We start from the raw sequence: 57,671 nt of genomic DNA, 5'->3' as shown, positions 1-57,671 counted from the left end.
CTTTCTCTGATATTTCTTTTCTAGTTAACCCCTTTAATAACAAACTAACTAATTCATTTTCTCTTTCTGTTAATTCTCCAAAAAATGTTACTTCTTTATTAAATAAAATAGTATTTGAATCTGTAAAACGAAGAATGCCTCTCACTCCTTTACTGTCAACCGCAGAACTGATACACATACCTGAAGATAAAGAAGGTTTACCACCTTCACCTAACTCAGCATAAGAAGAATACTCTATAATAGATACAATATTATTTGTTATTTTATTTCTTATTCTATAGTGAAGCTCAAATACCAATTTAGATAAATCTTTATTATCTATAGTTTTCACATAACTCATCATTTCTGGAAGAATTTTTAGAGTCATGTCTTCATAATCTTTCTTTAGAAAGATATTTTGTAATATCTGTGTCCCATTTTCGTAAAACTCTTTTTGTTTAACTCCAAATAAATTAATACACTCTTCATTAATATACTCGTACTTTTGTTCGGTCAAATTCAAAGTATAAAATACTAAGTTAGACGATATTCCTAATAAATTTAAAGGCATATTAGTAACTATATCCCTTTTTTTATTTTCAGAAATACTCGAATTAGTTTTTAACTCTTTTAAATAAAAACTATAAATATCGTTCTTCAAAATAACTCTATCTTTAACTCAAAATCTGTGCAGTATGTTCTTTCGTTTTTACTTTTGAAATAACATCTTCAATCACCCCTTTTTCATCAATTACAAAAGTGGTTCTGTGAATTCCATCATACTCACGTCCCATGAATTTTTTAGGTCCCCAAACACCAAAAGCATTAATTACTTCTTTAGTTTCATCTGCTAATAACGGAAATGGTAATTCATGCTTGTTAATCCAATTTTGCTGACGCTTAGCCGAATCTGCACTTACTCCCAACACATCATAACCTTGTGCTAAAAAAGTTTGGTAATTATCTCTTAAATTACATGCTTCTGCCGTACATCCTGGTGTACTAGCCTTAGGATAAAAGAATAGCACTAATTTTTTTCCCTTATAATCAGATAGTTTTACAACATTTCCTTTCTCATCTAATGATTCAAAATTCGGTGCGGTATCTCCTATTTTTAATGTAGTCATAATTTGTATTTTTGTCGATATAAAGATATAGAAAATGACCAAAGCTGACAAAGTTCAATTTGTTATTGACACGCTAGAAAAATTATACCCAGAAACTCCAATTCCGTTAGATCATAAAGATCCATACACTTTACTCATAGCGGTTTTAATGTCAGCACAAAGTACCGATGCAAGAGTAAATACTATTACTCCACTTCTTTTTGAAAAAGCAGATAATCCGTACGACATGGTTAAACTTTCTGTTGATGAAATTAGAGAAATTATCAAACCCGTAGGGTTATCTCCAATGAAATCAAAAGGAATTCATGGTCTTTCTAAAATCTTGATAGAAAAACATAATGGAAAAGTTCCTGTTAGTTTTGAAGCTTTAGAAGAATTACCTGCTGTAGGTCATAAAACAGCAAGCGTAGTTATGGCACAAGCGTTTGATATTCCTGCTTTTCCTGTAGATACGCATATACATAGATTAATGTTCAGATGGAATTTATCAAACGGAAAAAGTGTAGCACAAACAGAAAAAGATGCCAAACGATTATTTCCTAAAGAATTATGGAATAAATTACACTTACAAATTATTTACTACGGAAGAGAATATTCACCAGCAAGAGGTTGGAAATTAGAAAATGATATTATAACACAAACAGTAGGAAGAAAATCGGTTATTGACGATTACAACAAGAAAAAGTAAAATACTTACATTTTTTTAGTTGCTCTATAACTAAAAAAAGCCCCAGTATTACTGAAGCTTTTTCCACTCTTAATTCAAATTCAATTCAATGAGATAGTTTGATTTGGTTTTTACTGTAGTGAAAGATTTTGAAAAATTAATCAAAAATTGAATTGTTTCTTGTTTAGGTTTCATCTGAAAATCAGATGGTTTTTCAGTGTAAAGTTGTTTCATATAAATAATTTTATCCCTTAATATCAATTATTTAACGACAACTTTTTTAATTTATTGTTTAGTTTACCAAAATTATATTATTCTGTTCAACAATCTTCCTAAGATTGATCAAAGCATAACGCATTCTACCTAATGCTGTGTTAATACTTACACCTGTATTTTCTGATATTTCGTTAAAACTCATATCGTTATACATTCGCATTTTTAACACTTCTTTTTGCTCATCTGGCAACTCTTCAATCAACTCTTTAACGTCGTTTAAAATCTGCTCTTTAATAATTTTACTTTCTACATTAGGCACATTATCACTAATTACTGAAAAAATATCAAAATCATCAGTCGGACTACTAAATGAAGGCATTCGATTATTCTTTCTAAAATAGTCTATAATTAAATTATGAGCTATTCGCATTACCCAAGGTAAAAATTTACCTTCTTCGTTATAAGAACCTCTCTTTAAAGTTCTAATAACTTTAATAAAGGTGTCTTGAAAAATATCTTCAGTAGTGTCTCTATTTTGTAGTTTACTATAAATAAAACTATACAAACGTTGTTGATGACGCTTAATTAAAAATTCTAGGGCTAATTCATTACCATTAATGTAGTCTTTTACTAAAGCACTATCACTTGCTACTTCTCTACGCATACAATTACTTTTTTAAAGAACGTCTTTAAGGGACTTTCTTTGGGGTTAGGGATTATTTTAGTTTAAAAAAGTAATTTTATATCAATAGGCTTCTTTATTATTTACTGATTAGTAATGAGTTACAAATATGTATTATTTTTTTAAAATTAACAAAACTTTCTTAAAAAAAATATTAAAATTCGTTTTTAGCATAGTTACATATCAATTCATTTTTTGGTATTTTTAACCCTTATTTTTTGATTCAATGAAGACAGACATTTCTAAGGTAAATCCAAAGGAAAACATTATAATTAAAGGAGCTAAACTCCACAATTTAAAAAACATAGATGTTGTAATTCCACGTAATAAATTAGTGGTAATTACTGGGCTTTCTGGTTCTGGTAAATCATCTTTGGCTTTTGACACATTATATGCCGAAGGGCAACGAAGGTATGTAGAAAGTTTATCTTCTTATGCTCGTCAATTCTTAGGAAAACTTCATAAACCTAAGGTAGATTATATTAAAGGAATTGCTCCTGCTATTGCCATTGAACAAAAAGTAAACTCTACCAATCCGCGTTCTACGGTTGGTACTTCCACTGAAGTATACGATTATATAAAGTTATTGTATGCACGTATTGGTAAAACCTACTCTCCTATTTCAGGTAAAGAAGTGAAAAAGCATACAGTTACCGATGTTGTAAATCACGTTAAGAGTTTAGAAGAAAGAATAAAACTTTTATTACTAGCTCCAATTACTTTAAATGAAAACAGAAAATTAGAAACGGTTTTAAAAGTACTTACCCAACAAGGATATGCTCGTTTAAAATATCAAGATTCAGTATATCGAATAGATGAATTTCCTGTTGATAAATTCAAAGGAGACAATCTTTATTTAGTAGTAGATAGAATTGTAGTAAAACACGATGAAGATTTCTTAAATCGATTAGCAGATGCTGTACAAACTGCATTTTTTGAAGGAAAAGGAATTTGTTTTATTGAAAACATTGTTGAAAAAAGTACTATAGAATTCAGTAATAAATTTGAACTCGATGGAATCACCTTCTTAGAACCCAACACACATTTATTTAGTTTTAACAATCCGTATGGAGCTTGTCCTAAATGTGAAGGCTATGGAAGTGTAATTGGTATTGACGAAGAGTTGGTAATTCCAAACACTGGACTTTCTATTTACGAAGGAGCTATTTTTCCTTTTAAAACAGATAGTTATAAAAACTATAAAAATGAACTGATTTTAAATGCTAATGAATTCAATATTCCAATTCACAAACCTTGGTTTGAACTTACCGAAGAGCAACAAAGTTTAGTTTGGAATGGAACTTCAAAATTCAGAGGAATCAATCATTTATTTCAAACGTTAGAAGAGAAAAGCTATAAAATTCAAAACAGAGTAATGCTTTCTCGCTATCGCGGAAAAACAAAGTGTACCGAATGTGAAGGGAAAAGATTACGAAAAGAAGCTAATTATGTTCAAATTAGTGGAAAAACAATTTCAGAATTGGTTACTATTCCATTAGATGAATTGGCACAGTTTTTTAGTCAACTTCAACTTAATAAATATGAAGAAAAAATAGGAAAACGATTATTAACTGAAATCAACAATCGCTTACAATTTTTACAAGATGTCGGTCTAAGTTATTTAACCTTAAACCGTACTTCAAACACACTTTCTGGAGGAGAAAGTCAACGAATTAACTTGGCTACTTCTTTAGGAAGTTCTTTAGTAGGGTCGATGTATATTTTAGATGAACCTAGTATTGGCTTACACCCAAAAGACACCGAACGTTTAATAAAAGTACTAAAGAATTTACGAGATTTAGGTAATACAGTAATTGTAGTTGAGCATGACGAAGACATTATGAAGGAAGCTGATTATATTATTGATATTGGTCCAGAAGCTGGTACTTATGGTGGTAATGTCGTTGCTGAAGGAAAGTTCAACGAAATATTAAAATCTGATACACTTACTGCAAAATATTTATCAGAAGATTTAAAAATTGAAATTCCTAAGATTCGTAGAAACTCTAAAAATACTATTAATGTTATTGGAGCGAGAGAAAATAATCTTAAAAACATTGATGTTTCCTTTCCTTTAAATAATCTAACAGTTATTACGGGTGTTTCTGGTAGTGGAAAAAGTACCTTGGTAAAGAAAATTTTGTATCCAGCAATGCAAAAACAATTAATTGGATATGGAAACAAAATTGGTCAACATACAGCTGTTAACGGAAGTTTCGATACTATTAAAAATGTAGAATTCATTGATCAAAATCCAATTGGTAGATCTTCTCGTTCAAATCCTGTAACCTATATCAAAGCTTATGATGATATTCGTAAGTTATTATCAGCTCAAAAGCTTTCTAAAATCAGAAACTATCAACCAAAGCATTTTTCTTTTAATGTAGAAGGCGGACGCTGTGAAGTTTGTAAAGGTGAAGGCGAAGTTACGATTGAAATGCAATTTATGGCAGATGTGCATTTACAATGTGAAACCTGTAACGGAAAACGATTCAAAAAAGAAGTTTTAGAAGTTAATTTTGAGGGTAAAAATATTGATGATATCTTAAACTTTACCATTGATGATGCTGTTGCTTTTTTCACTGAAAACAATCAGCCAAAAGTTGCTAAAAAACTGAAACCTTTACAAGATGTTGGATTAGGTTATGTGCAATTAGGTCAATCTTCTTCTACCCTTTCTGGTGGTGAAGCACAACGTATAAAACTAGCATCCTTTTTGGTTAAAGGAACTACAAAAGATAAAACCTTATTTATTTTTGATGAGCCTACTACAGGCTTGCATTTTCATGACATTAAAAAGTTACTAGACTCTTTTAATGCTTTAATTGAAAGAGGACACTCTATTATTGTTATAGAGCATAATATTGAACTGATTAAATGTGCTGATTACATTATTGATTTAGGTACTGAAGGTGGTAAAAATGGCGGTAATTTAATTTTTGCAGGAACTCCTGAAGAATTGGTTAAAAATAAAGAATCGTATACAGCTCCTTATTTAGCTGAAAAAATTTAATCATAAAAAAGAACCGCTTATTGGATAATTAAGCGGTTCAAAACGTAACAAAAACTAACAAAATTCAATAAAAATACTCTCTTTATTGAAAGCTTTTATCTCCAACATTTGGATTATACACATAGTTAAACGTATAATGTCTCCCATTTGCTGGGTTACTTGCATCTTTATCTTTATAGTAGCTTAAGATTTCCATCTTAACATAGTTTCCTTCAATAGTTTTAACCACTATTACTTTTCCTGCAATCGGATTGATAGCATGTGTTGGTGGACCTGCATATGAGTACCAACCATTATTACTTCCTGTTGGTATTGCTAAGGCAGTAGTTGTATCTTGTTTAAAAGAAGCATTCGTTGGAACTTCTTTTACTGAAGCAAATGTTCCGTTAACGATAGCTAAAGAAGCTTGCCCTGTTCTGTCTATATCTTCTAATACTTTTCCTTTTTCTCCACCGTTTACTATAATTTCAGTAGCTCTAAAAGCAATATCCCAATTATCTCCAGTTACAACTTTTCCTTCTTTAAAGCTAAATTTTGCAAATGCTCCTGTATACTTACCTCCATGACCACTAGCTGGAGCTGCTAAGTTTTCTATAGTTTGTGACGCTACTGGCTTAATTACTGGTTTCTCATTATCGCTACATGATGTAAACACGAAAGCTATAATTATTGCCGTTAAAATTGATTTAAAGTTTTTCATTTCTCTGTTCTCTATTTATATTAAAAATTAAATTGTATTCTTGTGTAATAAGTTCTTCCTAGTCTTAATACAGTATCATTATTAGAAAATAATTGTTTGTTATCTAATCCTTCTTCATTCAAAAGGTTATCTATTCCGAATTGAACATTCATTAATTCAAAAAAAGTTTTTTCTATACTCATATTTAACTGCAAATTATCTGACACAAAATTGTCGTATTTATCAATAATTCCTCGACTGTTATTAGTATCAAACAAGGCATATTCGCTTCGGTAAATACCTCTAATATTTGCAGAAAAATCATATTCAAAATTTTCATAGAACACTTTAAAATTACCTGTGTGTTTAGACCTATTTGCTAAACCGTAGTAATTTGAAAGTGTTAACTGCTCAGATGGTGAGGTTGGTGTTCGTCTAAAAAATACTTCTCCTTTTTTAATTAATGCTTCCTCTTCTTTATTACCAGTATCTAAAAATTGATAACCTCCTAAAAGTTTAATATTATTATTTAATCGATAGTTAAATTCTACTTCAATTCCTTGTGTATAAACCTCAGCTATATTTCTATATGAAAAAGTTCTTGTACCATTGTTTAAATCTAAATCACTAGGGTTTAACTGAGTATCAAAAGTGTCTATTAAATCAGTAAAGTCATTTCGAAATAAATTAATATTTACTCCTAAATTTGATAATGGTTTTAATTGGAAACCAAAATTATATCCAATAGAACTTTCAGGTTTTAATTCTTTTTGAACTCTATCTATTCCCGCCACATTAGGATATAATTCATGAATAGTTTGTGTTCCTAAAACCACATAACCTCCATTAGTATTTCTAAAGTTGAAGAATAGTTGTCTAAAATCTGGTACTTTGAAACCTTTTCCTACCGAAGCTTTTGCTGTAATCCAATTATTAAATTTATAATTAGCCGATAGTTTAGGCGAGAATGCCGATTGATATTTATTTGAAGTATCATATCTGAAACCAACAACAATATTCATTTTATCAATTGGATTAAAATCATACTGTCCGAAAATGTAATGTGCTTCAAAGTTTTTTCTTCCATTAAAAAAACTACGCTCTAAAGCATCATAATTCCCTCCTACTCCAGCTATTATGTTTGAGTTTTCAAAATTATATTTTGCTTTAATTTCTGGTCGGTACAAGCTTCTGTCAAACAATGAAGTTTCTCCATTAAATATACTTTCCGTTTTATACTCTGTAGCATAAAACTGATAATCTAATTCCCATTTACTAGAAATTTCATGACGGACTTTTGCATTTATATTAAAGTCTGTTACTTCATTCTTATTCTCTCCAACAAATATGTTTTGCGTAAATAATCTGTTAGATATTTCAGCAGTAATTTTATCAGAAAAATCATAACTTAATTTTAAATTCCCCGTAAAATTCTGATGCGGATTTGTTGTTTTGTTAGTAGGCTCTTCAGGAGATAAATCAAAACCTCCACTTGAATTCAAATTTATTCCAGCTATAATTCCAAACTTATTTTTTTTACTAACAATATTTGTATTTATATCTAATTCATTTCTTGCTCCTCCTCTAGTTAAAACATGAAAAGCTCCCTTAAACTGCCCTTCTTTGGGCTGTTCTGTAATAATATTGATGACACCTCCCATAGCTTCAGAACCATATAAAGAAGAGGATGGTCCTTTTACTATTTCAATTTGTTTAATATTATTAACAGTAAGCCTACTTAAATCTATATTACCAGAAACTCTTCCTACTAAAGGAACACCATCTATCATTATTAATGTGTAATCAGCAGCGATTCCTTGCATTTGTACTCCTTCGGATCCTCCAAAATCAGAAACCATTACAATACCAGTCTGTTCCAATATTATATCTCGTAATCTTACCGATCCTGATTTTTGTATCTGTTCCTTAGAAACTAAGGTTACTGGCATTGGTAATGACGATAATTGTCTTTTTGTTCTCGTAGCAGTTACCACAACCTCATCTAAATTATTCTCTTTAATAGAGTCCTTTATAATTTCCACCTTCTCTTGAGAGAACACAGCAATACTCATCAACCCTAATCCTAATTTTAAAACTCTATTTAGAAACATTCTTAATAATTTTCGACAAATATATATACTTATTTTAAATCAATCTAAATAAAATTTATATTTTTGCTAAAAATTTTTAATACATAAAATATTTAAAGAATAAAATGAGAAGATTAATTGCAGCGAGTTTATTATTGCTATCAGTATTTACTATAAATGCACAGAGTAAAAAGAAAAAAGATAGAGAGGCTATCAAAAAAATGTGTGGGTGTTTTGAAGTTACTTTCAATTTTGCTGAAACTTTCAACTATTCAAAAGACAGTACTTATAAACCTTCGAAAAATAAAGTTTCTAAAGGGTTAGAATGGGCGCAGTTAGTTGAAGATGATAAAAACAAAATTTCTATTCAACATTTATTACAAGTTGGTAATCCTGCTAAACCTTATATAGTAAAGCACTGGAGACAAGACTGGATCTACCAAAACAGAGATTTTTATATGTTCAATGGAGACAACAACTGGTTATATAAAAACAAACCAAAGTCTGAAATTAGAAAACAATGGACACAAAAAGTATATCAAGTAGATGATAGTCCTCGCTACGAAGGTTCTGGTACTTGGGTACACATAGATGGGAAAAGTTATTGGGAAAATACTACTGATGCTCCATTACCAAGAAGAGAGTATACTAAAAGAAGTGATTATAATGTAACAATTAGAGGAAACCGTCACGAAATTACAGATTATGGTTGGGTGCACGATCAAGACAATCAAAAAGTTGTAAGAAAAGCGGGTGAAAAAGATTTCGTATTAGCTAGTGAAAAAGGATATAATACTTACAAAAGAGTTCCAAATGCTCGTTGTAAAGCAGCTAAAGATTGGTGGACTAAAAACCAAGCTAAGTGGCAAATCGTAAGAAATAAATGGGATGAAGTATTTGCTAGAAACAAAGATTTATCTTTAGAAGCTAAGGTTAAAAACAAGCAATTATTCAAGTACTTGTTTACTGATAAGTATACAAAAGAAGGAGAAGTTAGCGAAGTAATCGAATCATTTATTAAAAAGTAAACTTAAAAAATGAGAGCTTTAAAATCAATAGTCCTTTTATTTTTATTTTTTATAAGCACTTCACTTGTTGCTCAAGAAAACATTTTTATTGGTAGAAGTTTTTGGAAAATAAAACCTACCATAGCACAAGTAGAAGAAAAAATAAAAGAAGGTAACAGTCCGAGTCAATTAAATCGTTTTGGTTTTGATGCTGTTGTGTATGCTTTATTAGAGAATGCAGACGAAGCAGTTATAAAACACCTTTTAACTAAAAAAGGAAATGATGTAAATAAACTAACTCATGATGGTAGAACCTATATCTTTTGGGCCGCATATAAAAACAACATGCCTATCGTAAAACATCTTTTAGCAAATGGTGCTAAGACCGATGTAATTGACGATAAAGGATATTCATTATTAAACTTTGCAGCAGTAGCAGGTGTTAAAAACACAAAACTGTATGATCTTTTAATTGAAAAAGGCGCAAATGTTTTAACTGAAAAAACACCAAAAGGAGCCAATGCTTTATTATTAATTATTCCGAATTTACAAGATTTTACTATGGTAGACTATTTTGTAAACAAAGGGTTAGATTTAAAAAGTACTGATAAATACGGAAATGGAGTTTTTAATTACGTAGCTCAAAAAGACAATCGTAAAATGTTAGAGTTATTGATAAAAAAAGGACTTCCATATAAAGAGTTAAACAAAAATGGTGGTAATGCTATGTTATTTGCTACTCGTGGTTCTCGTCGTGGTTACAATTCTTTAAATTATTTCAAGTATTTAGAAAACTTAGGAATCAATCCTAACATTACTAATAAAGAAGGAAACACACCATTACATAACTTAGCATATCGTAATAAAGACATTGCCTCATTACAATATTTTATTGATAAAGGTGTAAATATAAATCAAGCTAACAAAGACGGAAATACACCTCTTTTAAATGCTGCAAGTAGAAATTCTTTAGAAGTTATTAAGTTATTTGCTGATAAAACTTCAAACATTAATCATAAGAATAAAGATGGACATTCTGTATTAACCAAAGCACTTTGGAACAAACCACAAGTGGTACAATTCTTGTTAGAAAAAGGTGCTGACGTTTCAATAGTAGACACTAAAGGATATGATTTAAGTTATCATTTATTTAAAACTTTCAATTCAAAAGGTAAAAAAGAATTTCAACAGAAATTAAACACTTTAAAAGCGAAAGGTTTATCGGTTGGAAAAACTCAAAAAGATGGTTCAACATTGTATCATTTAGCAATTGAAAAGCAAAGTATTCCTATGTTAGATTTTATAAAAACTTATAAGATTAACATTAATGCTAAAAATAAAAAGGGCTTAACTGCATTACAAAAAGCTGTAATGATGGCTAAGAACGATAAAATTATAAAGCATTTAATTTCTCAAGGAGCAGATACTTCTGTAAAAACAGATTTTGAGGAAACTTTGTATGATTTAGCTAAAGAAAATGAAGCATTAAAAAATACAGATATTAGCTTTTTAAAATAAGTTCTCGATACATTCCTCCTTCGAAGGAATACTCGAACTGACGAAACCTGTCACATCGAGTGATTTTTGAGGAAGGAAAAAATTATATCGAGATGTAAATAATAAAAAAATGAAAAAAATAACCGCAATTTTTCTATTAGCATTAATTACAATGGCATTCACAATTACTGAAAGTACAAAGTATAAATGCATGATTCAAATGAAGAATTACGATGGCGAAGGTGCTTATGTAGTAATTTCATTATTGAATCCTGAAGGAAAATATGAAAAAACCTTATATGTTCAAGGTGATGACGAAGATTGGTATCATGATATTACCGAATGGTGGAATTTCCACGGAAAAGTAAGAAGTGATATCGACGCTATTACAGGTGCAACAATTAGTGGAGGAAATAGAGCTATTAGCGTTATTGAAATACCTAACGATAAAATAGACCAAGGATATAAAATCCGTTTTGAATCTGCAGTTGAAGATCAAGAATATTACAAAGACGATGTTGAGTTTGAGTTAACATCAGAAAATGTAAAAGGTAAAATTGAAGGAAAAGGTTTTATTCGTTACATAAGAATGATTCCTCAATAATTTTTTGAATTAATGACAATTTCTATATGGAGATATAGCCATTTAACTCTGGCTATATCTTCTTTTATTTTTATTTGTTTGGCAGCCATCACAGGTATTATTTTAGCTTTCGAACCTATTTCGAATCAGCTAAAACCGTATGCTATTCGTAATACCAATCAAATTACAATTGCCGAAACTTTAGGTTCTTTAAAAAAAGAATACAAAGAAGTAGTTACTGTTAAAGTAGATCAAAACAATTTTGTTACAGCTTCAGTAATTAAAAAGGATGGTAAAAGTGAAACTTTTTATGTGAATCCTACAACAGGAAAAAAGATTCATTCAATTCAAACAAAAGCTTCTATTTATAAGTTCGCAACAAACTTACATCGCTCATTATTTTTAAAATCTACAGGACGATTTTTAGTCGGATTTTTCTCTTTCCTTCTCTTTTTAATCACAGTTACGGGAAGCATTTTAATCATAAAAAGACAAGGTGGAATTATTCAATTTTTTACAAAAGTTGTCAATGAAGATTTCAAACAGTTTTACCATGTAATCTTAGGTCGCTATTTTTTAATTCCGATAGTATTAATTACACTTACAGGTGTTTATTTGTCGTTAGAAAAGTTTTCTTTATTACCTAAAACCAAAGTAAAACATCAGTACGATTTTGTTTCTAAAACTGATAAAAAATTAGCTATTAAAAACTTCCCTGTTTTCAAACAAACCAAACTAAGCGATTTAAAAAGCATTGAGTTTCCTTTTTCAGAAGATGAGGAAGATTATTTTTTCGTAAAACTACATAACAAAGAACTTTTAGTACATCAATATTCTGGAGAAATTGCAAGCAATCAACAACTTTCTTGGGTTAAAATTCTTTCTGAATGGAGTTTATTTTTACACACAGGTAGAGGCTCTATTTTTTGGTCGATAGTACTCTTACTATCCTGTTTTGCTATTTTGTTTTTCATCTATTCTGGTTTTGCAATTACTTTAGATCGAAAAAAGAAGAGTAAACTTCCTAAAAACAAGTTCAAAAAAGATATTGCTGAATTTATCATTTTAGTAGGCTCTGAATCTGGTAGTACCTTTGGTTTTGCTAAATCACTTTTTGAAGCATTACTGCAAGAAAACAAAACTGTTTATGTAGATCACCTAAACAATTATACAATCTATAAAAATGCTAAACAACTCATCATACTTACCGCAACTTATGGTGAAGGAGAAGCTCCTACAAATGCGTCTAAATTTTTACAACTTTTAGATTTAGTTCAACAAAACAATAATATAAAATATTCAGTTGTAGGTTTAGGTTCGTATGCATACCCACATTTTTGTCAATTTGCTATTGATATTGACAATAAACTACAGGAATTAAACAACTTCTCTCCTATTCTTTCTTTAGCAAAAATCAACAATCAGAACTTTGGCGATTTTAAAAATTGGGCAATACAATGGAGTGAACAAACTCAAATCCCATTAGAATTAAAACAACAAGAATTTAAACCTAAAAAACAATACAATTTTAAAGTATTAGACAAAACCGAATTAAACAATGATGATTCTTTCTTAATTCGTTTACAACCTACTAAAAAAATGAAATTTCAATCAGGTGATTTATTATCTATCACTCCCAAAAAAGACAATATTGAACGTTTATATTCTATCGGAAAAATTGAAAACGATATTCTATTAAGTATTAAAAAACATGATGTAGGAATTTGCTCTAACCTTTTATACAATCTAACTACAGAAGAAAACCTTTCTGCTAGGATTCAACAAAACAAAAGTTTTCATTTTCCTAAAAAATCTAAAGAAGTAATACTTATTGCCAACGGAACAGGAATTGCTCCTTTCCTTGGAATGTTAGAAAACAAAACTAAAACACATGTTTTCTTAGGTCTTAGAACACAACATTCTTTAGAAATGTACAAGCCCTATCTGAATAAGATAAATTATAAAGTTGCTTTTTCTCAAGAAGGAGAAAAAAAGTATGTACAAGATTGTATTCAGGAAGAACAAAAATTAGTAGCTTCTGTTTTAAAAAATGGAGATGCTATTATGATTTGTGGTTCCGTAGCGATGATGAATGGTGTTTTAAACAATCTTGAAAAAATTGTTGCTTCCGAATTAAAAACTCCACTTCAAAAATTTAAAAATAATGGTCAAATAAAAACGGATTGTTATTAAACTAGTTACTGTTTTACTTTATATTAATATTACTTCTTGTTATTTTAATATTTGGAGCAAACTCTTGAATTAATGAATTAACAATTATCTCATCAGATTTTTCACACAAAGGAGCTAACATAATTTCAGCTGTTTCAAATACTTTAGGATTTATATCTACATCATAAAAAGAAGATTCAAATTCATAAATACTCACGAACTCTTTAGGAGTCATTCCATTCATTGTAATAATATCGGTTTGAAAAGGAATTCTAAATCTAATCTCGTTTTCAAATTTCCAATTTTTATTTTTAGCTAGTCCTACTCTATGAAGTTCTAATTTCCCTCCCTGCATTCCTTCTTCTAATCTAGTAATAACAGATGGGTATTCCTCACCCTCTTCAATATACTTTACCTTATCTGGGCCAAAAATTTTATCACTCGCTTCATATCTTACATTGAGGCCATCAATAGATTTTACTTTTAAACTTAAAGGGCGATTCAAAGTTGAAACAAAATATTTATTATGTAAACCATAATTTTCCTCTCTTATTTCTGTAGAATCTGCAAATAAATTTTTGGGATTAATTTTTAATCTAACTCCTTTTAAGTCAGTATACAATTTCCACATTGGTATTGTATCCTTTTCAGATATACTCCATGACGAACTATAAACCAATTTTTCACAATATTCAACATCTTCAGTTTTTCCTTCCAAAGGATCATTTAAATTAGATAATATCGTAAACCTTAAAGTTTTATAATTTAAAATATATGCTAAAGAGTTTATACTTGTATAATGGTAAATTTCTTCTGGTATCATAACTTTTAATTTTAAAATTAAAAATAACAATTTACTCATCTTATACCTAAAAATTCACCTTTAAAAACTAAGAGTTTAAATATCTTTTCCAAAAAAAGAAAATATTAAATACTTTAAAAAAATGAATCTATTTTAACTAATAGATTACTTCGTCATCATTTCGACTCCGCTCAATGAACTCCTCGTAATGACGGAACTTTATTTTCCCTAAGAACTACCAATCAACAAAATCAGTGAGAATCAGTGAAGTTTGTGTCAACTTTTTAAACCTTTTTACCTTAATTTAACGAATTCTAATTAGTTCTCGACGAATTCTAATTAACCCACTATTAAGCTCCATTCTACTTGTACATTTGAGTATATAATTCAAAAATCAAGTAGTTATGAAGCGTTTATTTTTCTATCTCATACTCTTATCAACCGCTCTGGTTTACGGACAAAAAACCGAAAGCCCATATTTAGAAGTTATAAATAATAAAAGTAGCATTCCTTTAAAAAGTACAAAGGCTAATGTGCAAATAGTTGGAACTATTGCTCATGTACAAATTACTCAAACATTTCAAAATTTAGGCACAACACCAATTGAAGCTAATTATGTGTTTCCTATGTCAACTCAAGCAGCAGTACACGACATGAGAATGAAAATTGGTAACAGAACGATTAAAGCTACAGTTTTTGAAAAGCAACAAGCTAATAAAGTATATCAAAAAGCTATAAAAGAAGGAAAAAGAGCTGCAAAACTAGACCAGCAACGTCCAAATGTATTTCAAATGAAGGTTGGAAATATAGTACCTAAAGAAGAAATTACAGTTGATATTTTTTATACAGAAATGCTATTACCTAAAGGTGGAGATTATCAATTTATTTTCCCTGGTGTAGTTGGTCCTCGTTATACAGGAGAAAGTAATTCAAAGGAAAGCACTTTCAACACACCTTGTACAAAAAAAGGCATTGCCTCTACATTTGATTACGATCTAAATATTTGCATAAATGCTGGAATGATGATTCAAAAAGTGGCTTCAGAAACTCATGAACTTGTAGTGAATTACCCTGATAACAAATCAGCAGAAATCGGAATTTCAAAAAACGAGGAAAATCCCGCAAATAGAGATTTTATCATCAATTATTCGTTACGTAGTGATAATATTCAATCTGGATTATTACTCTACGAAGGTGAAAAAGAAAATTTCTTTTCATTAATGATTCAACCACCTAAAAAGATATTGAAAAATGAAATTCCGCCAAGAGAATACTTATTCATTGTAGATGTTTCGGGTTCAATGAACGGATATCCTTTAGAAGTTTCAAAAGAATTGATGAGAAACTTGTTAGGTAATTTGAGAGAAACAGATTCTTTTAACATTCAATTATTTGCATCTACCTCATCAATTTTCAAACAAAAAGCAGTAAAAGCTACGGCTAAAAATATAGAAACAGGATTACATTTTTTACACTCAGGTTCATATTACGCAAGAGGAGGAACACAATTAATAGACGCTTTAAAAACAGCTTATTCCTTACCTAGAGTTCATGAAAACACATCGAGATCAATGGTTGTAATTACCGATGGATATGTAAATGTAGAGAAAGATGCTTTTCATTTGATTGAAAACAATTTGGACAAGGCCAATGTATTCACTTTCGGAATTGGTAGCAGTGTAAACAGATACTTAATTGAAGGAATGGCTAAAATTGGTAGAAGTGAATCGTTTATAGCAACCAATAAAAATGATGCTTTTAGAGTTGCAAAAAGATTTAAAAAGTACATAGCCTCTCCCCTATTAACTCAAATTAAATTAAAAACAAGTGGTTTTGATATTTATGATGTAGAGCCTAAAACAATTCCAGACGTTTTTGCTGAAAGACCCACTGTATTTTATGGAAAGTACAAAGGAAAACCAAAAGGAAAAATAACCATAAAAGGTTGGCAAGGAAATAAAAAAGTAGTTCAGAAAATTAATGTAAAAACTGGAGTAGTAAGCGCAGACAATAAAGCCTTAAAATACTTATGGGCAAGAAAACGAATAGAACGATTAGACGATTATAAAAAGAATTTTTACGACGATGTAAAACAAGAAGTTACACAACTAGGTTTGGCTTACAATTTAGCAACTCAATATACATCTTTCGTAGCGGTAGACAGTGAAATAGTAAACAAAAATGGTTCATTAAAATCGGTTAAACAAGCATTACCACTTCCTATGAATGTAAACAATTCTGCAGTTGGAGCTTCAGTAGAAATTTCAGGAAAATCTAAAGTAAAAAAATCATTCAAAATTCTGTTTTCAACAAACATTAAAAAACAAACAAAAAGAGCAATACAAATGTGGTTAAAAGGAAGCTATTCATCAGTATTAAAAATGTATTTACAAAAGCATAAAAATGTAAAAATACATTTCGACGCAAACGGGAAGATTGTAAAAATTGAAAAAGAAAAAAACGGAGCTTGGTTCGTAGATAATAACCTAAGTAACATCTTAAAAAAGCTTCCAGCAAACATTCAGCTTAACAAAGGAATTGTTGTGACATTAAGAAGCTAAAACGAAACAATAAATTATTAACTCTTAAACTCAAAAATCATGAAAAAATTAAATTTAAAAGTAGCAGTAATTGTAGGATTATTAATGACAGGAACTTTTGTAAACTGTACAAAAACAAAGGAAAAAACAACGAATACAGTTGCGGAGACAATTGAAATTTCTACAACTAACTTAGAAGAAAAGACAGCAGTAGAGTCTCGAAGTCCAATTGTATTTATTACAGGATATGACAAAGGCGATAACAAGTTTTACTCAAGTGCGAGAACCTTTTTTAAAGAAAAACAATATCAAATTGTGGAAGATGCTTATTCGCTAGAGGAAGTTATCAACTGGATGAATAAAAACGTTACTGAAAATCCGTACGGAGAAGTACATATTGTAAGCCATAGTAATCCATGGAAAGGTATGAGTTTAGAAACTGTGATTAATGGAGAGCGTATTACAGCAGAAACACTTCAACGAGATTCTGAAAATCAATTAATTCCTCAATTAAAAGACGGAATTACAGAAAACACTAAAATTGTTTTTCACTCTTGTGGATTAGGAAAAAACACAAAGCTAATGCAAAAGCTTAAAAAGTCATTTTCAGCTAAAGAAGCACCTCAAGTTGTAGCTTCTCCATATTACAATGTTTTTGGCGGTGAGTTTTCAAATCATTATTTAGCAAAACCATACTATGTGTTTTATCCAACAGCAAATTCACCAGGAAAAACAGATCTTTCAAAAGAGATTGCCAGAAAATATCCTAACGAAAGAGAAATTGAATGGTTTGCAGCTTTAACAAATGAACGTGAGCGTTACATTGGTGAGCCTTATACATTTCAGTTTAATGTTCCTATAACATGGGAGTTTGATTATCATAATTCAGATAATGAAATTCCAACATTTGAAACTGAAGAAGCCTTAATGGATTGGATTGCCAACGACGAAGATTTAGCTAAAGAATTAAATAACTTAGATATTCCTGTGGAAAAATTTCGTTGGAGATGGAATGTAAAAAACAGCAAACTTACTGTAAAAGGAAAATCTACTGTACTATGTGTTCTTAAGCCTTTAACCAAGCCATATGGTGATTTACAACACATAAAACCAGACACGAACAACAAGCGTTTATACGCTATGAAATAAGTTTTCATTTTAGGGGTACGTCATTACGAAGAATGTTGCAGGAAGTTGATTGCTATAATTCGTAATGACGTTTTTAATTAGTAAGTTTGTTTATATTCAAAAAAGCTCATGAAAAAAGACTTTTTACATATTATTTCTTGTGTGATTTTCTTCGGAATATTCAACACATACACCCAAGATTTAACATTAAAAAGTTACTCTAAAGAAGATGGATTACCTAGCAATACTATAAACAACATTACTCAAGATTCTATTGGCTATTTATGGTTTGGAACTAATAAAGGACTTACAAGTTTTGATGGTAATGATTTTATAACATATACTACAAAAGATTCTATTTTATCAAATTACATTACAACTTTAAAAACTTCTACTGATAGTTTATTTATAGGGACTGACAAAGGATTATCTATTAAAGTTCAAAATAAGTTTCATAATTACGAATGCAAGAAAATTCTGAGCATAGAAACAGTAAACAATATAGTTTTTGTTGGTACCGAATTAGGTATTTACTATTTAAAAGAAGATTATTTATCACGTTTAAAAGTTAATTCTACTATAGATTTTTCTAAAGTCAACAGTATTATTTATTACAACAACTACTATTATATAGCTACTTCTAATGGTTTATGGAAAACTGATAATCTTCTAAGACCTCAAAACAGTAAACAAATAAAAGAAGGAAACCTTGTATCATTATTGATTTTTCAAAATAAACTACTCGCTTCTACATATAACAACGGAACGTATCTTGTAGATAATAAACCAGAATTAATAACAACTACACCAAGACAAATAACTAAGCTTCAAAAAACGCAAAATCAAATTTGGATTGCCACTAAAAACGAAGGTATTGAAGTTTTGAATAGTGATTATTTATTCGAAAAAAAGATAAACAAATACAACACTTTAGAAACCAATCAAATTAACGATGTGTTTCAAGATAACCAACAAAACACTTGGATAGCAACTGCTAACAAAGGAATTTACAAATATGAAAAAGGTCCAATAACTGAAACTAATTCACCCACTGTAAATTTTTCAAATATTGAAGTTGTTTATAATCCTTTAGATAGTATTTCTATAAATAATTATCATCAAACATTACAGCTTCCTCCTAGTAAAAATCATATTTCATTTAGTTTTAAAACCGTAAATATTAACAATCCTAAAAAGGTAAGGTATCGTTACAAATTAAATAATATTACAAGTCCTTGGAGTGTTAAAAACAATGTTGATTTTGCTAATTTACAATCAGGAAATTATACTTTTTCAGTTCAATCTAAAGTAAATGGTAAGGAAAGTACTTTTAAAACATTTCAGTTTTTTATTGATACACCTTTATATAAAAAATTATGGTTTCAAATAAGTGTACTAACTACTATTCTTCTAATAATAACACTGATAGTTTATAGATACATTACCAGAATTAGAGCTAAAAACAAAGCCAAAGTTGAAAAACTACAATTAGAAAATCATTTGTTATCTCTTGAACAAAAAGCATTACAATTACAAATGAATCCACATTTTATTTTCAATGTTTTAAACGGAATTAAAGCCCTAGCTTCTTCAGAAGATAATGTACTCGAATTACACTCAACCATAAACACATTTGCTACTTTATTACGATCTGTTTTAAGTAATTCGAGAAAGGAAGAAATTAGTTTAGCGCAAGAAATTACTACTTTAAAAAGCTATATAGAACTCGAACAGCAGATGAGTTCTAAAAACTTCACATACAATATTAATACACATATTAGTTTAGATGCCGATGAAGTTTTAATTCCACCTATGTTAATGCAACCGTTTGTTGAAAATAGTATAAAACATGGAATTAAGCCTATAGAAAATGGAGTACTCACAATTTCTTTTGATGAAGTTGATAATTATTTACATTGTTCTATTATGGATAACGGAGTTGGTTATAAACAATCTCAAAAAGATAAAGAAAAGAAAAGCCATAATTCGCTTGCAGTAAAAGTAACTCAAGAAAGAATTCACAGTTTATCTGGTAACAATAGCTTTGTTATTGAAGAATTAAAAGAGAATAACAACGTAATAGGAACAAAAGTTTGGTTTAAACTTCCTTTAAAAACCGATTTTTAAAATGACACAACTTTCTGCCATATTGGTTGATGATATGCCTTCTGCATTAGACATATTAAGTTCTGATTTAAAACAATTTCATACAGATATTGAAATTATTGGAACTGCAAAAAGTGTAGTTGAAGCTTCAAAATTACTACGACAACAACAACCCGATATTCTTTTTTTGGATATTATGTTAGGAGACGGAACTGGCTTTGATGTCTTAGAAATTCATCCAGATTTACAATCTAAAATAATTTTTGTAACCGCGAGTGATGAGTTTGCTTTAAAAGCATTTAAGTTTGCTGCTATCGATTATGTTTTAAAACCATACTCGCAAGAAGATTTATCAACTGCTATTGAAAAAGCCAAGAGCCAAATTCAACCCAACAATGAACAATTATCTGTTCTACAACAATCCATTAATTACCCGAATCAACGTCCAAAAAAAATATCACTCCATACTTCTGATAAAATTTTAGTGGTAAACTTAGATGACATAATTCATTGTAAGTCCGACAATAATTACACAGAGTTTTTCATGAAGGATAATACGAAGATTTTAGTCGGAAAAACGTTAAAACACTTCGCTGATATGTTAAAAGAATACGGTTTTTTACGTGTTCATCAAAGTCATTTAGTGAATTTACAGTACATAAAAGAGTTTATAAAATCTGATGGAGGCTACATAGTTTTAACAAATGAAAAGACTGTACCTGTGTCAGTTAGAAAGAAAAACGAAGTTATTAATGTCATAAATTCTATTTAGGATTTTTCCTTTTTTTACAGTTTTTAAAGAAATGTGTTAAATTTTTACTAAAATTTTACATATATTAGTGATACTAATTTAACCAATCATGGTCGCTTTAAAACCACAAAAAGGCAGACTTTTAATCGCTGAACCATCAATTTTAAATGATCGTTCCTTTAAGCGTTCTATTATTTTTTTAACTGAACATTCTACGAATAGTTCCGTTGGATTTATAATGAATAGACCTCTTGAATATTCTCTTAGTGATTTAATTCCTGAGATTGATTGCGATTTTACTATTTATCAAGGCGGTCCTGTAGAACAAGACAATTTATACTTTATTCATAAAGTACCTCACTTACTTCCTAACAGTATAGAAGTTTCTGATGGTATTTATTGGGGCGGAGATTTTTCTTCTCTTAAAACCTTATTACTTAAGAATAAAATTAATCCCAATGATATTCGTTTTTTCTTGGGTTATTCTGGTTGGGGAGCTAATCAACTAGAAGACGAATTAAGCACTAATTCATGGTTTGTGTCTGAAAATGATTACGACAATATTCTTTCTAAAGAAGATGATACTTTATGGAAGAATAAACTTCTTCAAAAAGGGGGAAAATATAAAATTTGGGCTAACGCTCCAAGCGATGTTCAATTGAATTAAGATAAAATCATTTGAGTTTGTAAACTCTTCCTTACCTTTTCACTTAGTTCAGTTTTAAAAGTTTTTTTACGGTAATTTGTTACTGGCTGTACACCAATAATAGCATTTGTTATAAAAACCTCATCTGCTTTTTGTACTTCAAATGGTGAGATTGATGTTTCTTCTATTGTATAATCTGGATGTTTTTCAATCAGTTCAATTACTTTTTTTCTAGCGACTCCTTTTATACAACCTTCAGATAAAGCTGGAGTTTTAGCAATATTTCCTTTAATGATAAATATATTACCATTAGTTACTTCAACAACACCTTTTTTCTCGTTCAAAAGAATACAATTATCTAAATCGTTTTCTTCTGCAAAAATAGATGCTAACGTATTTACCATTCTGTTATTGGTTTTTACAGTAGATAATAAACCTGAATAGTTGTAAAAATCTTTATATAGATCTATTCTATAAGTTTCCTTAACAGTAGTATTTAACTCTTTAACCTCGATTAAATAATCAATTTCATTTGTTTTAGGAGTATACAAACCGCCATCTTTTCTAAAAACATTCAATCGAACTCTATAAGTTTTGTTTGATTCTTCTATAGTTTTTAAAATCTCTTCTTGTAAAAACTCTAATGTAAATTTCATCGGAATTTTCATACGCAACATACGCATTGACGCCATTAATCTGAAATAATGATCTTCCCAAAAAACCACCTTATTATTAACTACCTTAATGGTTTCAAAAATGGCATCTCCATATTTAAAACCTCTATTTTCATTAGTTAGCTGTAAAGTTGAATCTTTTAATAATTCTCCGTTAAAATTTAACATTGTAAAAAAATTTGATTGCAAACTTACTAATTAAGCTTTTTTGTGCATAAAAAAACTCGACAAATATTGTCGAGTTTAACTTTTAATTTAAAATTTTGTTAAGCACCAATGGTATGTTTTAACTCATCAATTTGATTTTCCCAAAACATCTTAGACTCTTCTACCTCATCTTCGTCGTCTGCAAAATCGGTAATCATTAACGCAACATCTTTTGTTAATGGATCTACCTGAATTCTAAACTCAAAATAGCTATCATCTCCTTCACTCTCAGTCCACTTATATTTAATACGTTCATCAGCTTTATTTGCCAAAATCTTTGCTTCTTCTTCAGAATCATTCCACATAAATGTAATTAATTTACCTCTAGAGTTTACTCTATCAGCAAACCACTCTTCTAAACCTGCTGGGGTAGCAAAGTATTGATATAGCATACTTGGTGAGGCATGCACAGGAAATTCTAATTCAAATTTTACTTTACTCATGTACTTTTTGTTTGATGCCAATATATATAAATATTCTTTCAAAAAAAAATTGAATTATTTTGTTGTGTGAATCTAAAATTCCTTTATATTTGCACCCGCAATCAGGCGAGGTAGCTCAGGTGGTTAGAGCGCAGGATTCATAACCCTGAGGTCGGGGGTTCAACTCCCCCCTTCGCTACTAGAAGTAGCAACAAAAACCGAGATAAAAATCTCGGTTTTTTTATTTATTGTCTTTCAGACTTTTATAAATTGTTTCTCTTATTCTTTCTTCAGTAATCCAACCACTAAACTCTTTGTAAGCTTTTGTAATTTGACTATTCTTTTTTACTTCTTCTAAAGTTTTTCCTTCTTTTATTTCATTCTCAATGCTTATTTTTAAATCCACCAACATTTTTAAATAGCTTTCTAATTCTTTTTCATTAGAAACTTTTCCATGACCTGGAATAATTTTAGTATCCTTATCTGCTATTAACATCATTTTCTTTATCCCATTAATATACCCATCAATACTTCCGCCAGAATTTAAATCTATATAAGGAAACTTACCTTGAAAATACGCATCACCAACATGCAATACATTACTATTTGTAAAGTATACTATTGCGTCTCCATCGGTATGTGCTTTATGTATATGTGTTACCAGTATCTCTTCTCCATTTAAATGAAACTGCATATCATCAGTAAAAGTTATAACTGGTAATGCTTCTTTAGGTGAAGCAGGTCTTTTTTTACCCCAAACAACCTGATCTACACTCATTCTTTTTCGCACATTTTTATGAGAAACAATAACAGCTCCCTCATTTTGCATATTAGCATTTCCTCCTGTATGATCTCCGTGCCAATGCGTATTTACTAAATAATTAACCGGCTTAGGTGTTATTTCCTTTATAGCTTTAAGAATTTTTGGCGTTAATGAAGCAAACTGATCATCAATCATAAAAACTCCATCATTACCCACAAACAAACCTATGTTACCTCCTCTACCTTTTAACATATATAAGTTATCTGTAATTTTTTCAGCAACAACTTTTACATCTTTCATTTGAGCATTTATTGATATTGAAGCTATCATACAAATACTCACTATTAGTTTGGCTAATTTCATTATTAAGGTTTTAAGTTTATAAATGAGTCGAAAAAGAAAATATTATTTTACATCTACATACATTATATAATGAGTTCCTACTTTGTCTATACTAAAAGAATTTCCTAAAATTTGAAACCCTTGTTTTTTATAAAAATTGACTGCTACTTCTCTTGCATTACACCAAAGTATATTAGCACTCCTATTTCTTAAGATTATTATAGCAAATTCCATTAACTCTTTTCCTACTCCTTTTCCTCTAGCTTTATTCATAGTTGCCATTCCTCTTAATTGGTATTGATTCTCCGTAAATTTTTCATTTCCAGATTTCATAAAAGAAGCTATTCCTACCAATTCATTACTTAAAAAAGCCCCTAAATGAAAAGTATTATTATCTAAATCTCCATTAAACTTAAACGGTAAATCTATTCCCTTTCGCAACACTTCTTTTCTTATAAAATAAGTATCTTTTGCCTCGATAACTTTAATTTTAATCATAATTTATTTTCTTTAATATAAAAAATCGACACAATGAATATACAATATAGACCAATACCAGAAAACGAAATCGATATTATATTCCCTTTGCTAAAGGTTATTAACACAAAAACACCACACGATATATTAAAAGAGAGAGTTTATGAAATGATTAAACTACCCCATTACGAATGTGTTGGTATGTTTGATGGTGAAAAGCTAATAGGAATATCTGGTTTATGGTATACACTAAGACATTATGTTGGTAAAAGTGTAGAACCAGATCATGTAATTGTTGATGAAAGCTATCGAGGAAATGGTTTAGGCAATAAATTTTTCGATTGGATTTACGAATACACAAAGAAAAAAGGTTGTGAAGCCATCGAATTAAACACATATACAGGCAATAAAAAGTCTCATAAATTTTATTACAATGAAGGCTTCGAAATCTATGGCTTTCATTTTGTGAAAGTTATGAGAAATGACCAAAATTTTTATTAATTTTATTAAAAAATGTTTTGCAGAAATCAGAAACTCTTCTATATTTGCAACCGCTTTACTGCGGGAGTAGCTCAGTTGGTAGAGCGTCAGCCTTCCAAGCTGAATGTCGCCGGTTCGAACCCGGTCTCCCGCTCAAATTTCTTTGAAATAAATATATTAAAAAAGCAAAAGCTTTACCGCGGGAGTAGCTCAGTTGGTAGAGCGTCAGCCTTCCAAGCTGAATGTCGCCGGTTCGAACCCGGTCTCCCGCTCAAAAAACCGAAACTAATTAGTTTCGGTTTTTTTATTTCTTAAAATTTATCTTATCTCCAAAGAATAATAATCCTAAAATTATTGCTCCCATTATTACAACCAGCATTGGTTCTTTAGTAAAAATATATGGTTTTAATAATAATGTTAATGCAAAACCACCTATAGCCCCACCTAAATGTGCTGAGTGCCCAATATTACCAAGATTACTTTTCATACCGTAAATAGAATACAACAAATACCCTATTCCAAACACATATCCTGGTAATGGAATTGGAATTGGCAACATGATTAAACTCATGTCTGGATATAATAATATTGCAGAAAAAATAATTCCTGAAACTCCCCCGGAAGCACCTACTGCACTATAATAATATTCGTTTTTATGTTGATATAAAGAATACATACTTCCTGCTAATAAACTTCCGAAGTAAATCAATAAAAAATTTATTTCTCCAAAATTTACAGCTACCACTTTTCCAAATAAATACAAGGCATACATATTTAAAAACAAGTGCAAATAATCTACATGTAAAAAACCTGAAGTAAACATTCGCAACTTCTCTCCTCTTCGTATACTTCCTACCTGAAACTTATATTTTTCGAAAAATCCAAAATCATTAAACCCTTTTAAAGACACCAATACATTGGCTATTATTAATATTAAAATTATTCTATTCATTTATAAAAATCATTATAGTGTTTAAATATACAGATTAAAATGTAGGTTCAAATTTTAATCCGATATTTGCAAAAAAATATTTTTAATGAAACGTTTAGCATTTTATTGCGTTTACCCTATAATTTGGTTTCTTTCCCTCTTACCTTTAAGAGTATTATATATTATTTCTGATTTTTTATTTCTAGTAAACTACTATCTAATTGGTTATAGAAAAAAAGTAGTTAAAGAAAATTTAGAATTAGCTTTTCCAAACAAAACGGAAAAAGAGATACTAGCAATTAGAAAAAAGTTTTTTAAGCATTTTACTGATTTAATGGTAGAAAGTATTCGCTTTTACTCTATTTCAGAAAAAGAGATGAAAAAACGGTATAAATGTATAAACCCAGAAGTTCTCTCCGACCTTACTAAAAAAGGAGAAAGTATTATTTTAACTGGTAGCCATCTAGGAAATTGGGAATGGTCTTGTGCACTACCACTATTTTTTGAAACCCCAATTTTTGGAACCTATAAAGAATTACAAAATAAATATTTTGATGCTTTTGTTTTAGAATCTAGAACTCGATTTGATATTAAAGCAGTTGAAACAGCACAAACCATTAAAAACTTAAAACATAATGTAGATAACAACATACAAGGGATCTATATTTTATTAAGTGATCAATCTCCACAAATGCATAAAACATTTCATTGGTCAAACCACATGGGAGTTAAAGTTCCTTTTCATACTGGAGCAGAAATGATTTCAAAGAAATTTAATATGCCAGTCGTAAACTTCGCTCCTAAAAAAGTAAAAAGAGGCTATTATGAAATTTACTTTGAAGTTTTAACTGAAACTCCTAACGAATTTAAAAACTTTGATATTACCGATATGTACGCAGAGATAACCAATAAATATATTGAAAAACAACCTGCTTATTATTTATGGTCTCATAAACGCTTTAAACATAGAGGTAAATACGACGAATGGTTAAACTATCGCAGAAATAAGAAGAAATAACAATAAGATGCCTTTACAAATATGTAGAGGCTATTTTTTTGTTTCTATCTTCTAAAACAAATACGGAAAATCACATACAAAATTGCGGTTTTCTCCTTTAACAACTACATATCAACAACTTATATTTGTAATATAAAATTAGGAGGTTATGATAGAAGTTGTATTTAAGACATTAATATTCAAAACAAAACATATTGAAGTTAATCGTTTCATAAAAGAGATTACCGAAAATAATAGTGAAACAAGTTATAATGAAGTAAAAGAATCTTTATTAAAACTTGTGTTATATAAATTCATTAAGATAAAAGACAAATCTAACAAAGGGCTATACATCAATAAAGAAAACAACTTTTTCAAGGCTCGTGAATTAGGCAGTGTAAACAAGTGGCTAGAACAACAAAGACTAATTAACCAAGCTTAACCGAAAAACATCATAAATAAAAAATCCTTTATCGTACGATAAAGGATTTTCTTTTGGGTGAAAGACCGGTCTCGAACCGGCGACCTCCGGAACCACAATCCGGCGCTCTAACCAACTGAGCTACAATCACCATTTGTATTGCGGATGCAAATATATATCTTTTTTACTTTTCTACCAAAGAAAAAATTAAATTAATTTACTTAAATCTTCAACCGCTACGTAACGTTCTGTGGTAAAGCCTTCTGCATAATCTACTCCAATTAACCTTCCTAAATCTCTTGCTCTATATTCTATACTATCAGTAAAATTTTTACTTGTAATAGGGGTTTCTGGTTCAGAACTTTTAGGATCGTAGAACTGAGAACCATAAGCAAAAACTGCATCTACCTTCTTTTGTATAAATCCAGTAACATCAACTACAAAATCTGGTTCAATGTTTTTCCACTGTATATAATGATATACTTGTTTAGGCCTCCACTTTTCTTGTTTCTCTCCTTCTAATTCAGTTTCTATCTTTAATAACCCACTTAAAAAACAGGCATCAGAAACTAAACTACTTCCTTTTCCATGATCTATATGTCTATCATCAATAGCGTTACATAAAACGATTTCTGGTTGATACTTTCTAATCATTCTTATGATTGCTAACTGATGTTCTTTATCATTCTTAAAGAATCCATCTGCAAAAGCTAAATTTTCTCTAACGGTAACTCCTAATATTTCAGCAGCTTTAGCCGCTTCTTTATCTCTTAACTCAGCAGAACCACGAGTTCCTAATTCTCCGCGTGTTAAATCTACAATTCCTACTTTTTTCCCTAAAGAAATTTCTTTTGCAATAGTTGCTGCACAACCTAATTCTACATCGTCAGGATGCGCTCCAAAAGCTAAAATATCTAACTTCATTATAACATTTAAATATTTGCTAATTTACTAAATCCATTTTCTTTTCTTTTAAGATTTTCAATATCTTCGCCAATATGATTTCTGTAGTAATTATAGGGTATGGTAATGTAGCACATCATCTTGTGAAAGCCTTTCATAAGGCAAAAAACGTACATTTAAAACAAGTTTATGCTAGAAGTATTGAAACTATAGAACACTTAAAACCTATTACTTCAGTTACTAATAGTTTAGAGCTTTTAGCAGAAGCAGATGTTTATATAATTTCGGTAACTGACGATGCTATTACCAAAGTATCTTCTCAAATTATAGGTAAAAATAGTCTTGTAGTACACACTTCTGGAAGTGTTGGTATGAATCAACTCAAAAATAGTGGACGCAAGGGTGTTTTTTACCCTTTACAAAGTTTTTCTAAAGCAAAAGAAGTTGATTTTGCAACCATTCCGTTTTGTTTAGAAGCTGAGAACGATAAGGATTTCCAACTCTTAGAAGCCTTAGCGAAAGCTATTGGAGAGAAAGTTTACCATATTACCTCCTTACAAAGAAAGCAATTACATGTTGCTGCAGTGTTTGTAAACAATTTTGTAAATCACATGTATAAAATTGGGTACGATATTTGTAATCAACACAATGTTCCTTTTGAAGTGTTACATCCGTTAATCGAAGAAACATCTAGGAAAATTCAACATATATCACCTGACAAAGCACAAACAGGTCCCGCGAAAAGGAACGATGTTTTAACTATAGAGAATCATTTAAAAATGCTCAATGAAGAGCAAAAAAACATATATAAAATCTTAACCAATTCAATTAAGAATGGAGAAAAGTTATAAAGAAATTTTACCTCAAATAGATACTTTAATATTTGATGTTGATGGAGTTCTTACCAACGGTATTGTTACTGTTTTTCCAGATGGTCAATTAGTTCGTCAAATGAATATTAAAGATGGATACGCTTTAAAAGCTGCTGTAAAAGCAGGACTACGAGTTTGTATTATTTCTGGAGGAAAAAATGAAGGAGTTAGAACTCGATTAGCTAACCTTGGTATTACAGATATTTATTTGGGAGCTCACAACAAAACTATTCAGTTTGAAGAACTTGTTACAAAATACAATTTGAATCCTGAAAATGTGATGTATATGGGAGACGATATTCCAGATTACCCAGTAATGGCTAAAGTTGGTTTACCATGTAGCCCCAACGATGGTGTTCGTGAAATTCAACAAGTAGCCAAATATATTTCTGATAAAAAAGGAGGCGAAGGTTGTGCTCGAGATATTATTGAACAAATTTTAAGAGTTCAACACAAATGGGATGATAATTTTGACGCTAAATACGATTAATTAAATATTTTAAATTTTATGAAGAAAACGATAGTAACTTTAATGTTATTAACTACTACTGTAGTTATGAATGCGCAAACTATTTTTGGAAAATGGGAAAACAGAGATGAGGATACAGGAAAAGTAGATAGCGTAATTGAAGTTTATGAGAAAGACGGAAAAGCATATGCTAAAATTGTAGAAATTTCGAATAAAGACCGTCAAAATGCGGTGTGCGATAAATGTACAGACGATAGAAAAGACCAAAAGATTCTGGGTATGGATATCTTAACCGGATTAAGTAAAGATGATGATGAATGGTCGGGTGGAGAAATCTTAGATCCTAAAAAAGGAAAAATTTATAGTTGCTTTATCAAATTAAAAGGTAAAGACAAGTTAAAAGTACGTGGTTATATTGGAGCTGCCCTTTTTGGTAGAACTGTATACTGGCACAGAAAGAAATAATTTTTAGTACTATTTTATAAAAAACTCCAACAAAATGTTGGAGTTTTTTTATGATTTACAATTTCTAAAAGTTATCAAATACCATTCACCGACCTAAAACAACCATTCGTCGATAGTTAGTAAATATTTCAACTAAAGAAAATGTGAATACACTAATATATTATCAACTTTAAGCAATATATTTAAGAATTAAAATGCAACATTTAAACATATTATTTATTGATGATGACGAAATAGAGCGATTAAAGTTTAATCGCATCTGTAAACAAAGCGATTATAAAACAACCATCTTAGAGGCAGAAAATGGAGAAAAGGCTTTAAAAATTTTAGACAAACAATTACCTCAATTAATTATTTTAGATTTAAACATGCCTAAAATGAACGGTATAGAGTTTTTAAATATTTTGCGCAAAAACGAACGTTTAAAATATATCCCCATAGTTATTTTGTCTAGTTCTAATAACAAAGAAGATGTAAAAAAATGTTTTGAAATTGGTATTTCAGGGTATTTAATAAAACCCTTACGTTATGAAGATTACAAACAAACAATCAACAAATTATTAGCTTATTGGAGTGCTAATAATTTATTAATTTAATAGTCTATGAAAGGTATTGTATTTACTGAGTTTTTAGATTTAGTAGAATCTAAATTTGGAATAGAAACCGTAGAGCAAATCATTAGTGAATCTGAGCTAGAATCTAACGGAGTGTATACCGCAGTGGGAACTTATAAATTCACCGAAATGGCTTCACTCTTAACCAATTTAAGTAACTTAACTAACATTTCTCCTAATGACTTACTAAAGGTTTATGGTCTGCATTTTTTTGATGTTTTGGTTAAAAACTATGGCAGTATTTTAAACATGTATAAAACTCCTTTAGAGTTGCTAGAATCGATTGATGCTCATATACATGTAGCTGTACGAAAATTATACCCAGATGCCGAACTTCCTTATTTTGAAGTAAATAAAGATGCCGATAGTAAACTTACAATGATATATCATTCCTCAAGAGCTATGTATGCTTTTGCCCACGGATTAATGGAAAAAACTTTTGAACATTACAACGAAAAAGCAACTATAAAATACCAGCTATTAAAAGACGATGGAACAACAGTTAAGTTTGAAATCATTAAAGAATGAGTCAGCAAAAAATTGACATCTTAGAAAAAGCACTAAAACGCGAACGATTAGCAAGAAAAGCTGCGGAAAAAATTCTAGAAGAAAAATCTTTAGAGTTATACCAAACCAACCAAAACCTTTCTAAGGTTCTGAGTGAGAAAGAAATTCAACTAGAAAGTTTATTCAAAACAATCGTAGATCCATACATTTTAATGGATTTGTATGGTAATGTTTTGAAAATGAACAACGCATCTATAGATTTTTTTGGTTACAATATCGAAAGAGATTCTTTTAACGTATTATCTACCTTACATAAAGATGATTATGAATACGCAATGGAATCGTTTAAACAATTATTAAAAGAAGGGAGTTTTAAAAATTTTAAAGCGCGAGTTTACAATAAAAAACGAGAGTTAAAATGGATTGAAATTAACTCTAGTATTGTATATGATGATGATGACAAACCTACTTTTGCACAAGGGATTATTAGAGATATTTCAGACGATTTAAAAGTTCAAAAAGAGCGTGAAGAACTACTTAAAAAACTAACAATCAGCAATAAAGAATTAAAAGATTTTGCCCATGTAGTTTCTCACGATTTAAAATCTCCTTTGCGAAGTATGAATGCTTTAGTTACTTGGTTGCAAGAAGATTGTGAACCATTTGCAAATGAAGATATCAAACAAAATTTTGACTATTTATTCCGAAAAATAGATAAGATGGATCATCTTATTAGCGGAATCTTAAAATATGCTAGTGTAGATAGAGTTGAAGCTAAAAAGCAACAAACCGATTTAGCTATTATAGTTCAAGAAATTATTGATACAATTCATATTCCTGAGCATATAAAAATTGAAGTTTCTAACGATCTTCCAACAATTAGAGGTGATAAATTTAGATTGCATCAACTATTTCAAAACCTAATTAGTAACGCTGTTAAATATAGCAAACCAGAAAATGGTTTTATACAAATTGATTGTGAAGAAAAGGACGAAAAATGGAAATTTAGCATTAAAGATAATGGTATTGGAATTGAAAAAAAATATCATAGAAAGATTTTCGATATTTTTCAAACTCTAGATGATAGTCAAAGCTCTACTGGAGTTGGTTTATCTATTGTAAAAAAGATTTTAGCAATTTATAATGGGAAAATTTGGTTAACATCTGAATTTGACAAAGGAACAACGTTTTATTTCACATTACCAAAATAAAATGATACAACCTAATCTAACATACATACAAAAATTAGCCAATGGCGATAAAGATTTTGAACAACAGCTTTTGGCTGTAATTCAAAAAGAATTCCCAACAGAAAAAACATTATATTTTAATTTACTTAAAGAAAAAAAATATAATGAATTAGCTGAGCTTATACATAAAATAAAGCATAAGTTTACTATCTTAGGGCTAGAAAAAGAAACTATACTAGCTTCAAATTTTGAGAAAGATATCAAAGAACAAAACTTTAATTTACAAGAAAAATTTGAAACTATTCTGAATACAATTAGTGACTTTTTGACAACAATTTAACCCCCGAACTATGAAAAAAAGATGCTTAATTATTGATGACGACGCTACTGCAAGATTAATTATTAAAAAATTGTGCAATAATACAATAGAAGTAGCAGAAGAATTCTCAAACGCTATCGATGCCATTAAATTTTTGAATACAAGCGAAGAAGTTGATGTGATATTTCTTGACATACATATGCCCACTTTTTCGGGTTTTGACTTTATTCAAACACTCAAAAATCCACCACAAATAGTTTTAACTACTTCCGATAAAAATTTTGCTCTAGATGCTTTTGAATACGATTGTGTGGTTGATTATTTGGTAAAACCCATTACTAAAGAACGTTTTGAAAAAGCATTAAATAAGCTAGAAAAAACAACTAAAAATACAATTACACAAACAGCCCCAGCCTCTGAAAATTCTGGAAACGATTTGTATGTTAATATTGATAGAAGATTGGTAAAAATCAATATTCCTGATATTTATGCCATAGAAGCCAAAGGAGATTACATCAAGATAAAGACAGAAACAAAAAACCATATTGTACATTCTACTTTAAAAAAGATTGAAGAGAAGCTTCCTAAACATTTGTTTTTAAAAGTACATCGTTCTTACATTATTAACACACAAAAAATTGTGGATATTGAAGACAATAGTGTATTGATAAAACAAGATATTATTCCTGTGAGTAGAGCTAATAAAAGTGAATTGATGAAACGTCTCAATTTACTTTAACCTCACATTTTTTCTGTTCGTCTTAAATTACCAACCACTTAACGATTAATAAAGATAAAAGATTAGATTTCATAGTAGTTTGGCTATATGAAGTCAAACGTAATACTTAGTTTTTTAATTCTTTACTACGGAATCTCTCAAGCACAAACATTAAATGATTTGCTTAAAAAAGCTAATGATTTATATGAAACCACCAACAGTACACTTGTTTTTCCTAAAAAAAACACTTCACCACTATTCCCTTTTAACTTTAGCATTTCAGAAAAGCGAGATGTAAATTATTATCAAATACATTTAAAAGAGTTAGAGTCTAAACAGTTTAAACAAGACCTAGGTTTGGTATTTAAAACCAACATCAATTATAACTTTCGTGATGCTTTTGACGAAGAACAAAACACCTTTAATAGATTTCGACTTAGGACAGAAGTAGAATGGAATATTTTTAAAAATGGTTTTACTCACAATCGCACTAAATCTCAACAAAAACAAAATGAAATTGAACATTTACAGCTACAAAGTAGTCAAGTAAAAAAACAATTATGGCGAAGACAATTTAGGATTGATTATAATTATATAGCCAACATTGAAGCTATAAAACTATACTCTTCTTTCTTAGGTTTTGAAAATGAATACTTTGATTTTTTAAATACACTTTATTCGAAAAGCTTGATTAAAAGAGAACAACTAATTAAAGTTGGTAATCAAATATATATACTTAAAAATCAATTAGAATTAATAAAAAAAGAAAATCAACTAGTAAAAGATAGTGTTTCATCAAGTGTATTAATAATTAATAAACTACCAGTTTTTTCGATAAAAACTGATAGTGTTTTTATCAGCAAAAACTTGTACAATAATTCTTACTTACAAGAAAATGTACGATTGAACCACAAAGCTATAAACGATTTGAGTTTATCTATATACGTTAATCAAAATTTTAATGCTTCGTTTACCAGAAGTCAATATTTTCCTGCTGTTGGAATTCGATTTAAAGCTCCTATTCGATTTAATAAACGACAAGAAATTATCAAGGCAAAAATACAATTGCTAGAAGCTCAAGAAAAAGACAAAAAAGTTGGGCAATACAACATTTTAATCACCCAACTTAATTCGTATAATGAGAAATTAAAAGATGTACAAAATCAATATAAAAATTGGTTAGTCGTAGAAGAACGAATTCGAATTTTAAAACTATTAAAATCTGAGTTAGATAGCTATGACACTGGACTTCTTATTTTACAATTAACTGAAGAAAAGTTCAAAATACTTGAAAACATTGTCCAATTAAAAAGACAATTATACACCTGTATTTCACATCTTTTTCAATTGTGCCCTAACGATAATATTCAAGAGTTTTTGATTCCTTATTCATTTGAAAACATTCAAGAAAAGCAAACAATAATCTTTGACGAAAACAATATGTATTCTTTCAATTTTCAATATGAATTTATCAAAGCCAAAAAAGAATTTTCAATCGCAGTACAAAAAGATAATATACAAGCGCAACAATTTTTGAGAGCTAAGAATATAATTTTTTCAATAGTTGATAAATCTACCTCAAAAACTATTTCGCAATTAATAACAGAAGAACTTGAAGCTTTAAAGAGATGAAAGCCCATAATGGGTATTTAGTAGGCAATGGATAACATTTACCAATACAACAAAAAGACAAATTAATATAAAATTAAAGGGATGAAAAAGTTTACATACAAAAAAGGAAAAGCTATTATAAGAACCCTAAAAGAGCCTAAGATTAAAAAAAAGAAATTGAATATTGATAGAGTTATTTATTTTATTATTTTAATTGGTTTATTTTTTTGGTTAGCAAGCTTCGTATATAAAAAAACTACTTGGATTTACGGCAATGGACAAATGCTAATGAAGAAAGTAGATGTGAACTTTACCAATGATATTCGTGTAAAAGAAATTTTTATCAATGAAGGTCAAGTTGTAAATGTCGGTGATACCTTGTTCAACTATTTTCAAGACGATTTTGATAGTGATGCTTCTTTAATTCTTAAAAATTTTGACAGATCCGAAAAACAGCGTGACAATTTGCAAGAGATTCTCAAAGAAATACATCTAAAAAACATTCAGTTAAAACATTTAAAAGAACAACTTTCAATTGTATTAATACAAGAACAACAAACTATAAAATTGGTTCTGTTAGATGTATACACTAAAACTAAATTGGATGAAATTATCCATCAAAAACTACAATTACAATCAAAAATAAAACTATTACAAAACGAAATTTATTTACTTTCTCTGCAGAAAAAATATGTTAACGGTAGAACTGGAAGTATTGTTGGGGGTAATTCTAATTATGGAACCACATATATTTCTCCTATAAAAGGTGTCATCGGGCAAATATTGAAAAATAGCGAAGAAGCTTGCTACAAAACCGAAAATGTAATGACAATTCACGATGTAGAAAAAGTATTTATAAAAGCTTATTTTAATCTAAAAGATATTGCAAAAGTAAAAGAAGGAAGTATGGTAAACGTAGAATTTCCTGACAAAAGTATCTCTAAAGGAATTATTAATAAACTATATATCGCAACGTATGAAGCACCTACCGAGTTTCAGAAAAAATACGAACCTACCGAAAGGAATATTCTAGCAGAAATTATTCCTATGAATAAAGAAGAGATTCCAGAATGGGGAAAATATTACAAACTAAATCTTAAAGTAAAAATTAGTAAATTTTAATCTTTATTTCTACCTCCAAGACTACAACTTGGAGGTTTTTCTTTTTAAGTAGTCTATTATTTAAATATTAGTTAAAACCATTTATCTAACAAAAACAACCACTCATCTTTACTAGGCTACTTACCCAACTAATAACCTTTAATTCAACTTTAATTCTGTACTAATTTAGAAGTGTCAATAAAAGTTTAATCCTTAAAAAATAAAATTATGAGTACAGTTACAAAGACAAACGACAACAATTTTGAGGTAAATAATTATCCAAAATTAGCGTATAAAAGAAATCAGTTATTTCATCAATTAAAAAACAAAAAAGAAAACATTGCTGTAGTTGGTTTGGGTTATGTTGGATTGCCTTTGGCGGTACATATGGCATCTAAATTTAAAGTAATTGGTTTTGATATCAATGCTGAAAAAGTAATGCAATTAATGCAGCACAAGGATCCTTGTAACGAACTAAGCAATAGTGAATTTGAAAACAAAGACATTGCATTTACAGTAAATGAACAAATTTTAAAAGATGCTAAGCTTTACATTGTTGCGGTTCCAACTCCTATAAATGAGTTAAAGAAGCCTAATCTTACACCATTAAAATCGGCAACAGCAACTATTGCTAAATATTTAAAAAAAGGAGATTGTGTTGTTTTTGAATCAACTGTTTTTCCTGGATGTACAGAAGAAGTTTGTGTGCCAATTTTAGAGCGTATTTCAAGATTAAAATACAACGAAGATTTTACAGTTGGTTATTCAACCAGAAAGAATTAACCCAGGTGATACCAAACACACATTTACTAAAATTAAAAAAATTGTCTCTGGAAGTACCAACGAAGCTTTAGAGTTAATTTCAAATGTTTATGAAACTGTAGTAGAAGCAGGTGTTCATAAAGCTCCAACTATAAAAGTAGCCGAATCTGCAAAAGTAGTAGAAAACATTCAACGTGATGTAAACATTGGGTTAATGAACGAACTTTCTCAAATCTTCGGAATTTTAAACATCAACACAAAAGATGTATTAGAAGCTGCAGGTACAAAATGGAACTTTCATAACTATTTCCCTGGTTTAGTGGGTGGACATTGCATTGGCGTAGATCCTTATTACCTAATTGAAAAAGCTAAAGAGAATAGATATACTCCTAAACTTTTAGAACGAGTAAGAGAAGTTAATGAAGGTATGATAGACCATATTGTTTTACAATTAGACAGAAGATTATTAGCAAAACGCTTTAGAAAAAATGAGGTGTCAATTTTAGTAAAAGGAATCACCTTTAAAGAAAACGTAAATGATATTAGAAACTCTAAAACTGCCGAATTGTGTTTAGCATTACAAAAAAGAGGCTACAAAATTGTAGTGCAAGACTATATGGCAAATCCTGAAGAAGTAAAAAGACGTTATGGATTAGAAATTGTGAGTGCTACTTCTCAAGAATTTGATGCAATTGTTTTAGCCGTAGATCATGAAGATTACAAACATTTAGCACACTATGATTACCTGAAAAATGGCACAAAAGAAACTCTAATTTTTGATGTAAAAGGAGACAAGAAAGATCGTTTCCCTACACAAGTATACATGTCTTTATAAGTAAAAAAACTACTTTAAAATGCTCAATTTAGTTACATATAATAACAACTCTAGAAAAGTCTTTATAGACGGATATTCGTTGCTCATAGTAGCTCATGCTAATGAGTTAGAACATGAGCAACTAGAATATCTAGATGGGTTTATTATAGATACTGAGTCAGTTGAATTTGCTAGAGAAATTATTCATCAAATAAGAAATAATGATTTTGTAGCAATTGCATTATTACCAATATTTATCAGTTCAACACATCAATTACCAAAGAATATAGAAATTCACGCAGATGGAGTTGTTTCTATTGAATTAATAGGTACATATACACAGCGTATTACATCAATTAAAAAAAGAATAAACAACCTTCAAGCTCCTAAAAAAGCTACCCATCAAGACTTTTTAAAATATAAAACTTTAGCGTATTGTTATACTAGGAACACAACCTTATCTCCTATTACATCTCGTCAAAGTATTATTGGTTATGAGTTCCCTTTCATCTCCTTATTATTCAAACAAACAGCAATTATATCATTATTAAAAACCTTTGAAGAGTTAACGCAACAAAAATTTCTGTCATTTACTTTACAAGACTATGTTCACTTGTGTAAAAGTTGCTCTAGCAATTATATCAATTTTAGAGAATGTTGCCCAAAATGTGATTCTATAGATATAAAAGCACACGACATGATACATCATTTTGTATGCGCACACGTAGCACCTGAAAAAGATTTTAAAACTGAAGACGGGTTAGAATGCCCAAAGTGTGACAAACAATTGCGTCATATAGGAATAGATTACGACAAACCTTCAACGATTTATTCATGTAACACTTGTAATCATGAGTTTCAAAACAGTAATATGAAAGCGCTTTGTATCGACTGTTCTACAGAACACGAATTAGACGAGTTGTTAGAAAAATCTATCGGAAATTATTCATTAACACAAAAAGGAGAAAATGAAGTTTTAGGACATAATAAAACAGCTCAAAACTCTAATCAAAAATCTATTGGAAGCTTAAGTGTTCCGTTATTTAAAATATTACTGAAGCAAGAAATCCAACGTGTAAAAGCAACTCAATGTCATAGTTACTTTGTAAGTATTCAGATAAAAAACGAGCAATTACAACTATTAAACAACGATGTTAAAAATGAACTAGCAAAAGAAATCAACGGCATAATACAATCTTATTTAAAAGAAGCTGATGTATTGGCTACAAAAAATTACAATTGCCATTACATTTTATTACCTGAAACTACAGAAAACCAACTAGAACGATTAGAAAACATTCAGTATAACCTCAATAAATTATTGGGTGATAATCTACAACAAAGCAATAACGAAGTTATAATTCAATATGAAAAAATAGTACCCGAAAAACAAGTACATAATTACACAATGCTATGATAGTAAGTATACACAATTTATTTCCAGAATATATTAATTATTGGTTTGTTGTTGGAATTAACAAGTTTATAAGAGTGTTTTGGTACTTTGTTATTTTCGAATTTACACGTTATATTATTGTTGATTACATTATCTATGGAATTTTCTGGTTAACACGAAAAAAAAGAGCAGAAAAACTCCAAGAAGCCAAACGAAAATTATTTGCCGAAAATCCATTTGTATCAGTAATAATTCCTGGTAAAAATGAAGGAAAACATTTATATAAACTAACCAAATCACTTGCTGAACAAACCTTTAAAAACTTTGAACTTATTATTATTGATGACGGCTCTGATGATGACACTCCTATCATTGGAAAAAACTTAGAGCGTCTTGGTCTTATAGATATGTTCATTAGAAACGAGATGCGAGGGGGAAAAGCTTCCGCAGCCAATTTAGCTTTACGATATAGCAAAGGGAAATACATCGTACATCTCGATGCAGATTGCTCTTTTGACTATGATGCCATAGAACAAGTATTGATTCCTTTTTACTTAGATGAAAAAATTGGTGCTGTTGGCGGCAATGTAAAAGTGCGTAATTACCGAGAGAGTTTATGTGCTAGACTACAAGCTATAGAATACTTAAAAACAGTATCGGTTGGTAGGATCATTACTTCTTATTTAGGAATATATAAAATCATATCTGGTGCTTTTGGTGCCTTTAGAAAAGATATTATAGATAGTATTGGTGGTTGGGATATTGGCCCTGGGCTAGATGGCGATATTACCGTAAAAATTAGAAAATCTGGATATAAAATATATTTTCAACCTAAAGCTATTTGTTTAACCAATGCACCATCTAAATTTAGAGTATTAACGAAACAACGTTTACGTTGGGATAAATCCATTATTCGTTTTAGAGTGCGTAAACATAAGGATGTATATTTTCCTAATACGAACTTCAACTGGCTTAACTTTTTTTCATTAGCTGAAAACGTTTTTTACAATATAATTCTCGATATTCTTTGGTGGATTTACATTATTGACATTATTGTAAACTACACTAGTCAATTACAGTTTGTAATTCCTATGAATTTCATGCTCTACTTTGTAATGTCTTATGTACAAATGTTTAGCATGTATTTATTTTCTGAAAGAAAAAAAGAAGAGTTATACTTATGGCCATACGTATCTTTAATGACTATTTACACAGGTACTTATTTAAGAATTATAAGAACCGCTGCCTATTACAAAGAATTCTTCTTTAAACGTTCTTTTGAAGATCCTTGGAATCCTTATAAATCATCTATTCAAGCAAAAAGAGCTGGTTTGTAAGAGTATTACCACTTACCGAAACATACATTCCTTTGACCGAAAAACAGCTAAAAAAAGTACAGTTTCAAAATACATTTACAGTATTATTAACTTAAACCTCAATTAAAATGCTGCAAAAAATTAACACAAAAGAAAACTACGTAAAAATCATCATTATTATTTTAATAGGAATTTTTATAAGTTGCAATTCATCAGAAGATTTCAGTGATGAAAATTTAGAAGAAATTATAACTGAAACATCTCCCTACAAAATAGACAACAATACTTCGACTTTATCAGAGAGAATTACGTATATCAATAGAACTGCAACAATAACTCCATTAGTTACTGGTGTAAATGCTAGAAGCTTAGGCAAAATTTCTAGCAATGTAAACGGAACACAAGAACAATACTATTGGGAGCATGTAGCCGAAGTAGCTCCATTAAATTTAAGTGGAGAAACATTAAGCGCTACTCATATTACTTTATCAAATAATAAAGCTTATGTAAGCTACCACAAACAAGGAAATATTCATTTAGGAGCAGTAGAAATTATCGATTTATCTAACCCTAATTTTCCTGCAATTATAAGTCAAGCTTCCTTTTTTAATTCCGATATCAATGCCGTAACTTCTGGGTATACAGACAATTCTTCTTTTCTTAAAGTGTGGTTAGCAATGTCTGATGCTGCTCACGGAGCTCAGTTATATGAATTAGAAGCTGATACTGGGCTCTTTACAGAAAATTTTCGACGAGTAAATTTATCTAATATCTATGAAAACTCTGGAGTTTCAGCTTCAGCAAATGGTATTGCCATTACTGATAATTACTTATATGTCACTTCAGGAAAAACACATGGTGGCACTATTCAACTTAATAAAAATAATTTATCAGCAATTGCTTCAGAAACTTATAGCAATGCTAAATATGTTGCTGTAAACGGAGCATCAAATAACAGTAAAGTAGTCAGTTTAATTACGGGGGAAGATGCCCAAATTAGAGTCGATAATGTGAATGAAAATTTAAACTCAACCTCTTACAGTATTGGCTCTATTTGGCATCAAAATGTAGCTGAAACTTACCGAGGAAAATCTACTATGGAGTTCTCCCCTATCAATAATAATCAACTTTATATAGCCAAAGGAAAAGATGGAATTGCCTTAGTTGACGTAACTTCTGGGGAAATCACAAATGAATCTAAAGGAACTATGTTAGTTGTTGGAAACACAAACGGAGTAAGTACCGATAACGATTATATATATGCAGCAAATGGTTCTGACGGAATTTCTATTTCGCCTCATCCAACAAATAATGGAGAAGATATTTTACCTGTTTTTTATTGGGATATGGCAGAAGAAGGTGCTTCTGCTAATTATATTGTTGCCGATGGTGAATGGGTTTTCATTGCCAAAGGTGGTGGTGGATTCAAAATTTTAAGAAAACGTATTAAAGATGAATACAAAACAATTACTACCTATAACAATCAAGGAAAACCAGATGGATTAGAAGAAGATAAAGAAGTGTGCAGTACCTTATTACCTAATATTTACGCAAATGTTTTACCTGAAAGACAAAATGCTATGACAGCACATCCTGAATATTTTGCGAATCCTGTAAAAAACTTAGTCATAAAAGAAGAAACCGATTTGTATTTAACATTTATTGATGAAGGTGCGGGTTATAAAAATGTATTGGGATATTACACATATCAAGAAGGAAATAAACCTACAAGCTCAGATCAAATTGACAAAATTGTTATTTTTCCAAATGCATCAGCAGAAAGATCTGGAGGAGAATTAGTAAGAGGAAATACCATGCGTTTATTAGGAAGTTTTGAACCAGGAACAGTAGTAAGTTTCTTTTTAATTGCTAACGGATGGAGAAACGGAAGTATTACAGACGGTTACTACTCTCAACATACCGATATTGATTATAACCTTAGTGGTAGACAACAGAGTATTATTTTTTATGACGTAACCTGTAATTCTACAGTAATAGCTTTTGAAGATATTAATGTACCCAATGGTGATAATGATTTTAATGATGCTATTTTCGAAATTACAGCTTCTAATCCTAATGCTTTAGAAACCGCTACTTTTAATCAAATTGGAAATTAATTGATGTTTTTATAGATACTCATTAATTATACAAAATAAGAAAACACAACTACTTTTAGAAGTTGTGTTTTCTTATTTATTTTACAAGGTTAACTGTACAAATACACCTGGTTTAAACTCGTATTCCCAATTTTTTCCATATTGATAATTATCTAAAGAAAAACCTGCTTGAAGTTTTTTGAAATCGACTCCAAGCCTAAACTTTTGAAAACTAAATAAATGTGATTGAGAATTAAAGTTCATTGAAGATTCAAATTCAAAATATCCTATTAATTTTTCAGTTAGTTTTGGTCTATACTGTGAGGTAATAAAAAACTCATAATCAGGATTGTTTTGAAATTCAGAAGTAAACACTGTTGTCATAAAAAACTTTTCTTTTGCATAAGTATACCCTAAACCTCCTAATAATACAGCTTTATCAACAAATTCTTGTTTTATAAATCGAGTTCCTATTGTTGGCGCTATACCTTTGTATACATCATAACTAATAATATTATAAGTCATAAACTCTGTTTTATTATTGTCATAACTATATCCAGCTTCATTTAAACTAAAAAGAGTTAGTTTATAGTCTTGAGTTAACGGTTTAAATAGTGTTAAGCCTATTTCTAAATCATCGGCATTGGTAGTTACTTTTAAATTACTTTGAGCATTTAATTTTATAGTAAAAAAAGTTGTTATTATTAATATAAGTATTGTTACATTTTTGATATTCATTTTAATCTGCTTTTAAATTACGTCACAAAATTATTGTGCCAAAAGCATTAATTAAATACTAAAAACAATGTAAAAAAGGTAAAATATTAGGTTTTTATAAATTTTAAAGGAGTAACTCCTGTTTGCTTTTTAAAATACTTCACAAAGTTTGAAACATCTTCAAATCCAAGTAAAAAAGCTACTTCAGTAATTGTTTTAGTAGAATGCATTAATTCTCTTTTGGCTGTTAAAAGAAAAATAGTGAGATAACTTCGTATGTATTCAATACTATCTTGTTTATTGTTTTGATACTCAAAATAAATTTTTTCGATAAGTTCTTTAAAATACTTTTTTAGCTCATCAGAAATACGAAAAATAGGATTTGCATTATGATTAAAAAATGGAAAAGTTTTATAAATATCATAAACAGTTTCGCTGAACGAGAGGAACTCAGGCTTAAATAGTATTAAATAATCTATTTTTTCGTGAATTGTATCTTCCCCTAAAACTTTCCAATATATAGTATGTCTTGGCGATAAAAACAATAAATTATTATCTGTAGCTTTTATAAAATGATTATTACTAGAGATTTTGCCGAAGCTTTAATTGGTATGGATATGAAAAAAGCTTCTTGGATACTCGATAAACTTTCAGGTACTGGTTTTGATTATCCAGAAATGCAAATTGAAGCTTTAGAGGAAGCTTATGAAAGCAAAAAGAACTAAATAAACATAATATAATTCAATAATAGCACTTAGTAACTACATCTAAGTGCTTTATATTTTTATAGACTTATAGCATTATATAATTATGGAAATCTATAATTATATTTCGACTAATTTCTGTACTTTTAAGCTTCTAAAAAATTGCTTTTAATTTAATAATATAAGTATAGTCTTCTTTTGATAATTAAATCAAATATGAAAAACACCAAGGTAACAACTGAAGAAATCAATGGAGTAGTTTGGCAAGCCTGTGATACTTTTAGAGGAGTAATAGATCCAAGTCAATACAAAGATTACATTTTAGTAATGCTATTTTTAAAATACGTATCAGACGTATACACAGAAAAGCATAACGAATATTTAAAAAAGTATGATGGAAATATAGAAAGAGCTAACAGAGCCATGCAGTTAGAACGTTTTGTAGTACCAGAGCATAGTCATTTTAATTGGTTGTACGATCAAAGAAATGAACCCAATATAGGAGAGTTAATAGATATAGGTTTAGCAGATTTAGAAGAGGCTAACCGAGAAAAGCTAACCAGTGCAGATGGTGCAGGAATTTTTAGAAATGTAAGTTTTAACAGTAGTAACTTAGGAGAAAAGAAAGATAAAAATACTCGTTTAAAAAACTTATTACAAGATTTTGCTAAGTTAGATTTAACTCCATCACATTTAGAAGGCAACGATATTATTGGAGATGCTTATGAATATCTTATCAAAAACTTTGCAAGTGATGCAGGTAAAAAAGCAGGAGAGTTTTATACCCCTGCTGAAGTTTCTACTTTATTAGCAAAGCTTACCAAATCAAAACCAGGAGCCAGAATTTATGATCCTACCTGTGGTTCTGCTTCGCTATTAATAAAAGCGGGTAAAGAAGTTGGCGATACTAACTTCTCATTGTACGGACAAGAAGCAAACGGAAGTACTTGGGCTTTGGCAGTAATGAATATGTTTTTACATGGGTTTGATAATGCCAATATCCGTTGGGGAGATACTTTACGTAATCCAAAACATTTGGAGGGAGATGCTTTAATGAAGTTTGATACCGTGGTAGCAAATCCACCGTTTTCTTTAGATAAATGGGGACAAGAAGACTTACAAGACGATAGATTTGAGCGTTTTCATAGAGGATTACCACCAAAGAGTAAAGGAGACTGGGCATTTATTACCCACATGATTGAAAGTGCGTATAAAGATACGGGTATGATTGGCGTGGTAGTACCCCACGGTGTTTTGTTTAGAGGAAGTGCCGAAGGAAAAATAAGAACCAAAATAATTACCGATAATTTATTAGATGCGGTTATTGGTTTACCAGCCAATTTGTTTTTTGGAACAGGCATACCTGCGGCTATTGTATTATTTAACAAAGGTAAAGAACAACGCAAGGAAACCTTGTTTATAGATGCTAGCCAAAGTTTTGTGAGCGATAAAAACCAAAACCGATTATTGCCCGAACATATAACGCGTATTGTACATACGTACACTCAGTTTAAAGAAAATAAACTTACAGCAGGAATTATAGAAGATAAGTATAGTTATGTGGCTACTTTAGAAGAATTAAAGGAGAACGATTATAACTTAAACATACCTCGTTATGTAGATACTTTTGAAGAAGAAACGGAAATTGATATTACCGAAGTGCAAAAAGATATTAGAACTTTGGAAAAGGAGTTAAACGAGGTACGTGTAACAATGGAAAACTATTTAAAAGAATTAGGATTATGAGTAAAACATTTGAAAAATGGTTACAAAATCAAGATGATAGAATTAAAAAATACGTAGTTCAAATAGCTAAGGAGTTTTCTTTAGAAGCTAAGTTTAAAGGATATTATTTTGAAGAAAATGATTTGAGAGGTGTTATAGACCCTGCACCAATCTATAAATCATTTAAAGATTATCATAGCCAAGTGAAAGACACAATGTTTATAGATCATGTTCGATATTTTTTTGATTTGTCAAATAGCAAAGAGACTAGAATTTTAACGGTTCGTTTTTTCAATAGTTCAATCTCTCCAATTTCCTTTTCTATAGAAGAGACTTATGGAGAATCAAAAGTAGAAGACAACGTTACTTATGATAATTTAGAACTAATTAAAGAATTAATAGCTAAAAAGTTTACCAGTTGATGTTAGATCCAAAAGAAAAGAGGTTAGGCTATAAAAAAACAAAATTAGGATGGATTCCTAATGAATGGAATATTTTAAAAATAAATGATGTAGGAAAAGTGGTTACAGGTGGAACACCAAATACCAATCAAAAAGAGTATTGGAATAATGACCATTTATGGTTTACACCTTCTGATATTAATCTTTTTTTAAAATTTGCAGATTCTTCTAAAAGAAGAATTTCTAATGAAGGATTAAAAAATTCTTCTGCAACTTTATTTCCTAAGGGAACAATTATGGTTTGTACAAGAGCTACTATTGGTGAACTTGCTATTTCAAAATATGAAGCTTCAACAAATCAAGGGTTTAAAAATCTAATCGTAAATGATAAAAATGATGTGGAATATATTTTTTATTTATTACGACAATATAAAAATGTATTAATTAAGCTATCCTCCGGAAGTACTTTTTTAGAATTGAGTACTAATGATTTTAGGACGATAAAATTGGCTATACCCCCAATCCAAGAACAAAAAGCCATAGCCAATTGTTTATCCACTTGGGATATTGCGATAGAAAAACAAACCCAATTGATACAAGCAAAACAAACTCAAAAGAACGCCTTAATGCAACAGTTGTTAACGGGTAAAAAACGTTTGCCTGGGTTTACTGAGGAGTGGGAAGAAAAGAGTTTAACGTATTTTTTAGAATATACTCCTAGACCAATAACTAAACCTAATATACCATTTACAAAACTAGGTATAAGAAGTCATTGCAAAGGAACTTTTCAAAATAAAAACTTTAAGCCAGAAGCTATTGCTATTGATAAACTTTTTGAAGTTAAGAAAAATGATCTTATAGTTAATATAACTTTTGCATGGGAAGGAGCTATTGCTATTGTTAAGCAAGAGGATGATGGGGGATTAGTTTCTCACAGATTTCCGACATATACATTTAAAAAAAATATAGGAAGTTCATTATTTTTTGAACAGTTTATTAAAACTAAAAGATTTAGATTCTTATTAGAATTAATATCTCCGGGAGGTGCAGGTAGAAACAGAGTTATGAGTAAAAAGGATTTTTTAAAACTAAAAATAACTATTCCCGAATATAAAGAACAAACAGCTATTGCCAATATATTAAATACGGCAGATAAAGAAATTGAGTTACTACAAGTGCAATTACAACAATTACAACAACAGAAGAAAGGATTAATGCAGCAGTTACTAACAGGTAAAAAAAGATTGAAGTATTAGACATACAAAGAATTAAATAAGAATCAGAAAAATGAAAAAAGAATTTGAAATTATAACACAATTGAGCAAAGCCCAGCGTCAAGAATTTGATAAAGATCTTCAGGCATTATATCTACAGTGCCATAATGCTCTTAATGGCAAACTTGAAAAACTAAAGGATGTTACAGCCAGTATAAATTTGTTAGATCAAGTTTTTTTAAAAGTTACTTTTGAGTATGACAATACAATAAAAGATACAGTAAAAGGTAAAATTACAGCTTTAAAAAAATATAATAATAAAGAAGAATACTTAGTTGCATTAGCTAGAGATAAGGTTAGTTTAAACTAATACTTTAGAATAAGAAACTAGCTCATTAAAATTAAATTAAAGTCTCCCAAATGAAAAAGAAAACAAAATTTGAACTCAAGGATATTGAACTAGCCTATAGAAAACTAAAAAGCTATGTATATTACGATAACTTTTCATTATTATTAAGACAACAAATAGCGGAATTTGAATCGAGTTCAAATTTTGAAGAATGCTTAGCTAAACTGGTAGAATTTTTAAATGATCCAGTAAATAATCGAAGCTATTTTGAAGCATTATTAAATGAAATAAATTATTATGTAGCTCCAAAAAAGTTTTCTAGAGAACCATTTAATTATGGAGATAATATTATTAGTAACAATTTTACAGAAAGCAGCTATCTTTTAGAAAAAGTAAACTATTTTTTTAAAGGACCAATAGAATTACATATTATTTCTATTCTATGGATTTTAAAAGAAGGGTTTGTATTGCATAAAGAGTATCATAAAGACAACTATGCATATTATTTAGAACTAAATTCAGAAAGTGGCAATGTAGTTGATGGTTTACGATTGTTTAAACCTTATTTTGATCAATACCAAAGATGGAGAGATAAAGGAGTTGACTTAGCTAAAAATATAGTAGCTAACGATACAGATGTTGTAATACTAGCTTTAGATATTAAAGAATATTATTATAATATTAACTATAACCTAGATTTACAAGATAAAATACACCAAAAAATAACTACTGAATTAGGAATAAGAGGAACATTATTTACCCAGATGATTTTTGACATAAATGATGCGTATCAAAAAATATGTCCTAAAAATTCTAAAGCAATTATGCCTATTGGTATATTATCTTCAGGAATATTAGCTAATTGGTATTTAACTGATTTTGATAGAAAAATAAAAGAAGAATTAGCACCTGCTTATTACGGTAGATACGTAGATGATATTTTAATTGTATTTAGTAACACTAAGATTTTAAAAACATTTGATGAAACTAAATTCAACTCTCCTTTAGAAGCTTTTTTACATAAGTTTTTTGTAGATCGTAAAATTTTTAAACCTAAAGTAGAAGAAAAAAAGACGATTCATAAATCAAAAAATAAAGACTGTATTTGTGAAGAAATCAAAAAAGAAATTACGTATCAATTTGTTGATAATGAACTTATAGAAATACAAAAAGATAAAATTATTTTATATTCTTTTGAGAGTAAAGAATCTCAGGCAGTACTAGATATGTTTAAAAAGAAAATAGAACAACATTCTAGCGCATTTTGGTTTTTACCTAATGAAAATGATATTAATGATGATTTTGATGAGAGTGTTTATGAATTAAATTATACAGATACGGTTAATAAATTAAGAAGTGTTTCAGATATTAAACAAAGTAAATATGGAGCTTCTATTTTTTTAGCAAAACGAATAAAAGTAAGTTTATTATCGGATAATGAAAAAGATGATAAAACTACAGAACAAATACTCACCTTTTTTAAAGGTATTATAAATTTAGAGTTTTCTAACCTTTGGGAAAAGGTCTTAACTTATTTTGTAATAGTTGATGACAGAAAAGCTTTTTGGAAGTTTTTTAAAGAAACTATATATGCAATTGATAGTATAAAAGCTTTTGACAACAAGAAGCTTAAAAAGGAAGAAATTGAAAATATACAAAAGTATTTGAGTGAGTTTTTAATGAATTGTTGTGCTATGGCTACGGCATTGAATCCTAACTTTGTAACTCAAAATTGGTGGGAAGATAGATGTAGTCGTTTTAGATTTAGTTGGTTTAACAGTAGCTTTTATAAACGAGTTTATAGTTTAAAAGAAGAGTATGTAAGGGCTAATTTATTACGTAATAGCTTTGTGGTTGTACCATTACTTAATTATTTAAAAATAGCAAATGAAGAGGATGTAAATTTAGTTAAATATGATTATTTAAGAACTTTAAATGTAGAGTTAAGTAAAGAAAATCTAAGTTTTGATAAGAAGAAATTAAGATATGCACCACGTTTTATTTATTTGTATGAATTCAATAGTATTTACTTCTTAAGAAAACTAATCTTTCAGGCAAAAAATAGACATTTAAAAATGTTTGAAGATTTAGAGCAAAAAATATATGATAAAAGCTTCAATGCTTTTTTTAAAGTAAATTATAAGTATAGAAATACTTATTTTGACTCAAAAAATGGTGAAGAAGTTAGTAATTATTCCGAAAACTTGAAGGATTATTATTTTAAAATAGACAAAGGTTTTAGAGATAAAAATGAAACATTAGGATATAATACTTTAGAAATTCCACAATCAAAAAAAATAACAAACGATTTAAAAATAGCAGTTGCCAATACAAAAGTAGAGAAATCTAATATAGCTAAATCGTTATTTGAAACACCTAACACAGATAAAGAAAGACGAAAAGATTTTATAGACTTAATTAATGGCGCTGAAAAAGTAAAAGCTGATATTTTAATATTGCCTGAAGTAAGTACTCCATATAGATGGTTGCCTATTTTGGCAGACCAAGCTCGTAGAAAACAAAGAGCAATTATTGTAGGTTTAGAACACATCCGAATTAATAATATGTGTTATAATTTACTAGCTACTATTTTGCCAATGGAGCATAACGGTATTAAAGATGCAATAATTAATTTTAGATTAAAGAATCATTATTCTCCTGCTGAGACAAAATTGATTAAAGACAGAGGTAAAATAGTTCCTAAGCTTAGTAAAGCTTTATATAATTTATTTATATGGCGTGGAATTCACTTTAGTAATTATAATTGTTATGAGCTGGCAGATATACATCATAGAGCTTTATTCAAATCAAAAGTAGATGTACTATTCGCATCTGAATATAATCAAGATGTAAATTATTTCTCCAATATTGTTGAAACAGTTTCTAGAGATGTGCATTGTTATTTTGTGCAAGCTAACAGTTCTGATTTTGGAGATTCAAGAATAACTAGACCTGCTAAAACTGCTATAAAAGACATTTTAAGGTTAAAAGGAGGAGAAAACAGTGTCGTTTTATTAGGGAAAATAGACATAAAGAAGCTTAGAGAGTTTCAAAAGTTGAGAATTTCTGGTCAAGACACAAAGGTTTTTAAAAATACACCTCCTGATTTTGACTATTTAAACGTTGAAAACAGATAATTGCTATGGAAACACCGTCATTTAAAGAAGATCATATATCTCAATTACCCGCATTACAGCTTTTAATTACAATGGGCTACACCTATATAACCCCAGAAGAAGCCTTAGCAGAAAGAGGATATAAAACGTCAGGTATTTTTTTAGAAAATATTTTAAGAGCCCAATTAAAACAAATTAATAATGCCAAAGTTTCGTCTACTAAAGAAGTAGCTTTTACTGAGAATAATATTGAAGCTGCTATTATAGCCTTACGAGATGTTCCTATGGTAGATGGATATATTAGCACAGCACAAAAATTATATGAATTACTAACCTTAGGGAAATCTGTAGAGCAAAGTATAAATGGTGATCGTAAAAGTTTTGATATTCATTACATAGATTGGAAAAACATTGAAAACAATGTATTTCACGTAACAGAAGAGTTTAGTGTCTTACGTTCGGGGTTAAAGGTTGAGTACCGACCAGATATTGTATTGTTTGTAAACGGAATTCCTCTTTGTGTTATAGAGTGTAAACGACCCGATATGAAAGATCCTTTGCAACAGGCTATATCACAAAACTTGCGTAATCAAAAAGACGATGGAATACGCAGTTTATATAGTTTAGCACAATTGGTAATAAGTGTAACCGTAAACGAAGGAAGTTATGCTACTACAGGAACTCCAGAAAAGTTTTGGGCAAAATGGCAAGAAAACTTTAAGAACAAGGAAGAAGAATTACAATACGAAGAAACGTTATTAAAATTAAAAAACACTCCACTTTCCACCAAAGTAAAAGATAATTTATTTACAGAGCGATATAGGTATGTTCGTGCTTATTTTGATGAGTTAGAAAAAACAAGAGTATTACCAACTCCACAAGATCGGTATGTCTTTAGTTTATGTGAACCAAAACGATTATTAGATTTAGCATATAATTTTACTTTATTTGATAATGGAGCTAAAAAGATTGCACGTTATCAGCAATATTTTGCTATTCATAAAGCCATGAATCAGTTATGTCATTTACAAAATGGAAAACGAATGGGAGGAGTAGTATGGCATACACAAGGAAGTGGAAAATCGTTAACTATGGTAATGCTAGCACAAGCTATTGCTATGGAATCTAGTATTAAGAATCCTAAAATTATTTTAGTAACAGATAGAACAGATTTAGACACACAAATTACAGGAACATTTAGAAAATGTGGTGTAGATGTGGAGAATGCAAAGTCTGGGACGAAACTAGTAGAGTTATTGCAGAGTAAAAGTGATGCTGTGGTTACTACTATTGTAAATAAGTTTACCACTGCAGTTAAAAAGATACAAACGCCATTAGAAAGTCCGAATATTTTTGTGTTAGTAGATGAAGGACACCGTACCCAACATGGTACTTTTAATATAGAAATGCAAAAAACATTATCGAATGCTTGTTTTATCGCATTTACAGGAACTCCCTTATTTAAAAAAGATAAAAATACCTTAGCTAAATTCGGTACGCTTATAGACAGTTACACGGTAGATCAGGCTGTTAAAGACAAAGCTGTTGTTCCATTATTATATGAGGGTAGGCATGCTTTACAAGATGTAAATTCGAGCCCTTTAGATAACTTTTTCAACATGGTTTCCGAACCTTTGTCTGACTATGAGAAAGCTGATTTAAAAAAGAAGTTTAGTAGAGCAGGACAATTAAATATCGCTGATCAAAAGATTTATGCTATTTGTTGGGATATCACAAACCATTTCGTTAAAAACTTTCAAGGTACTGTATTTAAAGGGCAAGTTGTTTGCCAAAGTAAAGCTGCTGCTGTAAAATATAAGAAGTATTTGGATGAAATTGGTAGAGTGTCTAGTGAATTGGTTATTTCTCCTATAGATGAAAGAGAGGGAGAAGAATCGGCTTATGGAGAAACATCAGAATTAGTAAAAAAGTTTTGGCTTAAAATGATGGATGAGCATGGGACAGCTAAAAAGTATCAAACCAATATTGTCAATCGTTATAAAAATGATAACCATCCAGAGTTAATTATTGTGGTAGATAAACTTTTAACAGGTTTTGATGCACCACAAAACACAGTATTATATTTGACAAGAAAATTAGTTGGTCATACTTTATTACAAGCTATTGCCAGAGTTAATAGAGTAGCAAAAGATAAAGACTACGGTTATATTATTGATTATTATGGGGTATTAAAAGAATTAGATGGTGCACTAAAGACTTATTCTGCTTTTGAAGATTTTGATCAAGAGCAATTACAGGGAACACTTACTAATATTACTATAGAAATAGAAAAGTTACCCCAAGCATATTCTGATGTATGGCAACTTTTCGAGGCTGTAGAAAATAAAAAAGATGCTGAAGCTTACCAACAATTATTAAGAGATGAGGCAATTCGTGCGAAGTTTTATAACCAGTTAAATTCATATGCACGCTTATTAAAACTAGCCTTATCTTCTATAGAGTTTCACAAAGCAACACCAGAGAAACAAATACAACGGTATAAAGAAGATTTGGCATTTTTTATGAAGTTAAAAGTTGCTGTAGTTTCTCGTTACTCTGATACTATAGATTATAAAAAATACGAAGGACAAATTCAAAAACTAATTGATTCGCATATTCCAACTTCAGGCATCGTTAAATTAACGGATTTAGTAAATATTTTTGATAAGGAAGCTTTTGAAGAGGAAGTAATTAAATTAGAGGGGAAGGCAGCAAAAGCAGATATGATTGCATCGCGTACTGCGAAACATATCACTGAAAAAATGGAGGAGGATCCTGCGTTTTATAAAAAGTTTTCTCAAATGATAAAAGATACTATTGAAGATTATTTACAGCAACGTATAAGTGAAAGTGAATATTTAACTAGGATTACAGAAATAAAAGAGTCCGTTTTAAACGGTACCGATAGTAAAGTGCCAGAAAGTTTAAAGAAAAAAGAGGTAGCTCGAGCTTTTTATGGGGTTAGTATAGAAGAATTTGAACAAGTTGTAAGTGAGAAAGATATTCGTACTAAAATAGCCGAAGAATTAGCATTAAAAGCTGATGAAATAATTTTAGAAATACTAGATGTTAAAAAGGTAGATTGGACAACAAGTGTAGATATTCCAAAGAAAATGATTATGCTGATTGGGGATTATATTATTGATCATATTCGAGATAAGTATGAGATAAAACTAGGTTTTAGTGAGATTGATAAGATTGCAGAAAGAATAGTTGATATAGCTAAAATAAGATATAAATAATGACAGGTTTCGTACAATACGGATCGGAAAAAATAATGTATAATATACTGTTTGTAGACAGAAAATCTCTTGGTATAACAGTGTATCCTAACAGGAATGTAGAGGTGAAAGCTCCTCTGAATACAACTTTGGATAAAATTCAGAAGAAGGTAAAAAAACGTGCCTCATGGATTTTAAAGCAACAAGATTATTTTTTATCGTTTGAACCTAGAATTACGAATAGAAAATTTGTTTCTGGTGAAACGCATTATTATTTGGGACGCCAGTATCAATTAAAAGTTATTAATTCGGATATAAATAAGGTGAAATATACGGGAAGATTTATTGAGATATATGTAACAGAAAGGGGTAATGTAAAAGAACAATTACAACAATGGTATCGAGAAAAGGCTGAGATTTGGTTAAAAAAATTAGCTGATAAACATATTGAACGATTTAAAAAGTATAATGCTGAACCTAAGAAAGTTGAGCTTAAAAGAATGGAAAACCGTTGGGGTTCTTGCTCTAGCAAAGGTAGGATTCTTTTAAACCCAGATTTGATAAAAGCTCCTAAAGCTTGTATAGAGTATGTAATTATACATGAATTGTGTCATTTAGTTTTTAGAGATCATACCACAGAGTTTTTTAATTTACAAACTCATGAAATGCCCGATTGGCAAAAATGGAAAATGAAGCTGGAAACACTTTTAGCATAGAAAATTAACTGATAATAATATAATTATGAAAAAACGTCCCCCATTTGAGATTGGTAGTGTTTTAAAACATCTACCAACAGGAACCATTATAATCTTAGAAAAATATGGTAGACAATTAGCTCAATGTTATGGATTATTTATAAGAAGAGGAACTACGAAAAGTGATCCTAATTATAACTTTTTATAAGGAAAAATAATTAACCCTAACGTTTCCTTTGAAGGTTTAACTGTAGAATATGAGTCATTAAAAACTAATTAAAATAGGTAATTATGGTAGAGAACTTAGCTAGTATAGTAACTAAAAACGAGGTTTTTATAGGAATAGAATATGGCAATATTCAACCAACTGAATTAAAAACTTCAACGAAGTACGACGTATTAATTCTCGATAAACTTTACCCTCCTAAAGAAGTTATTCGCTTAGCAGCTAAATCGAAAGGACTCAATCCCAAAAACTATTATTTAAATGGAGGAGATTCAACAAACAAGTATCTTCAAAAAATGGGGTTTCCTATTTTTAGTAAAAAAGGTAATCATCTTGGAGGAGGTGATACAGGTAAAATTTGGAAATTAGGAACAAGATGGGGAAAAGGAAAGCCTAATTATAACAGTTTGCTAGAAACAGAGAAAATTGTTATTAGTGTAGAACGATTTAAATATAACACTGGAGATCTGGTTGTTATAATGGATGGTCATACCGTTACAAGTATTGCCAGAGTTGAAAGCGAAATGATTCCTGTTACTAGTACTCCTGAATTACAAGAACAATTTGAAAGTTTAGAAATTGAATGGAGTGAGTGGATTCTAACCGCTAAAGCAACAATATATAATTTAAATCCCTCTGAGCAATTTATTTATAAACTAGATGCTGGTATTAGAGAAGTTCAAAAACAAGAAGTTAAAGAAAAAGCCATTAAATTTTGGTTTGAAAAATATTATAAAAACAACTTTTTAAATTCATTCAATAAAAAAGATTTATCCCCTTCAGCTGAAATTAATTTTAGTGGTAATAAATCTTTCAATGGCATAAATGATTCAAATGTAAAACCAAAATTAGATGCTAATATTATAAGTAAAAACTTTGCTCGATTAATAACAAACTTGAAAGATAATAAAGGGCAAATGCTTGGTTTGTTTGGCCAATGGGGAAGAGGAAAAACATTTTTAATGGATTTAGTTTGTAAAGAATTAAAAATAGGTACCCCTAAAGAAAGTAACTTTTATTATGTAAACTTTCATGCATGGAAATATCAAGATACAGAAGGAGTTTGGGCATATCTCTATCAACAAATTACTGAGCAGTATTTTACACATAAAAAGGATACGTATTGGATAACCTCTAAATTAAAAGAATATTGGCTTTTATCTAAATTAAACTTTAATAGAAATGGATTTGGAGATGCTGTACTGTTTTTAATGTTACTCGTTTTTGCTGCTACAATTATTGTTATTTATCCTGAACTAATAGAAAATGTTCAGTTTTGGAAAGCTTTTTTTATTACATCATTATCTACTCAAACATTATTATTCCTTAAAAAAACATGGAAATTAGGAGATAAAGGGAAGCGATTAATAAAAAAATATACACATAAGCCAAGTTTCAACAAGTTATTGGGAGTACAAGCGGAAATTCAAGAGGAATTAAAATATGTTTTAAAATCTTGGATTCCTAAGGTGGAAGATATAAAGAATAATAAACGGTTACTACTTTTTGTTGATGATTTAGATCGATGTAAAGAAGAACGGTTAATACAAGTGATTGATGCTCTTCGTGTAATGTTGGAAGATCAAGATATTGTAAAAAGAGTAATAATAGTAACTGCTATTGACGAAAAGATATTAGAAAGAGCTATTGAGTTAAAATATAATGAATTTCTTGATAAAGAAGGTGATAACAGGAAAGGGTCTCTAATAAAAGAATACTTAGATAAATTATTTATAGCTTGTATTAAGTTACCTCCTTTATATGATAAAGAAAAAGAAGTTATGATAGATGCTTATGCTGATAAGATTGGCGTTGAAATAGAAGAGACAAAACTGAAAACTCAAGTTACTAGCGGTATGATTGAATATAAAGACCTCAAAAACATAAAAACTGAAGTAGTTGAAAGTGAAAGCAAAAGTTTAAATGGGTATTTAGGAGTAGAAAAACAAGAAGAGAAAAAGATAATTATTGAAGAAAGTAAAAAGACTGAAGAGAGTACATATATTATAAAATCTAAAGAACTAATTTTACTAAAAGGGTATGCAAAAAAACTAGAAGGTGATATAACTCCACGACAGCTTCGAATTTTTATGTACCGTTATTTATTAGCTAGAGATCTAGCTAAATCATTTAACAATAATATTGCACCTAGTGAAGAATGGTGTAGATATGCATTAAGTAAAATAGTAGAAAATAGAAATAAGAACTTTATAGAGTTTGAAAACAATGAAATTGAAAAAGAATCAGATATTAAGATAAATGGAGTTTCAGAAGAGTTAAAAGAATCTACACAAAAATTAATTGCTATTGTAGCACCTTATTAAAACAAAATAAATAATGACCAACCGTCCCCAAACCATACAAATATTTTTGCCTACAGGTTCACCAACAGGAGTGAAAGAAGCTGAGTTAACAAATCGTTTATTAAAAGTCATGTATTTTCCAAGAACAGCTATGGAAGATGCTGCAAAAAGAGATATAGCGAAATATACAGGTGTGTATTTTTTATTTGGAACTGATGATAATGGAGCCGATAAAGTGTATATAGGTGAAGGAGAAAACTGCTGGGAACGAATTAAAAGTCATCACAGAAAAAAGGAGTTTTGGACAGATGGTGTTATCATTGCTACTAAAAATGATATTTATACAAAAACGGAAGCTAAATTTTTAGAGTATGCTTGTTTAAAAGAAGCAAAAAAAATTGGAAGGTATATTACTACCAATGATACCGGATCTAAAAAGCCTTCCATA

At 29.6% G+C, this 57,671-nt stretch carries 54 protein-coding genes and 4 tRNA genes (2 of these 58 cut by a window edge); 43 read left to right on the top strand and 15 right to left on the bottom strand.

The window, feature by feature from the left end; translation table 11 throughout:
- Positions 1-640: the 5' portion of a helix-turn-helix transcriptional regulator gene (locus WH52_RS09735; protein WP_086030756.1), read on the bottom strand. 95 nt of this gene lie to the left of the window's left edge; 640 of the gene's 735 nt are visible here — the first part of the coding sequence; it begins with the start codon at positions 638-640; its stop codon lies off the left edge, out of view.
- A 13-nt stretch (positions 641-653) separates the two neighbouring features.
- Positions 654-1,106: a thioredoxin-dependent thiol peroxidase gene (gene bcp, locus WH52_RS09730; protein ID WP_086030755.1), complete on the bottom strand. Its 453-nt coding sequence runs from the start codon at positions 1,104-1,106 to the stop codon at positions 654-656.
- A 34-nt stretch (positions 1,107-1,140) separates the two neighbouring features.
- Here bcp and WH52_RS09725 point away from each other — a divergent pair, with 34 nt between their 5' ends.
- Positions 1,141-1,794: an endonuclease III domain-containing protein gene (locus WH52_RS09725; protein WP_086030754.1), complete on the top strand. Its 654-nt coding sequence runs from the start codon at positions 1,141-1,143 to the stop codon at positions 1,792-1,794.
- A 271-nt stretch (positions 1,795-2,065) separates the two neighbouring features.
- On the opposite strand, the gene WH52_RS09720 is transcribed toward WH52_RS09725, so the two are convergent.
- Positions 2,066-2,653: an RNA polymerase sigma factor gene (locus WH52_RS09720; protein WP_086030753.1), complete on the bottom strand. Its 588-nt coding sequence runs from the start codon at positions 2,651-2,653 to the stop codon at positions 2,066-2,068.
- A gap of 244 nt (positions 2,654-2,897) precedes the next feature.
- Between WH52_RS09720 and uvrA the strand changes: the two genes are divergently transcribed.
- A complete protein-coding gene (gene uvrA / locus WH52_RS09715; RefSeq protein WP_086030752.1) occupies positions 2,898-5,684 on the top strand; it encodes an excinuclease ABC subunit UvrA in 2,787 nt (928 codons plus the stop codon).
- Between the two features lie 82 nt (positions 5,685-5,766).
- On the opposite strand, the gene WH52_RS09710 is transcribed toward uvrA, so the two are convergent.
- A complete protein-coding gene (locus WH52_RS09710; RefSeq protein ID WP_086030751.1) occupies positions 5,767-6,384 on the bottom strand; it encodes an HmuY family protein in 618 nt (205 codons plus the stop codon).
- 20 nt (positions 6,385-6,404) lie between these two features.
- Positions 6,405-8,474 (bottom strand): TonB-dependent receptor plug domain-containing protein, encoded by a 2,070-nt coding sequence (locus WH52_RS09705; protein WP_086030750.1) that lies wholly within the window; start codon positions 8,472-8,474, stop codon positions 6,405-6,407.
- Positions 8,475-8,578: 104 nt separating this feature from the next.
- On the opposite strand from WH52_RS09705, the gene WH52_RS09700 reads away from it, so the two are divergent.
- The 4 genes from WH52_RS09700 to WH52_RS09685 all read left to right on the top strand — a co-directional run bounded on the left by WH52_RS09700 (position 8,579) and on the right by WH52_RS09685 (position 13,733).
- Complete coding sequence (locus WH52_RS09700) at positions 8,579-9,481, top strand: DUF6607 family protein (RefSeq protein ID WP_086030749.1); 903 nt, start codon at positions 8,579-8,581, stop codon at positions 9,479-9,481.
- Between the two features lie 9 nt (positions 9,482-9,490).
- Positions 9,491-10,978 carry an ankyrin repeat domain-containing protein gene (locus tag WH52_RS09695; protein WP_086030748.1) on the top strand — a complete coding sequence of 496 codons (1,488 nt, stop codon included), beginning with the start codon at positions 9,491-9,493 and terminating at the stop codon, positions 10,976-10,978.
- Positions 10,979-11,087: 109 nt separating this feature from the next.
- A complete protein-coding gene (locus WH52_RS09690) occupies positions 11,088-11,561 on the top strand; it encodes a DUF2271 domain-containing protein (RefSeq protein ID WP_086030747.1) in 474 nt (157 codons plus the stop codon).
- Between the two features lie 12 nt (positions 11,562-11,573).
- On the top strand, positions 11,574-13,733 hold the full coding sequence (locus WH52_RS09685; RefSeq protein ID WP_198938427.1) for a PepSY domain-containing protein: 2,160 nt from the start codon (positions 11,574-11,576) through the stop codon (positions 13,731-13,733).
- Positions 13,734-13,746: 13 nt separating this feature from the next.
- On the opposite strand, the gene WH52_RS09680 is transcribed toward WH52_RS09685, so the two are convergent.
- A complete protein-coding gene (locus WH52_RS09680) occupies positions 13,747-14,535 on the bottom strand; it encodes a DUF2971 domain-containing protein (RefSeq protein WP_158091372.1) in 789 nt (262 codons plus the stop codon).
- 383 nt (positions 14,536-14,918) lie between these two features.
- On the opposite strand from WH52_RS09680, the gene WH52_RS09675 reads away from it, so the two are divergent.
- The 5 genes from WH52_RS09675 (at position 14,919) to WH52_RS09655 (ending at position 21,706) form a co-directional block, all read left to right on the top strand.
- On the top strand, positions 14,919-17,075 hold the full coding sequence (locus WH52_RS09675) for a VIT domain-containing protein (protein WP_086030745.1): 2,157 nt from the start codon (positions 14,919-14,921) through the stop codon (positions 17,073-17,075).
- Positions 17,076-17,114: 39 nt separating this feature from the next.
- Positions 17,115-18,203 (top strand): hypothetical protein, encoded by a 1,089-nt coding sequence (locus WH52_RS09670; RefSeq protein ID WP_086030744.1) that lies wholly within the window; start codon positions 17,115-17,117, stop codon positions 18,201-18,203.
- Positions 18,204-18,311: 108 nt separating this feature from the next.
- Positions 18,312-20,309, top strand: a complete 1,998-nt coding sequence (locus WH52_RS09665; RefSeq protein WP_086030743.1) for a sensor histidine kinase — start codon at positions 18,312-18,314, stop codon at positions 20,307-20,309.
- Between the two features lies 1 nt (position 20,310).
- Entirely contained in the window at positions 20,311-21,060 is a 750-nt protein-coding gene (locus WH52_RS09660; RefSeq protein ID WP_086030742.1) for a LytR/AlgR family response regulator transcription factor, read from the top strand.
- An 88-nt stretch (positions 21,061-21,148) separates the two neighbouring features.
- Complete coding sequence (locus WH52_RS09655) at positions 21,149-21,706, top strand: YqgE/AlgH family protein (protein WP_086030741.1); 558 nt, start codon at positions 21,149-21,151, stop codon at positions 21,704-21,706.
- Here the strand turns inward: WH52_RS09655 and WH52_RS09650 are convergent.
- Both WH52_RS09650 and WH52_RS09645 read right to left on the bottom strand, forming a co-directional pair.
- Positions 21,703-22,527 (bottom strand): aminotransferase class IV, encoded by an 825-nt coding sequence (locus tag WH52_RS09650; protein ID WP_086030740.1) that lies wholly within the window; start codon positions 22,525-22,527, stop codon positions 21,703-21,705. The genes WH52_RS09655 and WH52_RS09650 overlap by 4 nt on opposite strands.
- A gap of 98 nt (positions 22,528-22,625) precedes the next feature.
- On the bottom strand, positions 22,626-23,009 hold the full coding sequence (locus tag WH52_RS09645; protein ID WP_086030739.1) for an START-like domain-containing protein: 384 nt from the start codon (positions 23,007-23,009) through the stop codon (positions 22,626-22,628).
- A gap of 104 nt (positions 23,010-23,113) precedes the next feature.
- Here WH52_RS09645 and WH52_RS09640 point away from each other — a divergent pair.
- A tRNA-Met gene (locus tag WH52_RS09640) sits at positions 23,114-23,187 on the top strand.
- 42 nt (positions 23,188-23,229) lie between these two features.
- Here the strand turns inward: WH52_RS09640 and WH52_RS09635 are convergent.
- Complete coding sequence (locus tag WH52_RS09635) at positions 23,230-24,114, bottom strand: MBL fold metallo-hydrolase (RefSeq protein WP_086030738.1); 885 nt, start codon at positions 24,112-24,114, stop codon at positions 23,230-23,232.
- A gap of 42 nt (positions 24,115-24,156) precedes the next feature.
- On the bottom strand, positions 24,157-24,591 hold the full coding sequence (locus tag WH52_RS09630) for a GNAT family N-acetyltransferase (protein ID WP_086030737.1): 435 nt from the start codon (positions 24,589-24,591) through the stop codon (positions 24,157-24,159).
- 33 nt (positions 24,592-24,624) lie between these two features.
- Here WH52_RS09630 and WH52_RS09625 point away from each other — a divergent pair, with 33 nt between their 5' ends.
- The 3 genes from WH52_RS09625 to WH52_RS09615 all read left to right on the top strand — a co-directional run bounded on the left by WH52_RS09625 (position 24,625) and on the right by WH52_RS09615 (position 25,322).
- Complete coding sequence (locus WH52_RS09625) at positions 24,625-25,071, top strand: GNAT family N-acetyltransferase (RefSeq protein ID WP_086030736.1); 447 nt, start codon at positions 24,625-24,627, stop codon at positions 25,069-25,071.
- Positions 25,072-25,131: 60 nt separating this feature from the next.
- Positions 25,132-25,204: transfer RNA gene (locus WH52_RS09620), tRNA-Gly, on the top strand.
- Positions 25,205-25,249: 45 nt separating this feature from the next.
- Positions 25,250-25,322: transfer RNA gene (locus tag WH52_RS09615), tRNA-Gly, on the top strand.
- A gap of 32 nt (positions 25,323-25,354) precedes the next feature.
- On the opposite strand, the gene WH52_RS09610 is transcribed toward WH52_RS09615, so the two are convergent.
- A complete protein-coding gene (locus WH52_RS09610; RefSeq protein WP_086030735.1) occupies positions 25,355-26,002 on the bottom strand; it encodes a rhomboid family intramembrane serine protease in 648 nt (215 codons plus the stop codon).
- A gap of 85 nt (positions 26,003-26,087) precedes the next feature.
- On the opposite strand from WH52_RS09610, the gene WH52_RS09605 reads away from it, so the two are divergent.
- Both WH52_RS09605 and WH52_RS09600 read left to right on the top strand, forming a co-directional pair.
- On the top strand, positions 26,088-26,999 hold the full coding sequence (locus tag WH52_RS09605; protein WP_086030734.1) for a lysophospholipid acyltransferase family protein: 912 nt from the start codon (positions 26,088-26,090) through the stop codon (positions 26,997-26,999).
- Positions 27,000-27,147: 148 nt separating this feature from the next.
- Complete coding sequence (locus tag WH52_RS09600) at positions 27,148-27,420, top strand: hypothetical protein (protein WP_086030733.1); 273 nt, start codon at positions 27,148-27,150, stop codon at positions 27,418-27,420.
- Positions 27,421-27,475: 55 nt separating this feature from the next.
- On the opposite strand, the gene WH52_RS09595 is transcribed toward WH52_RS09600, so the two are convergent.
- Both WH52_RS09595 and bshB1 read right to left on the bottom strand, forming a co-directional pair.
- Positions 27,476-27,551: transfer RNA gene (locus WH52_RS09595), tRNA-His, on the bottom strand.
- 55 nt (positions 27,552-27,606) lie between these two features.
- Positions 27,607-28,323: a bacillithiol biosynthesis deacetylase BshB1 gene (bshB1, locus tag WH52_RS09590; protein WP_086030732.1), complete on the bottom strand. Its 717-nt coding sequence runs from the start codon at positions 28,321-28,323 to the stop codon at positions 27,607-27,609.
- A 74-nt stretch (positions 28,324-28,397) separates the two neighbouring features.
- Between bshB1 and WH52_RS09585 the strand changes: the two genes are divergently transcribed.
- From WH52_RS09585 to WH52_RS09520, 15 genes are all read left to right on the top strand, one after another.
- Positions 28,398-29,153, top strand: a complete 756-nt coding sequence (locus WH52_RS09585; protein ID WP_086030731.1) for a Rossmann-like and DUF2520 domain-containing protein — start codon at positions 28,398-28,400, stop codon at positions 29,151-29,153.
- On the top strand, positions 29,137-29,664 hold the full coding sequence (locus WH52_RS09580) for a KdsC family phosphatase (RefSeq protein ID WP_086030730.1): 528 nt from the start codon (positions 29,137-29,139) through the stop codon (positions 29,662-29,664). Before WH52_RS09585 ends, WH52_RS09580 begins: the two co-directional genes overlap by 17 nt.
- Positions 29,665-29,682: 18 nt before the next feature.
- On the top strand, positions 29,683-30,108 hold the full coding sequence (locus WH52_RS09575; RefSeq protein ID WP_086030729.1) for a DUF2147 domain-containing protein: 426 nt from the start codon (positions 29,683-29,685) through the stop codon (positions 30,106-30,108).
- A gap of 194 nt (positions 30,109-30,302) precedes the next feature.
- The gene (locus WH52_RS09570; protein WP_086030728.1) at positions 30,303-30,704 is read left to right on the top strand and encodes a response regulator; all 402 of its coding nucleotides are present in this window, start codon (positions 30,303-30,305) and stop codon (positions 30,702-30,704) included.
- Positions 30,705-30,710: 6 nt separating this feature from the next.
- A complete protein-coding gene (locus tag WH52_RS09565; protein ID WP_086030727.1) occupies positions 30,711-31,250 on the top strand; it encodes a heme NO-binding domain-containing protein in 540 nt (179 codons plus the stop codon).
- Entirely contained in the window at positions 31,247-32,440 is a 1,194-nt protein-coding gene (locus WH52_RS09560) for a sensor histidine kinase (RefSeq protein WP_086030726.1), read from the top strand. Before WH52_RS09565 ends, WH52_RS09560 begins: the two co-directional genes overlap by 4 nt.
- A gap of 1 nt (position 32,441) precedes the next feature.
- Positions 32,442-32,759 (top strand): histidine kinase, encoded by a 318-nt coding sequence (locus WH52_RS09555; protein WP_086030725.1) that lies wholly within the window; start codon positions 32,442-32,444, stop codon positions 32,757-32,759.
- A 10-nt stretch (positions 32,760-32,769) separates the two neighbouring features.
- Complete coding sequence (locus WH52_RS09550) at positions 32,770-33,477, top strand: LytR/AlgR family response regulator transcription factor (RefSeq protein ID WP_086030724.1); 708 nt, start codon at positions 32,770-32,772, stop codon at positions 33,475-33,477.
- An 87-nt stretch (positions 33,478-33,564) separates the two neighbouring features.
- The gene (locus tag WH52_RS09545; protein WP_086030723.1) at positions 33,565-35,088 is read left to right on the top strand and encodes a hypothetical protein; all 1,524 of its coding nucleotides are present in this window, start codon (positions 33,565-33,567) and stop codon (positions 35,086-35,088) included.
- Positions 35,089-35,169: 81 nt separating this feature from the next.
- The gene (locus WH52_RS09540) at positions 35,170-36,189 is read left to right on the top strand and encodes an HlyD family secretion protein (protein ID WP_086030722.1); all 1,020 of its coding nucleotides are present in this window, start codon (positions 35,170-35,172) and stop codon (positions 36,187-36,189) included.
- Positions 36,190-36,396: 207 nt separating this feature from the next.
- On the top strand, positions 36,397-36,951 hold the full coding sequence (locus WH52_RS15090) for an NAD(P)-binding domain-containing protein (RefSeq protein WP_317041847.1): 555 nt from the start codon (positions 36,397-36,399) through the stop codon (positions 36,949-36,951).
- Positions 36,926-37,765, top strand: coding sequence for a nucleotide sugar dehydrogenase (locus tag WH52_RS09535; protein ID WP_317041846.1), 840 nt, complete (start codon positions 36,926-36,928; stop codon positions 37,763-37,765). Before WH52_RS15090 ends, WH52_RS09535 begins: the two co-directional genes overlap by 26 nt.
- Positions 37,766-37,784: 19 nt before the next feature.
- Positions 37,785-39,161: a TackOD1 domain-containing metal-binding protein gene (locus WH52_RS09530; RefSeq protein ID WP_086030721.1), complete on the top strand. Its 1,377-nt coding sequence runs from the start codon at positions 37,785-37,787 to the stop codon at positions 39,159-39,161.
- A complete protein-coding gene (locus WH52_RS09525; RefSeq protein ID WP_086030720.1) occupies positions 39,158-40,477 on the top strand; it encodes a glycosyltransferase family 2 protein in 1,320 nt (439 codons plus the stop codon). Before WH52_RS09530 ends, WH52_RS09525 begins: the two co-directional genes overlap by 4 nt.
- Positions 40,478-40,584: 107 nt before the next feature.
- Positions 40,585-42,573, top strand: coding sequence for a DUF4114 domain-containing protein (locus WH52_RS09520; RefSeq protein WP_086030719.1), 1,989 nt, complete (start codon positions 40,585-40,587; stop codon positions 42,571-42,573).
- A gap of 81 nt (positions 42,574-42,654) precedes the next feature.
- On the opposite strand, the gene WH52_RS09515 is transcribed toward WH52_RS09520, so the two are convergent.
- Entirely contained in the window at positions 42,655-43,290 is a 636-nt protein-coding gene (locus WH52_RS09515) for a hypothetical protein (protein ID WP_086030718.1), read from the bottom strand.
- Positions 43,291-43,376: 86 nt separating this feature from the next.
- Positions 43,377-43,814 (bottom strand): helix-turn-helix domain-containing protein, encoded by a 438-nt coding sequence (locus tag WH52_RS09510; RefSeq protein WP_086030717.1) that lies wholly within the window; start codon positions 43,812-43,814, stop codon positions 43,377-43,379.
- A gap of 27 nt (positions 43,815-43,841) precedes the next feature.
- On the opposite strand from WH52_RS09510, the gene WH52_RS14885 reads away from it, so the two are divergent.
- From WH52_RS14885 to WH52_RS09465, 11 genes are all read left to right on the top strand, one after another.
- Positions 43,842-43,994, top strand: a complete 153-nt coding sequence (locus WH52_RS14885) for a hypothetical protein (protein WP_158091371.1) — start codon at positions 43,842-43,844, stop codon at positions 43,992-43,994.
- 195 nt (positions 43,995-44,189) lie between these two features.
- Positions 44,190-45,719 carry a type I restriction-modification system subunit M gene (locus tag WH52_RS09505; protein ID WP_086030716.1) on the top strand — a complete coding sequence of 510 codons (1,530 nt, stop codon included), beginning with the start codon at positions 44,190-44,192 and terminating at the stop codon, positions 45,717-45,719.
- The gene (locus WH52_RS09500; protein WP_086030715.1) at positions 45,716-46,120 is read left to right on the top strand and encodes a hypothetical protein; all 405 of its coding nucleotides are present in this window, start codon (positions 45,716-45,718) and stop codon (positions 46,118-46,120) included. The genes WH52_RS09505 and WH52_RS09500 overlap by 4 nt, the downstream gene beginning before the upstream one ends.
- Positions 46,120-47,355: a restriction endonuclease subunit S gene (locus WH52_RS09495; protein ID WP_086030714.1), complete on the top strand. Its 1,236-nt coding sequence runs from the start codon at positions 46,120-46,122 to the stop codon at positions 47,353-47,355. Before WH52_RS09500 ends, WH52_RS09495 begins: the two co-directional genes overlap by 1 nt.
- A gap of 31 nt (positions 47,356-47,386) precedes the next feature.
- Positions 47,387-47,683 carry a hypothetical protein gene (locus WH52_RS09490; RefSeq protein ID WP_086030713.1) on the top strand — a complete coding sequence of 99 codons (297 nt, stop codon included), beginning with the start codon at positions 47,387-47,389 and terminating at the stop codon, positions 47,681-47,683.
- A 50-nt stretch (positions 47,684-47,733) separates the two neighbouring features.
- Positions 47,734-50,799 carry an RNA-directed DNA polymerase gene (locus tag WH52_RS09485; protein ID WP_086030712.1) on the top strand — a complete coding sequence of 1,022 codons (3,066 nt, stop codon included), beginning with the start codon at positions 47,734-47,736 and terminating at the stop codon, positions 50,797-50,799.
- A 5-nt stretch (positions 50,800-50,804) separates the two neighbouring features.
- Positions 50,805-54,020 (top strand): type I restriction endonuclease subunit R, encoded by a 3,216-nt coding sequence (locus tag WH52_RS09480; RefSeq protein ID WP_086030711.1) that lies wholly within the window; start codon positions 50,805-50,807, stop codon positions 54,018-54,020.
- Positions 54,020-54,715: a M48 family metallopeptidase gene (locus WH52_RS09475; protein ID WP_086030710.1), complete on the top strand. Its 696-nt coding sequence runs from the start codon at positions 54,020-54,022 to the stop codon at positions 54,713-54,715. The genes WH52_RS09480 and WH52_RS09475 overlap by 1 nt, the downstream gene beginning before the upstream one ends.
- Positions 54,716-54,740: 25 nt before the next feature.
- Positions 54,741-54,902 carry a hypothetical protein gene (locus tag WH52_RS14880; RefSeq protein ID WP_158091370.1) on the top strand — a complete coding sequence of 54 codons (162 nt, stop codon included), beginning with the start codon at positions 54,741-54,743 and terminating at the stop codon, positions 54,900-54,902.
- A gap of 83 nt (positions 54,903-54,985) precedes the next feature.
- Positions 54,986-57,244, top strand: coding sequence for a KAP family P-loop NTPase fold protein (locus WH52_RS09470; RefSeq protein WP_086030709.1), 2,259 nt, complete (start codon positions 54,986-54,988; stop codon positions 57,242-57,244).
- A gap of 13 nt (positions 57,245-57,257) precedes the next feature.
- On the top strand, positions 57,258-57,671 hold the start of the coding sequence (locus WH52_RS09465; RefSeq protein ID WP_086030708.1) for a GIY-YIG nuclease family protein. It continues 429 nt past the right edge of the window; the window shows 414 of its 843 coding nt (coding positions 1-414); it begins with the start codon at positions 57,258-57,260; the stop codon falls past the right edge of the window.

It is taken from the genome of Tenacibaculum holothuriorum, assembly GCF_002120225.1.
GTDB lineage: Bacteria > Bacteroidota > Bacteroidia > Flavobacteriales > Flavobacteriaceae > Polaribacter > Polaribacter holothuriorum.
This window is presented reverse-complemented; position numbering and strand designations above follow the sequence as displayed.

Excerpts from the sequence above, each read along its gene's own strand:
- bcp (WP_086030755.1), bottom strand. The coding sequence starts at position 1,106 with ATGACTACATTAAAAATAGGAGATACCGCACCGAATTTTGAATCATTA.
- WH52_RS09725 (WP_086030754.1), top strand. The coding sequence starts at position 1,141 with ATGACCAAAGCTGACAAAGTTCAATTTGTTATTGACACGCTAGAAAAA.
- WH52_RS09720 (WP_086030753.1), bottom strand. The coding sequence starts at position 2,653 with ATGCGTAGAGAAGTAGCAAGTGATAGTGCTTTAGTAAAAGACTACATT.
- uvrA (WP_086030752.1), top strand. The coding sequence starts at position 2,898 with ATGAAGACAGACATTTCTAAGGTAAATCCAAAGGAAAACATTATAATT.
- WH52_RS09710 (WP_086030751.1), bottom strand. The coding sequence starts at position 6,384 with ATGAAAAACTTTAAATCAATTTTAACGGCAATAATTATAGCTTTCGTG.
- WH52_RS09705 (WP_086030750.1), bottom strand. The coding sequence starts at position 8,474 with ATGTTTCTAAATAGAGTTTTAAAATTAGGATTAGGGTTGATGAGTATT.
- WH52_RS09700 (WP_086030749.1), top strand. The coding sequence starts at position 8,579 with ATGAGAAGATTAATTGCAGCGAGTTTATTATTGCTATCAGTATTTACT.
- WH52_RS09695 (WP_086030748.1), top strand. The coding sequence starts at position 9,491 with ATGAGAGCTTTAAAATCAATAGTCCTTTTATTTTTATTTTTTATAAGC.
- WH52_RS09690 (WP_086030747.1), top strand. The coding sequence starts at position 11,088 with ATGAAAAAAATAACCGCAATTTTTCTATTAGCATTAATTACAATGGCA.
- WH52_RS09685 (WP_198938427.1), top strand. The coding sequence starts at position 11,574 with ATGACAATTTCTATATGGAGATATAGCCATTTAACTCTGGCTATATCT.
- WH52_RS09680 (WP_158091372.1), bottom strand. The coding sequence starts at position 14,535 with ATGATACCAGAAGAAATTTACCATTATACAAGTATAAACTCTTTAGCA.
- WH52_RS09675 (WP_086030745.1), top strand. The coding sequence starts at position 14,919 with ATGAAGCGTTTATTTTTCTATCTCATACTCTTATCAACCGCTCTGGTT.
- WH52_RS09670 (WP_086030744.1), top strand. The coding sequence starts at position 17,115 with ATGAAAAAATTAAATTTAAAAGTAGCAGTAATTGTAGGATTATTAATG.
- WH52_RS09665 (WP_086030743.1), top strand. The coding sequence starts at position 18,312 with ATGAAAAAAGACTTTTTACATATTATTTCTTGTGTGATTTTCTTCGGA.
- WH52_RS09660 (WP_086030742.1), top strand. The coding sequence starts at position 20,311 with ATGACACAACTTTCTGCCATATTGGTTGATGATATGCCTTCTGCATTA.
- WH52_RS09655 (WP_086030741.1), top strand. The coding sequence starts at position 21,149 with ATGGTCGCTTTAAAACCACAAAAAGGCAGACTTTTAATCGCTGAACCA.
- WH52_RS09650 (WP_086030740.1), bottom strand. The coding sequence starts at position 22,527 with ATGTTAAATTTTAACGGAGAATTATTAAAAGATTCAACTTTACAGCTA.
- WH52_RS09645 (WP_086030739.1), bottom strand. The coding sequence starts at position 23,009 with ATGAGTAAAGTAAAATTTGAATTAGAATTTCCTGTGCATGCCTCACCA.
- WH52_RS09635 (WP_086030738.1), bottom strand. The coding sequence starts at position 24,114 with ATGAAATTAGCCAAACTAATAGTGAGTATTTGTATGATAGCTTCAATA.
- WH52_RS09630 (WP_086030737.1), bottom strand. The coding sequence starts at position 24,591 with ATGATTAAAATTAAAGTTATCGAGGCAAAAGATACTTATTTTATAAGA.
- WH52_RS09625 (WP_086030736.1), top strand. The coding sequence starts at position 24,625 with ATGAATATACAATATAGACCAATACCAGAAAACGAAATCGATATTATA.
- WH52_RS09610 (WP_086030735.1), bottom strand. The coding sequence starts at position 26,002 with ATGAATAGAATAATTTTAATATTAATAATAGCCAATGTATTGGTGTCT.
- WH52_RS09605 (WP_086030734.1), top strand. The coding sequence starts at position 26,088 with ATGAAACGTTTAGCATTTTATTGCGTTTACCCTATAATTTGGTTTCTT.
- WH52_RS09600 (WP_086030733.1), top strand. The coding sequence starts at position 27,148 with ATGATAGAAGTTGTATTTAAGACATTAATATTCAAAACAAAACATATT.
- bshB1 (WP_086030732.1), bottom strand. The coding sequence starts at position 28,323 with ATGAAGTTAGATATTTTAGCTTTTGGAGCGCATCCTGACGATGTAGAA.
- WH52_RS09585 (WP_086030731.1), top strand. The coding sequence starts at position 28,398 with ATGATTTCTGTAGTAATTATAGGGTATGGTAATGTAGCACATCATCTT.
- WH52_RS09580 (WP_086030730.1), top strand. The coding sequence starts at position 29,137 with ATGGAGAAAAGTTATAAAGAAATTTTACCTCAAATAGATACTTTAATA.
- WH52_RS09575 (WP_086030729.1), top strand. The coding sequence starts at position 29,683 with ATGAAGAAAACGATAGTAACTTTAATGTTATTAACTACTACTGTAGTT.
- WH52_RS09570 (WP_086030728.1), top strand. The coding sequence starts at position 30,303 with ATGCAACATTTAAACATATTATTTATTGATGATGACGAAATAGAGCGA.
- WH52_RS09565 (WP_086030727.1), top strand. The coding sequence starts at position 30,711 with ATGAAAGGTATTGTATTTACTGAGTTTTTAGATTTAGTAGAATCTAAA.
- WH52_RS09560 (WP_086030726.1), top strand. The coding sequence starts at position 31,247 with ATGAGTCAGCAAAAAATTGACATCTTAGAAAAAGCACTAAAACGCGAA.
- WH52_RS09555 (WP_086030725.1), top strand. The coding sequence starts at position 32,442 with ATGATACAACCTAATCTAACATACATACAAAAATTAGCCAATGGCGAT.
- WH52_RS09550 (WP_086030724.1), top strand. The coding sequence starts at position 32,770 with ATGAAAAAAAGATGCTTAATTATTGATGACGACGCTACTGCAAGATTA.
- WH52_RS09545 (WP_086030723.1), top strand. The coding sequence starts at position 33,565 with ATGAAGTCAAACGTAATACTTAGTTTTTTAATTCTTTACTACGGAATC.
- WH52_RS09540 (WP_086030722.1), top strand. The coding sequence starts at position 35,170 with ATGAAAAAGTTTACATACAAAAAAGGAAAAGCTATTATAAGAACCCTA.
- WH52_RS15090 (WP_317041847.1), top strand. The coding sequence starts at position 36,397 with ATGAGTACAGTTACAAAGACAAACGACAACAATTTTGAGGTAAATAAT.
- WH52_RS09530 (WP_086030721.1), top strand. The coding sequence starts at position 37,785 with ATGCTCAATTTAGTTACATATAATAACAACTCTAGAAAAGTCTTTATA.
- WH52_RS09525 (WP_086030720.1), top strand. The coding sequence starts at position 39,158 with ATGATAGTAAGTATACACAATTTATTTCCAGAATATATTAATTATTGG.
- WH52_RS09520 (WP_086030719.1), top strand. The coding sequence starts at position 40,585 with ATGCTGCAAAAAATTAACACAAAAGAAAACTACGTAAAAATCATCATT.
- WH52_RS09515 (WP_086030718.1), bottom strand. The coding sequence starts at position 43,290 with ATGAATATCAAAAATGTAACAATACTTATATTAATAATAACAACTTTT.
- WH52_RS14885 (WP_158091371.1), top strand. The coding sequence starts at position 43,842 with ATGATTATTACTAGAGATTTTGCCGAAGCTTTAATTGGTATGGATATG.
- WH52_RS09505 (WP_086030716.1), top strand. The coding sequence starts at position 44,190 with ATGAAAAACACCAAGGTAACAACTGAAGAAATCAATGGAGTAGTTTGG.
- WH52_RS09500 (WP_086030715.1), top strand. The coding sequence starts at position 45,716 with ATGAGTAAAACATTTGAAAAATGGTTACAAAATCAAGATGATAGAATT.
- WH52_RS09495 (WP_086030714.1), top strand. The coding sequence starts at position 46,120 with ATGTTAGATCCAAAAGAAAAGAGGTTAGGCTATAAAAAAACAAAATTA.
- WH52_RS09490 (WP_086030713.1), top strand. The coding sequence starts at position 47,387 with ATGAAAAAAGAATTTGAAATTATAACACAATTGAGCAAAGCCCAGCGT.
- WH52_RS09485 (WP_086030712.1), top strand. The coding sequence starts at position 47,734 with ATGAAAAAGAAAACAAAATTTGAACTCAAGGATATTGAACTAGCCTAT.
- WH52_RS09480 (WP_086030711.1), top strand. The coding sequence starts at position 50,805 with ATGGAAACACCGTCATTTAAAGAAGATCATATATCTCAATTACCCGCA.
- WH52_RS09475 (WP_086030710.1), top strand. The coding sequence starts at position 54,020 with ATGACAGGTTTCGTACAATACGGATCGGAAAAAATAATGTATAATATA.
- WH52_RS14880 (WP_158091370.1), top strand. The coding sequence starts at position 54,741 with ATGAAAAAACGTCCCCCATTTGAGATTGGTAGTGTTTTAAAACATCTA.
- WH52_RS09470 (WP_086030709.1), top strand. The coding sequence starts at position 54,986 with ATGGTAGAGAACTTAGCTAGTATAGTAACTAAAAACGAGGTTTTTATA.